A 52825-nucleotide genomic window follows, 5' to 3' on the forward strand; every position below is an offset into this window, starting at 1 on the left:
TCTAGACGCCAGTGGAGCACGATCTGCGACCCAACTCACACGTCAGCCATCGTAAATTATACACTAACCGCCGTTTTCATTATTTAGGGTGCCGCGAAGCGGAATGAGGACTCGCCAGAGCGTGGATTGTCGGCAACCATGGCGCATCACCACCTTCTGGCGAAGGTAGCTACCGGAAGATCATTCATGGCGTTGGGTTCCTGCGTAGCTACGCTCGCCAGAGCGTGGATTGTCGGCAACCATGGCGAATCACCACCTTCTGGCGAAGGCAGCTACCGGAAGATTGTTCTCGGCGTTGGGCTCCTGCGTAACTACGCTCGCCAAAGCGTGGATTGTCGGCAACCATGGTGCATCACCACCTTCTGGCGAAGGCAGCTACCGGAAGATCGTTCACGGCATTGGGTTCCTGCGTAACTACGCTCGTCAGAGCGTGGATTGTCGGCAACCATGGCGCATCACCACCTTCTGGCGAAGGTAGCTACCGGAAGATCGTTCTAATTTCGGGGACGATCACTCAGTGTCTTCTGCAGGCGTTCGCAAGCGGTTTCGAGCACATGAATTCGCGCGGTGTATTTGTCGTTTGCCGGGACGATGGTCCAAGGGGCGTACGAGGTGTTGGTGTACTGGATCATGTCGTTGACGGCGGATTCATACACGTCCCACTTTTCCCGATTGCGCCAATCCTCTTCCGTTAACTTCCACGCTTTATGAGGTGTCGTCTTGCGTTCTTCGAACCGGCGCATCTGTTCTTCCGGGTCGATGTGCAACCAAAATTTGCAGATCATGATGCCGCTTTCGGCCAACTCCTGCTCAAACTCATTGATTTCGTTATAGGCCCTCTTCCACTCGTCGGGCCGAGCAAACCCCTCGATGCGTTCGACCAGCACTCGTCCATACCACGAACGATCAAAGAAGGTGATGTTTCCGGCGCTGGGCAAGTGACGCCAAAATCGCCACAGGTAGTGCTGCGCGTGTTCCTCTTCGGTTGGTGCTGCAATCGGGATCACTCGATAAGTCCTTGGATCAAGTGCCCGCAAGATCCGTCGTATCGCGCCCCCTTTGCCGGCGGCGTCCCAGCCTTCGAAGACCAGGACACTGGACACCTTTTGTTGTTTGGCTTGTCGACATAGCCGATTGAGGTCACCCTGCGCCTGCTCTCGCCGCTGTCGGTATTCCTTCTTGTCGAGAGCCTGCTTTAAATCGACTCCGGATAACCAATTCACGGGACTGGGACTGTAGTCCGTCGACACGGGGGGCGGTGTAGCCCCATCCAAACGCTTTTTGATCGCATCCAAAATGTGCTGTCCGATGGCAATCGATCGGTATCGTTGATCGGCACCGTCGATGACCCGCCATGGTGCGAGCGGGGTATCGGTGGCGTCGATGATTTGATCGCCTGCGACGACAAACCGGTTGTACATTGCCCAATGCGCCCAATCCGTGTGCGTCACACGCCAAGCGGTTAAAGGATTCGCTTCGAGCCGTTCGAGCTGTTTTTTTTGCCGCCGTTTGTCCAGGTGCATCCAAAATTTGAGGATCAACGCACCATCGGTTGCCAGCGTCCGTTCAAACCGACGAATCCGTTCCACATGCCTCGGAAACTCGGATTCAGAAACGGTTTGAGCGACCGATCCCAGCAACACTTGCGAATACCACGCACTCAAGAACAACCCGATCTGTCCACGAGGCGGCAGGTCGTGCCAATAGCGACGAAAGACCGGCCGCTCGACCTCCGCGTCGGAATCGGATGACCTAGCGTATGCGCGATTGATCAGCCATCGAGGATCCATCCATTCGTTCAGCGAGTTGACCATTTCGCTCTTGCCCGCGCCATCCACCCCGGCAAACAGAACGATGACAGGGAAATCCGCTTTGCGAAGCGAGTTCTGCACCTCTAACAATTCCGCGCGCAGAGCCGGAAGCCGAGCCTCGAACTCGCGTTTCTTCAGTTTCTCGGAATGTACAAAGTTTGCCAGTCTCACAAGTCCTACCTTTTTTCTTCGAGGCGAGCGATTTCACCTCAGTATAGCGTTGTGATCCGGCAATCGAGTAGCGATGCACTTCTCGCCCCATCCGTGAAACGCAAGCGATCGAAATCTCGATCCTTTTTGCGGCAAGTTTCCGCAGAGAGGCATCCTGGGGCTAACACTCATCCGCTACTGATGCATGAGCCCTAGCGGGCGATCCCCCCAACATAAGTAGCCACGTTGCTGTCGACCGCCAGCGGCAACGCGCATGGACCAAGACTGCTATACACAAACAACGATGAGCCCAAGAAATTGAGGGACGCGGATGCAAAATCAGTGAGCAGACATCAGCAGCATCGCCTTGACTTCGTCGGGAGTAGCGTGGTTGTTCCCGCCTTGGTCTGCCCCCGTGATCCACCAGTATACCATTCCGGCATCGGAGCAATCGAAGTGGTTCGCTTGGAACTTGACGACACCATCCTGTTCGGCGTAGGCGAGCTGCTTCCAGATCCACCGCAGGTTCTCGTCGTCATGGTCCTTCGCCCAATTCCAACGATCAGTTGCCGTTTTTAGGCCGACGTTTTGATCACCGATTTGGTGTTCGGTGATGCCGAAATCCAGGATCTGTTGCCAGGTGAAAAAGTCACCCGCGTTGTCGTTCGCCGGATGATGCGAAATGACATGCACATATTGGCGGCGCGGCGGATCAGCTGCTTTCAGAGCGAAACCGATAATGTCCGGTTCTCCGGCTTCGATGATCCACAGCGGGTCGTCCGCAGAGGATTGATTGATCGCGTCTCGCAAATCGTCTACGGCCCGTCGTTGATCGGTGCGGCAATTAAATGTGCCAGCAAGATTCGGAAAAGGACCGAATCGATTCACGCCGTCTTTGCAGATCTGAGTCAACACGTTTTGCCGTCGCAGCTCATCCGCAGCAGAGATGCGAGCGGTTGGCTTTAGGTCGCAGCAGTGAGACAAATGCACGAGCCGATCGTTCAGTCCTGACACTTTTAGCAAACCGAAAATCACCGCGGTCGCGCCGATGTCATCCGGGTCCGGCGAGTTGCCATCGGCGACGATCGCGAGTCGACCGGCGGGAGCACGAACGGAGCTCGAGACGTTCGCCGCGAGAGCTTCGGATGATTGTGCTTGCGTCTTCGCGGGAATCCATAAAACAGCCACGAAAGTCGCAAGCAACCATGTGTGAACGATGTCGTTTGAGGGCTTCATAGCATGGAACCAGTTCGGTTGGATTCGGCTGCATGAATTCATCGACCCACCTTCACTTTGGCAACGAGAGCACCGAGATTTGACAATGAGCCGTTGGCTTGTCGCCGGACAGCTTGATCAGAATTGGAATCGCTTCGGCACCAGGGACCATGTTGAAGACTCGGTCCTTATCAGTGGGCTTGATCGACACAACCGCATTCGATTCGACGACGACGATGCCTTGCGGCTTGACGATTTCGATGCGTGTCTCGGAGACTTGCCGGACTTCTTCACCCGATGGCGAAACGATCGGAAGCACCAACGTCGCCTCGTTCCCCTCCACTGCCTGAGGCGAAACGGAAGCGGAGATGATTGCCTGCGTGCCGCTGAACTGATAACGAAGTTCGCATGCCGAGTCATCACCGGCGAGCTTGTTGCGTGATTCGTCTTGCAGCGAAGTTTCGACTTGAATGCCGATCTTCTGCCCATCGTCTTTGGCGGTCACTTTGGCCGTCAAGTCGTACAAGTTCGTGTACCAACCGTCCTCGCGTCGACTTTCCACGCGGGTTGTCAGCGGGAAATCTTCGCCAGGCTGCGGTTGCATGTTCAGCGGCTCGACCATCTCGAAGCGTGCCATGCTCGACGCGAGTAGCAGACCGACTTTTTCGTGATAGAGCACCGAGAGCGAGCCGCCAGTTGGTTGCTGCAGCAGGCCTGATTTCTTGGTTTGGTAGATCGAATCGTATGCTGAAACGGTGGCTCGCCACGGACCGCGAGCCGCCAGCCACACGTCCAGTTCAGGGAAGTGCTTGACACCGTCAGCGGTTTGACGCGGCAGCGGCGTGCTGCTGTCGACTTTGGGCATCGCGTGCATTTTGTCTTGCACCAATGCCATCACCTTGGCGTGAGCGAACGTGTGGTGGATGCAGGGTTTAACGCCGTGCGACACGTAGTGCGGGCCTCCATGCAAAAGTCCGTCGGCGGTGCATCGCTGCAATAGTTCGGCATTCTTGATCGCGGCGGTGCCAAACGCGGGGTTGTAGCCAGCCATCATGCTGAATGCCGGCTGGCACCCGTCCGACGTGCGGCTTCCCCAATAACTCCATTTCTGTGAACGGGTGCCCCAGCTGTTATCCCACCCGCCATCGGGCAACATGAATTCCAGGTGACCGTTTAGTGCCTTGACGGCTAGGTCCAGCATTTCTTTATCGTCGACGTCGAGTGCGTAAAGCACGACTCCGTTAAGTGATTCTTCGACGTTGTAACCGAGGTCCACCGGCAACAGCCCACGCCCGCTGCGATTGTCATTCGGTTTGCCTTCACCCCACAGCAACGAATTGGGCTGTGTAAAGAACTCTTTAACACGTTTGGCGAACTGTTCGCTTCGCTGCGTGTATTTTGGGTTACCCAACAGTCGACCAAACAGGTGAAAACCGTAAACCCCGGTCATCCCGTAGTTCAGGTTCGTGAAATCGATCTTCTTGAAATCACGATAGAGATAACCGCCGACGGCTTCGTCAAGCCGCTTTGTCCAGGCAGCTCGCCGCTCGTCGTCGAGCACTTCGCCATGGTAGTGCAGGGCTTCGGCAAGCGCGATCGCACCGAAGATCGTCGTTCCTCGCCACGCTTTCGGATTGATATCGTTGGTCCAACTTCCATCGGGTTGGCTGACATTGTTTTCGGCCCAGTCATAAACGTTGATCGCGGCATCGAGATACTTCTTGTCGCCGGTCACGTGCGCCAGATGCAAAAACGGATACAACGCATCGCTACAGCGACCATGGATATGGCTGCATGCAGGGCAAATCAACGCGCCATGACGACTCGGATCGCCGGGATCGTTCACCTGCCGCCGGATCATGCCGTCGCACCAATCCACCAACAAGCTTTTGGTGAGCTTGTCGAAATAATGATTGGGATGGGCAGTCGCATCGGCATCATCGTGTTCTGCTGCGCCGGCAACAGCAAGCAACCAGGTGCTTTGAGACACCAGTGAGATCCCAGCCAATGTAGCGGTCATCGATTCGAGAAACTTACGTCGGTCCATGATGCTGCCCCTTCTTAAAGTTGAAACGTTCATTTTCGATCGTGATGAGGTTGATTCGCCCGACAAGCGAATCGGCGGCGTCACACGGCCGAACAGTTCGACCGCGGCGGTGTGACTGCAGGGAGAGAGGATGATTTATTGGACTTCAACCTCAATCTCACCGCGGACTTCCTTTTCTACGAGCCAGCGGTCGCCGACTTGCTTCGCCGCAACTTTTTCTCCGTCCACGTACACGCCAGTCGTGCCGTCGGCCGCGGGTAGATCGATCTTGGCCGTCATCCCCTCAGGCAGACTGAGCGACATCGTGAACGTTTCCTTATTCTGCCAATCGAGCTGAATCGGTCCTTGCGACGTCGGGACCTTGCCGCCAGCGTGCTTGAGATCGGCTGGGTGAGGGCGAATGATCGCGGTTGTCCAGCCTGGAGCTGTCGGCTGCACGCCCAACACGTATCGCGGCAACAGATTCGCCGGTGCCGCACCCCAGGCGTGATTCCAATCTTGATTCGGCTTGTATTTCAGGTCCCAGGCTTCCCAGGAGATCGTCGTTCCGCTGTTGACCATATGCTTCCAACTGCGATCTCCATCGGCGGTCATCAACGCAATCGCCTTTACATCGCTACCACTACTGAACAGCGCGTCCATAAAATACTGTGCCGCGTAGGGGCTGCAATGCATGTCTTGTTTTTCGAGCCAGGCGATAACCCCCGCACGTTTGTCCTCGGGCACCAAACCAAACGCGAGTGGAAAGAAGTTGGCGTGGATGCTGCTGTGATCCGTGCCGATGCCATCGCGATAGATTCCCTCAGCTTCGTCGAACAACGTTTTCTGGAACGATGCTCTCGCCAGCTCGACTCGCGTTTCAAAAGCCTTAGCGTCCTCGTCCTTTCCGATCGCACCAGCCATCTCGGCCATCTGCTCAAGTGCCTCGATATGAAACGCATTCACGACCGTGTTGATTTCCGTGAACACATAGCCATCGCGTTCCTTCTGCGGCCAATCGACGATGTCATGCCTTGTGCGATCCATCTCGTTGCTGCGAACTAAACCGTCGTCATCACTTCGATGCATCAACGTTTTTGCTTTCAGCGATTCGTAGCGGTGTTTTAACCACTCATCATCGCCGGAATACATCCACTCGGCGTGAGCCATGAAAACCATATGGGGCGCCCATTCCGATGGCCAAGTTCCATTTTCAATCAACCAGTCAAACGATCTCGCCGCCATCTCGACGTCGTCATCGGTCGTGTAGTGGCTCAATTGATTCAAATACGCGTCAGCTTCGTACGGAATCCGCTCGCGGTCACCATCCACGTAGACGCCGGCGAACGTCGTTGCTTTGATGCTGTATTTGCACAGCTCCCAAATTCTGTTGAGCGTTTCGTCGGAACACTCAAACGAGCTTGCGTCGTCATTCCAGCCAGTCGCGAACGCGGCGCGGCGGACGATGTATTCCGGTTTGAACTCACCGGGCCAATTTTCGATTTCGACCCAGCGGAACGGCATCACCGGCAACCAAGACTTGGGTGTCAAAACCGCGGGCGGATGAGCTCGCGTTGCACCGGCCTGTTCCGTGTTTCGCACATCGACCGGAGTCGGCACGATCCACGTTCCGATCTCGCCACTGCCGTTTCGAAATTGGCTCACTCCGTAGCGAACCGTCCCTGGTGGTTCGCGATCGATCCGGCCATCCTTCAACTTCTCACCAAAGTGAACCTTGCCCTCTCCGCGTCCCCCTTGAGGAACCCGCATGGCAATGTTTCCGAAGGCGACTTTGCCAAAATCAACAAGCGTGATGTTGTCGCTAATTTTTTTGACCGACACTGGTGCTTGGTCGGTCAGCGAAACCGAGTCCTCTGCAGGAATCTGCGGCAATTCTTTGATGAACAGATTTCGGAAGCGGTAGGTTTGGTCATCTTCGCCATGATGCTGGATACCGATGTAACCGGATGCATCAACAGTGTCGCGGAACGTGACCGTCGGCACTCCGTTCAGTTCAATCGTAATACGATCTTCAATGCAGGTGATCACAAACCGGTTCCAACCGTGACGGTTTAATGCACCGGCGATCGTTGGATCTGCAAATGCCGCTTTCGATTCTTCTTCGTGCTCCAGGAATTGATCCTGCGAACGCCCCTTCGTGCTTGGCCAAATCCATCTTCGTCGGGATTCATCAAAAAGCCCTCCCGACCAACGCCGATCGGACCCATCGCATTCCGCTTGATAGCCATAGACCTTCTTCTCTGCGTCCTTGTCGACGTGACATCGGAACATCACTCCCGAATTGGCGTCTCCTTCGGGCAAGTGGATTTCAACACTGACACGAAAGTCCGAGTATTTCTTTTTGGTGACCAAGAAGAATTTTTCGTTGGCCATCAGATGGATTTCACCGTCAACGACTTTGGCTTCTCCGTGTGGATAGGGATTCCACCATCCAGATAGGTCTTTACCGTTAAACAGCGGCGTGTACCCGCGGCTAAGCATTGCTTCAAAACCGGATTGACCGTCATGATTGATAGCCGGTTTTGAGATCGACGTTTCAGGACCTTCTTTCGCATTGCACACATCGAGCGACACGATCACCGCGAATATAAGGGAGCAGTATTTCAACATCGTCTAGGCCTTGGGGATCTATGAAAAATCGGGAGAGGGAACGAACGTGAAAAGCGGAATAATTCTAGTCACTTCCACAAAGGGCAACGAGTTCGACGGCTAGACTTATTGTCGTCGAAGGATTGCTTTGCTTCCTCGGCCTCACGTTGGAGCATCTGATTGTAATTGTCGATTTCTTCTCGAGAGGCTTCCGAAGGAACGTTTTTGGTTGTGCTGAAAGAACTACCAACCGAAACGGCTAAGCACGAAAAAAGGCTGATGCGAGAAACCACATCAGCCTTCGATTGATTTATCGTGCAGCGGCCGATTCGCTACTCACGCGCGCCGATATCACCGGCTTCCGCTGCAAGCTTCGCTTCCCTCTCAACGAGCGCATTGTAGTCGTCGATCTGCTCTTGGCTGAGCCCGTCGGCAACCGAGCTTGACTCGGACGTCGAGCAACCGACCAACACACTGGCCAGCAGCAGGCAAAATGTTGCTGTCGCTTTCATCTGTAATCCTCGCTTCCTCTTTATGAATTTGTGTATTTCTCAAAAGTCCCTAAATCTTAGGGAATGACTAAAAACCGCCGTGGCAGCCTCGCCGGCATGACTGGCGACGAGACTGAAAATTGATCCAAGTTGGAAATCGATTTCGCCAACAAGGGCGTCACCTTCAAAACCTTAGAACTCCGAGTCAATGACTTCCTTGGCAGCACGAGTTCCCAGGGCGCCCCACAGTCCGTAGGGGCTTTGTGCGCCTGCAACCGTTTTGGGCGATCCGTGATACGAGATCATTGCCGTGTTGCTATTACCCGCTTCAATCGAATCGGTGATGAACTTCACCGCTCCATCGCCCATCAAGACGTGGGCTCCACCTTGGTGACGACTGGAAACGGTGACCATCGAGTCGTTACTGGTACGTCCGCCGGTACAGATTCCCGAATTGGGCGGCAGGATCGTGTGCACTTGAGTAAAGAAGTGCATCGCATCATGCCAGCGATATCCACGTCCCAGCAATGCACTTACTGAACCTCCCGCACCCGCGTTCCAGAATTGTGGTCGCTCAGGATCATGGAACTGGTCCATGAACCTTGGGTTTTTCCGGCACTCGGCGCGTCCATGACCATTTTTATCGTTGTAAGCGGGATCTTGCGGGAACGACGTTCGCACATCCGCATCCCCAAGATCCGTCGTCAATTCGCCACATATCACGGTGTTGGCCAAGCCATCAAGCGTATCGCGGAATCTCATGCGGCTGTTCATCACGAACATGCCTCGATGAACCTTTCGCGAACGTGTCGCCTGGGTTTGATTGTTCGCGGTATAGGGCATGGTTGCACCGCTGGATACCTTGTGAACGAATACTTTGCCTTCGCGAGACATCACGGACGAATCACCCATACACGCCCCGTAATTGGTTCGACCAAGTGCCGGAAGCCCTTGCCCTGGATCACTCGGGCATCGGAACGACGCGATGTTTGTCGCCCAAGGCCCATAGTCAATTCGCGCTACCCCCGGTCCCATGGCCTGCCAAGGCGGGTTTTTCGCAGAACCGTTCGCCTTCACATTGAGTGGGTTTGAAATCTGTTCCCAAAGCGCCTGTTGCTCGATAAACGGCAGCACGCTAATTAAAAAGGATCCACGCCGGTTGATACTCGTTCCGTTATTGTCACCCGCGTAAATCTGCTGTCCCGCGGGTCGATCGGTACCGGTACCATGGACCGGCAACCCCTTGTACGCGGAATGGTAATTGTGAATGCCCAAGCCGATTTGCTTGAAATTGTTACTGCAGCTCATACGCCGAGCCGCTTCTCGAGCGGCCTGCACCGCCGGCAGCAACAATCCCACTAGGACTCCGATGATCGCGATAACGACCAGTAATTCGACAAGAGTGAATCCAGTACGCTGACGATTCATTCGAATAACTCCAATACGAGAAGAGAGAAGAGGAGGACAAAGCAAAACGCGACACTCAACCCGCCGCGTACCAAGGCCCTCGTATGGAGTGATTCCCGTCCCTCTTGAAGTTCTTCGCGCGAAATCTGAGAATTATTCCCGCTTTTCGCCGAATTCGCCTCCTTTTTTAAGAAAATCAAAAGAATGATCGCAAAATGAAGGCGGAGCTTCGGGAATAAGAATGAGTCGCGCTAACCCGGTTCACTTCAACTTACGCCATCAAGTTTGATGCTCCACTGCACAAGGAAAACGGTCATCCAAGAGGAACGATCCCAAGACGAATTCGTTCGCTTGCTCGCGATGCACTCGAGCAAGGTGATGTCGTTCATTCGCATCCTTACGATGAATCACCAGGATGATGCCGAAGAGATTTTCCAATTGACCTGTGTGGTGCTGTGGCAAAAGTTCTCGCAGTACGATCCGACAGGCAATTTCGCAGCTTGGGCTTGCCGTATCGCACATTACGAAACGCTGAAACATCGCGAATCAAAGCGTCGTATCAAACTGCTCAGCGACGATGCGCTCGAGGCTTTGGCCGAAGCGGCCATGCCCATTTCGGCTGAGCTGAGCGAGCGCCGAACCGCATTGTCAGAGTGCCTAAAGAAGCTGCCGGCCTCGGATCACGACTTGATCCGCCAAAAGTACTTCGAAGGTTTGAGCGTCGGTGAAATTTCAAATCGACTCGGTCGCTCGACTCATGCGATCTACCGTGAATTGAGTAAAGTACACGGGATGCTATTACGATGCGTGCAACGCTCTGCCACTGAGGCACTTTCATGAACATGGACAACCACCCATTGCAAACACTACGCACCCTGATCGTGAAATCGCAGTCGGAATCGCTGAGCGAATCCGAGATCGCCGAACTTAATGAGCTGATTTGCTCCGAAGGCGGTGCCGCCGAAGCAGCCGCGCTGATTGACCAGCTTTGCGCCTTCAGCGACTCAGGCAGACTCGACTCGTTGCCAATGGCCGAGGTTCTATCCGAAGCATTCAGCCAAGCTCCGGCACTCGATCGCGAACTTAGCGGCCATCGCGACGCAGGCTTGACGACTGCGTCCCATGTAACGTCCTTGGCGAACTCGAACGAAACATCATCCACCACCAACGCGGAATCATCGCGAAGCCCCGATACATCCTCGCGTCATTCTGATCGATGGACGAAAGCCTATTGGTGGGTCGGTTTGGCTGCCAGCCATCTGTTGATCGCATCCCTGGCATGGTCGTTTGCCAAACCGTCACCGAGCCAATCGACGTTTACCAATGAATTCATTGCCCAGCACAGTTCCCAAGCCAAGCCACCACAGCTGGTTTCGATGACCGCATGTGTGTGGAGTTCATCCGGCGACTTAGTCCCCACGATCGGAGAACCGATCAGCTCGGGTGAGATCCTGAAGCTTGTCGAAGGCATTGCGGAATTAAGAATTGGCGAAGACACTCCGGGGGAAGCACTGGTACGAATCGAGGGCCCCGCAAGCGTTTCCATCGGCGTCGACGGCCAAATTGGACTTCTGCAAGGCTCGATGACCGCAAAGACGCTCGGGACTGGCAGCAGAAACGTGACTGTCGATACCGCGATAGGCAGGATTATCGTTGATGGGCAAAGTTCGATCGGATTGGTTTCAAGTGAATCCGAAACGGAAGTGCATCTATTCACTGGACGTGTGTCGGTGGAACCCAATCAAGCGGCATTCAACGCCAGCAAAATTTTCCTGGAAGAAGGAGAAGCGGTGCGTCTATCCCTCACGCCGGGAGAAGGTGCATCGGTTGTCAAGTTCAATGCCTCGGAGGCGAACTTTGTTTCGGCTCGATCACCCGGTTTTGATCCACTGAATATCGGGGAACGATACGTTGACGCCGTATTGGAATCTCAGCCAAGCATCTATTGGCGATTCGAAGAACTCAAAGGCGAATTTCCTCAGTTTGTCAAAAACCAAGGCAGCGCAGCGGGCATGGATGCGACGGTGGTGGGCATCCCGAGTTGGCGTCAATATGGCAAGAACCGGGTGGCGGAACTAGGGACGTCGACATCATCGGCATTCCGCACCCTGCAACCTTGGCCGCAAGAACCTCTCGATGAATATACCATCGAAATGTGGGTCAAGCCGCAGCTATTCCACCACGGTGAAGTGCTCTGTTTGCACGATGTCGAGGAACTCGAGGATGGGCGTTATCAACATACGATGATGCTTGAAACCACCGCCCAGCACTACTTTACGCATCGCTTGAGCGATTCGCCGGCCAACCGATTTCGCTTTGTTCATCGCCAACTTGGTGCATCGCAACCAATCAGCGCGACCAGCCTGTTTTCCGATGGACAGTACCAAGCTCGGGTATGGCAACACGTCGTCGCCGCGAAAAAAGGGGATCGCCAAATTCTGTGGGTCGATGGACAACTCGCAGCGGAACGAAACAACCCTGTGCCGCTGAGCCCAAACGTCCAAATTTTGGTGGGGCAGGTTTACCCGACGTCGGTCTACCGAAAATTCGTCGGACAGATCGACGAGATTGCGATTTACGATCGCTGCCTCTCGCTTGCCGAACTGCGAAAGCACATCAAGGCAGCCGGACGATCAGTAGCCCCGGCACAAGTGATGACATCGGAATAGTGATGAGATGTTTCGCAGAGGAAACGACTGCGAGCCCTGCAGAAATGACGCGGTGATGCATTTTTAAAAGCAGATGATCGGCAAGGGGTGCGAGGGGGCGCACGTCGATCGAACCCAAAATGCACCTGCGGAAATGGTTTTCGGCTTTTTGATTTAATCCAAATGCAAATCGCAACGGTGAGCCGTGGGGCGTAAGGCACCGGGTGACGCGTGGGACCCGGCCGCTGACGCGCGTTACGGCTCAATCAATCAATCAACAAGCCATTTTTGGTGCTTCGCATCGAGCCAATCGAGATCGGGATAACCGATCGGTTTGACATCGCAGCGAGACGTCGACGATTGACTTCCGCAACCGTGCGTGGATCGGATGGGCCTTGCAGCGAACAGTGACGTGCTTGGGCTACGTCGCAGCCCGTTCGAATCTTTGACTACTGCGATATTTCCGCGGCGACGATTTCATTAAAGCTCGGAATTGGCGGCTAAAATAGTTGCTGTCGGAAAAACCAACGTCGAATGCGATCTCGGTGATCGTCTTGTCGGTCTGCGAAAGCAATTTACACGCTTGCCGGACCCGTAAACGAATCAAGTACGCAATCGGCGGACACCCCATCGTCGCCTCGAAGGCTCGCAAGAAATTACGACGAGACATCCCGGAAATTTCAACCAATTCATCGAGCGTGATGGGGTCGGCATAGTGACGCTCGATCAACGAAATCGCTTCTGCGATTCTCAGCAATGACTTGCTTTGCGGGCTGCGTGATTTGCTGTAACAACGCGACAGGAATGTTGCCAATTGCAAGAACGTCGTCGTTGCCATCACTCCAAAACCGCAACTGCGGCTGCTCAGTTCCTGATCGAGCTGGTCCACCAAATGGATCGCATGCACAAGCTCGGGCGGAGACAATTGCAGACGGCTGTTGAAACCATGACGTTTACGCCAAGCAGGTTCGAGCGTGAACAATGCGTGATACCCCGGCAGCGAGTGCAGATCACTAAGCGTCATCGGCAAATCGTTTGCGTCAAACAACACATTGATCAGCCGCAACTGGTCCATGTTCAAATAGTCATGAGGACGTGTCGGCCCGATGACGAACGTGTCGCCCGTGCAAAGTTCGTAGGAATCTTCGCCGGTAATGTGTTCCCCTTTGCCGCCCGTGATGATCACGATTTCCGAGAACTCGTGAGAATGCAGCCCAAAGGGATCTTGAGGGTCGCGGCGCTCGACCACAATGGGAAATCCGTCCTGATGAAACCAGTCCTGTTTCTTAAGTACTTGCATTAAAAGCCACAGCCCCTAAGGTAAGTTTCCGTGCCGCTATTAAGTAGAGAGGCGGTTAACCGCGTCATCGTCGGGAATCCGAAAGCTTGCAGCAAATGGCCCTATTGTGCTATTCGCTGGCGCAATCGTCAAGGTTTTCGGTTCGGCGGTGGCCTATCTTGCAAACTCGCGGAATCGCGATTTCCCCAAAACGATCTCGTACTTCTTTCACTGGATATAACTGGATGACAAACGCTGCCAACCTACAAAAATCGTATGAGCTTGCCGTCGAGCGATACGAGGCTGCTGGGGTGAATGTGCAACAGGCACTGGACCGCATGCGTGATGTCGCCATTTCGGTGCACTGTTGGCAGGGCGATGACGTTGTCGGATTCGAAGGCAACGCGGGTGCGTTGGGAAACGGGCTTGCAGTGACTGGCAACTACCCTGGGCGAGCCCGTACGGCAGACGAACTTCGCAGCGATTTGGAGTTTGCCTACTCGTTGATCCCAGGCAATCACAGGCTGAATCTGCATGCCTTGTACGGTGAATTTCAAACCCCGGTGGACCGTGACGCGATTGGCGTCGAACACTTTCAAGGTTGGATGGATTGGGGCCGCGGCCAGAACGTGGATCTCGATTTCAATCCGAGTTACTTCTCGCACGACAAAGCGAGCGACGGGTTCACGTTGGCGCACGCGGATTCTGGTATCCGTCAATTCTGGATCGATCACGGGATCGCTTGTCGACGGATCGCCGCGGCGATGGGCCAGGCACAGGGCAACCCGTGTATCAACAATTTCTGGGTTCCCGACGGCTCGAAAGACACTCCGGCCAGTCGCAAAGATCCTCGCGAGAGGCTTGCGGCGTCGCTGGACGAAATTTTTGCCGAAAAACTTTCATCGGATCACACGCTGGATGCCGTCGAATGCAAGTTGTTCGGGATCGGGAGCGAAAGTTACGTGGTCGGATCCCATGAATTCTACATGGGCTATGCCATGTCGCGGAACAAAGTGCTTTGCCTCGATGCGGGTCATTTCCATCCCACCGAAGTCGTGTCGGACAAGATTTCTTCGGTGCTAATGTATGTACCGGAACTGCTGCTACACGTTAGCCGCGGCGTGCGTTGGGATAGCGACCACGTCGTTACCTATACGGACGAACTGCAGGCGATCATGCAAGAGATCGTTCGCGGTGACTATTTGGACCGAGTCCATATCGGACTCGACTTCTTTGACGCCAGCATCAACCGCGTTGCGGCGTGGGCGATCGGAACACGAAATGCGCTAAAGGCCCTTCTGGCGGCACTTTTGGAACCGACGGAAAAACTGCAGCAACTTGAACGCGACGGCGATTACACCGCACGATTGGCGTTGATGGAAGAACACAAAACGATGCCGATGGGCGCCGTCTGGGATCACTACTGCCAAACGGTCGGAGTTCCCGTCGGAGCCGAGTGGCTCGAGAAGGTGCGTGAATATGAAGCAAATGTTCAATCAGGTCGCCAAACCCAAACGAGTGCAGTGACCGCGTAGAACGAGCCCCAAACTAGCATTGCCTCGCATCGAACCGATTAAAAAAATCGCAAACTTACAAGAACGAGAATCCAATTCAATGAGCGAAGACCATTCAAATTCAGGCGGAGAGTTTGAACGCGAACCTGTTCCCGAGTCGGCGTTACTTGGATCAGGAAAATTTTGGGGCATGTATGCAGGCGAGCATGCTGCCGGCACCGAGTTCATGATTGGACCGCTGTTCTTGGCAGCGGGGGCGAGTTTACAAGACTTGCTGCTAGGTTTGCTGCTAGGCAATTTCCTCGCCGTGCTGACGTGGCGTTTTTTAGTCACGCCCATCGCCATCGCAAAGCGGATGACCCTCTATTACCAATTAGAGCGAATTGCCGGAGGCGCGTTGGTCAAACTCTATAACTTGGTCAACGGACTGCTGTTTTGTTTTCTAGCCGGAGCGATGGTCACCGTATCGGCATCAGCCGTCGGCGTTCCATTCGGGATTACGTTTGACGTACCGAAGTCGATGTTTGGACTTAGTAATCCCTCGTTCACTTTCCTTGTTGCCATCGTCGGCGTGGTGATCGCTGTGGTGGCTGCGGGCGGTTACGAACGGGTCGCACGCGTGGCCAACATCGCCGCCCCTTGGATGATCGCGGTGTTCGCCGCATGCGGCATCGTCTCACTGGGACAAATGGATGCGACCAGCATCTCGGCAATCAGTGAAGGCAAGTTCTGGACAAACGCGATTGCGTTTGTTCAAGAGAAAAATGGACCTCAATCATTCAGTTTTTGGCAAATTGTTGTATTCGCTTGGCTATGCAACGGAGCGATGCATTTTGGAATGGCCGACCTTTCTATTTTTCGCTTTGCTCGCAGCAAAAATTCCGGATGGGCACCTTCGATCGGCATGTTCCTGGGCCACTACATGGCCTGGATCTGTGCGGGACTGCTACTTGCCGCTTTGATCAAGATCCAGCCCACGCTTGCACTTGGTACCGACGGCAAGGTATCAGCAAACCCTGGGCTGCTTGCGTTCCATTCCGTCGGCTGGACCGGCATCATCTGCGTGGTGATCGCGGGGTGGACCACCGCCAATCCGACCATCTATCGAGCCGGCTTGGCTTTCCAAGGCGTGCTGCCAAAGAGCTCTCGTACGGCGATGACGCTTGTCGCGGGAACCGTCGCGACGATTGCCGGAGCGTTCCCGAATCTGTCAGCTCAACTGCTTGGGTTTGTCGGCACCTACGGAACCGTTCTGGGGCCGATGGGAGCGGTAATTTTTGTCGACTTCTACTTGATGAAACGCTTTGGGCTCCGCGAGGAATACGCAACCCATTCGGGAGTCCAGATCAACGTCGCGGTTCTGGTCGCATGGCTGCTGCCGGTCGCCGTTGGGCTGTACCTAATTTTTGCTCAAGGATTGTTCGCCGCTTACGCGGTGATTCCTTGCTGGATTGCTTGTGGTGCGATTTACCTCGTACTCAGTAAGCTCACCCAAACCACCGGTCCGATCAACCAAGGAGTTACTCAATGAACACGATTGCCAAAATAGTTTCGCTGATCGCACTGAGTGCAGTTATCGTTCCATGCCTGCTGTACTTCGGCGGGACAATCGACTTGGCGACGGTGAAATGGACCGCACTCGCCGGAACGATCGGCTGGTTCCTTGCGACGCCTATGTGGATGAGCCGTGAACTTCCAAAGGACGCAGCCGAAGTCGAGATCTAAAGCTGCTGCGATCCTCTGCGGATACCAACCCCACCTGACCTACCTGTTTCTCACCCTGACTACCTGAAGTGCCCGCCGTGAAACCTTTCTACTTCATTCTTCTGACGTTTTCGCTTGTTGCATCTGCCGCTGCATCCGATTACGCCGTGACTGACTTGAGATGCGAGTACCTTGAAAACCCGATCGGGATCGACATTGAAAATCCTCGTTTGAGCTGGCGTGTCAAGTCCGAGACGCGTGGTCAAGCTCAAACCGCTTATCGAGTCCTCGTCGCCTCTTCGGCAGACAGGCTGGCAAACAACGAAGGCGACCTGTGGGACTCGGGAAAGATCGACTCGAGTCAAACGTTGTTTGTGAAGTACCAAGGTGCACCGCTGAAATCACGCAGCCGTTGCCACTGGAAAGTTCAATCGCTGGACAGCGAAGGCACCGCAGTCTGGAGCGAGCCGGCATCATGGTCGATGGGTCTGTTAAACGAGACGGATTGGCAGGCAAAGTACATTTCGTATCGCGATGAGGATCCAATTCATACGGATACCAAGAGTTTGTTTCTGCCGGCCGCGCGGCAATACCGTAAATCGTTCGCGGCCACCAAGAAAGTAAAACAAGCAACCATCTATGCGACGGCACTTGGCATCTATGAACTGCATCTCAACGGCCAACGCGTCAGCGATGCTCGATTCGCGCCCGGTTGGACCGACTACCGCCAACGTGCCTACTACAACACTTACGATGTGACAAACATGGTCGGGCAAGGCGACAACGCGATGGGGGCATGGGTCGCCGATGGTTGGTACAGCGGCTATGTCGGCTTTGGTTTGTTGACCGGAATGGGAACCGAAAAAAATGGCCGTTACACCTACGGCAAAACGCCAGCGGTGATGGCACAGCTTGAAATCGAGTACACCGACGGAACGCGGGAAACGATCGGCACCGATTCGACTTGGAAAGTCACCGGCGACGGCCCGATCCAGGAAGCCGACTTGTTGATGGGCGAATCATACGACGCACGAAAGGAAATGCCCGGCTGGTCGACCGCCGCCTTCGACGACCGTGATTGGGACAATGCGATCTTGGCCAACCAGAACGGTCAGACCACCGCGACGTTCTACGAAGGACGCAACCCAGAAACGAAAGGCGGACACCCTCGAATCACCGGAACCGAACGGGAACTCGGCTTCGTCCGTCCCAAATTGGAAGCATTCCCAGGTGTTCCGGTCCGCGTCATCGAGGAACTTCCCGCCAATTCGGTGACCCGACGCGCCGCAGGTACCTACACCTTCAACCTGAACCAGAACTTTGCTGGCACGATTCGACTAAAAGTCAAAGGCCCGGCGGGACACAAAGTCACAATCCGGTACGGTGAAATGCTACATCCCGATGGCCGGTTGATGACCGAAAACCTGCGTAAAGCACGTGCCACCGACTTTTACACCTGCAAAGGTGATCCCGATGGCGAAATCTACGAACCACGATTCACGTTCCACGGTTTCCAATTTGTCGAGGTTGAGAATTTCCCTGGCGAACCGACCACGGACTCCGTGACCGGCCTTGTCCTGCACAGCGATACTCCGCTGACGAGCACCTTTGAATGCAGTGACCCGATGGTCAATCAACTGTTCAAAAATGTCGTTTGGACACAGCGAGCCAATTTCTTGGACCTCCCCACCGATTGTCCCCAACGCGACGAGCGGATGGGATGGACCGGCGACGCGCAGGCTTACGTGGCCACAGCGGCTTACAACGCGGACATCGGTGCGTTCTACACCAAATGGTTACGCGAACTGATGGAATCGCAGCGTCCCAGCGGCGTGTTTCCGGGTTACGCTCCGTTTCCGTTCCAGCACGGCTGGGATTTCGGTTCCGCATGGGCGGATGCGGGCGTGATTTGCCCGTGGACGATCTGGCAATTCTATGGCGACACGCAAGTCATCAAAGATTGCTGGGAACCGATGGTACGATTCATGAAGTGGCGTGATGCAACCGCCGTGAATGACTTGGGAGTTGCTCACGGAAATGCGTGGGGCGATTGGCTTGCCCAAGGTGCCGACACGCCGCTTGAATTCATTGACACCGTGTACTACGCGATTTCAGCGCGGATGATGGCCGAGATGGCTGAGGCAATCGGACGCGATCGCGAGGCGGACGCCTATCGATCTCAGCTAGAAAAAACCAAAGCCGCGTTCCAAGCCAAGTACTTGCGAGATGACGGCAGCGTGAATGTGAATACGCAAACGGCTCAAGCTCTCGCGTTGTTTGGTGATCTTGTTCCGCAGTCAAAACGCAAAGGCACCGCACAGCATTTGGCACAGATGATCGCCGACAACGGCAATCGCATGGCGACTGGGTTTCTCGGCACGCGACCGCTGCTGCCGGTGCTCTCGGCGTCAGGCCAGCATGACTTGGCCACATTTCTACTGCAGTCACGCGAGTTCCCATCATGGGGCTACGAGATCGCCAACGGAGCAACCACAATCTGGGAACGCTGGGACAGTTACACCAAGGAAGACGCGTTCGGCCGCCACAACGCTGCGATGAATTCCTTTTCGCACTACGCGTTTGGCGCGGTGTGTGAATGGATGTTTGCCACGCTGGCAGGCATCCAGTCCGATGGTCCGGGATTCAAGCAGATCGTGATACGACCCAGCCCGCCTTCGCCTGCAAGCAACGCAATGCACGATCCAATCGACTGGGTGCGTGCCTCCTACGAATCGATTCACGGCGTCATCCGCAGCGAATGGAAGATCCAGGACGATCAATTCCAGCTGAACGTCACCATTCCAACCAACACGACGGCAACCGTTTACCTACCGACGACGGATGCGAGCAGCATTACCGAATCCGGCAATGCGTTGACGGGGCATCGTCATGTCAAGCTCGTCCGCCAACAGGCCGATGTCGCGGTTTTGTCGGTACCTTCGGGCAGTTACAAGTTCTCAGCACGCAGCGGCATCGCAGCCGCCTCCGTTGCGCTAAAAACCGGGGAACCGAAAGACACCTCGCTCAATCCAGACCAGATCGACTTGACCGGAGCCACGAAAATCGCATCTTGGGATTTCACGGTTCCTCAAGACGCTGAGGCTTGGGGAGAACGCAAGGGCGTCAAGATCACGCGGCGAGACGGTGATGTCTACCTCGTCGCAACCGGTGACGACTCACAAATGGCAGTCAAGCTAGACCGGCCTGCCACCGGAAAATTGGCGATCGAGTTGCGTGCGATGCCCGGTGATGGAGCGACCAGCCAATTCTTTTGGGCATCGCCTGGCCGTGGGTTCAATGGTCAACAACAAAGCAAGCGGACGCTTCGAGAGTCGGACCAAATCAACGCTTACCTATTTGCAATTCCGGAGACCGAGCCCGTGGGCAAACTCCGCTTCGATCCCTTCGCAACGTACGACGAGCATGCCAACGTCGGCGAGATGAAGATCGAATCGATCACCATCTACCAGCTTCACTAAACGATCGCAGCAAAACGATGGCAAAACTGGTGCCGCTGGACCTCCCAAAGTTCACAACGGCACAAAATGCCCCTCGTGATGCGATCGCCGGGCGCGAAAGAGCTGCCGGGACTCGTTGCCTCGTCCACTACCGCCTTGTCTATTGCCAGCAGCAAGGACTCGTAGTGTTGCCCACTACCGTCTTGGATACTACGAGGTGTGATTTTGGCAGGGGGGGATAAGTCAAGACACGAAAAAAGCCGCGAATAGCGGCTTGTGCGTTCCCGTATGGGAAAAACAAATGGGCGTTGAGGGACTCGAACCCCCGACCCTCTCGGTGTAAACGAGATGCTCTAGCCAACTGAGCTAAACGCCCGTACGCTTGACATACCTAAGGACGAATTGGCGGTTCGTCCTGCAAGACTAGACTATCGGCTTAGCAAACGGGTTCGGCGGGAGCGGCGTTCGGCTCGCAGGCGATTGCGACGATTCGTTTCACTTGGCTTTTCGTAGTACTCGCGGCGACGCATCTCTTTCTTGATGCCACTGCGCTCAACCAACTTGCGGAATCGACGTACTGCCTCCTGAATGGTTTCCCGGTCTCGAACCACTAACTTTACCATTTTGTCTCCGATTTCATCGCTATCTTTCTAACTCCCCATTTGGCCGAGGAAATGTCAAATACGAAATGTGTGTGTTTCTCGTGCTAGCCTTTGCCAGCGAAGTGCGGAAGTTTACCCGCCTCTTTACCTCGATGGCAATGCCCATCAAGCCAAAAAAAACAGCTTTTTCCAGCGAAATATTCTCAGCAGGTTTCTTAGCGGGTTCGCTGCGGCAATTTCGTGCACGTTTGGCGACCGCCCCTCTAAGACGTTGCTCGAAGTCTTAGTCTATCGGCAAACCACCCGGCTTTGAATCGGTGAATCACCCGTTCCGAGCGAATTTTTGGACAGGAATCTGCCTGCAGGCTGCGATTCCCGGGCGATAACCGCATCGTGCGTGTTTTGAAGTTGCGCTACTGTCGTTTTTCCCGGCAAATCCAAACCCGACGCGTCAGCGAGGGACCGAGAAGATATCGAGATTCTCTCGCTTACGCTTCGGGTTGTGAAAAACGCGCAACTTCAAAACGTGCGTGCGTCCCCCCATCCGCACCGATCGCCAGCGAAAACAGCCGCCGAGCGTCGCGGCCCGTCGATCAGGACCGGACCCTGCACGGACGAGGGCCTTATATTCGCTACAGCTTGCCTGAACCGAATAGCCGCAACGGCACCGGTTCGCTGATCGTTTTCAGCGGAATAAACGACAAATCTTGCCACGCTTTACCGACGGGACTAATCGGCACGCGGTTCGTGAACACGGCAGCACCTGGCCGATGCTTCGCACAGTCACAGCAAACGCAATCTCGTCTTCATCACGCCCAACCGCGTGCAGATGACGCTGCGTTTGCATGTGCACTTTGCTTTGCATTCACCCTACATCACCAGTGTGCTTTCGCCATGTCACCGACACCTACCTCCAGCGTCGATACGATGGAACCCGGCCAATTGCTGAACGAGCTCGAGCGTCGCCAGGACGAAGTGCTGATGGAACTCGACGCCCTGGACGCCAAACTGACCGCAGTGTTGCAGGGGCTGGGTGTGACGCTTGATGACGAGATCGATCAAGAATTGGTGTGATCGATGTACCGCAGCTGCTGGTACAGCGTTTCGACGCGGCTCATTTCGTAGCCTGATTCTTTCGCCGCACGCAGCGGATTGCCCAAGATCGCTTCGGCTTCCATCGCTCGCTTGTTAAGAAAATCGAGCCGCATGCTGCTGTCGTACGGCACCATCTTTCGCGTGTTTTCGAGCGTTTTTTCGATCATCTCGACAGGGATCGTCACGCCACACGCTGCCGCTCCGGCATGCACCTCGCGGACCACCGCTTCGGCCAATGCCGAGGCATCGGGGTCGTCCATGATCTGTTTGGTCGACGCGTTTAGGATCACCGATAAACTGTTGAAGGGAATATTCCACATCAGTTTTCGCCAACGCACCAAGGCGAGATTGTCCGAGAACTCCGTTGGCACCCCAGCCGAATTCAGGTCTTCGCAAATCTGATTGCCGATCGAAACCATCCGTGCGTCGTTTTGCGTCGCAGTCGAACCCGCGGACGAAGCGGGCCGGTATTGGCCAAACACAATCTTGCCAAAGTCGATGTGCCGAATATGGCCTGGCCCGACCTTGTTACTGCACAGAAAACAGCAGCCGCCGAAGACACGCTTGTCCCCCACAATGGCTGCCGAGTCGGCTTCGACGTTTAATCCATTCTGCAGCACCAATACGACGCCGCCATCAGCAGTGGGGGCGGGCAACAGTTCCGCAAGCAGGTGGTTTTGCGTTGTTTTCAACCCAATAACAGTGACATCGCACGGCGGCATCGTTTCAGCAGTGGCGTGCACGTGAAGATCGCGGAGGTGCATGTCCCCCCAAATGCTGTCGACTTTCAACCCATGCTCGCGGACATGTTCATAGTCACTGTGCAGCAAAAAGTGGACTTCAAACCCTTGCCGTGCCAACATGGCTCCATACAGTCCGCCGAGGGCACCGGCACCAATGATTGCGTAGCGTTGCTTGTTCATGATGCCAGATTAGCGAAACGGACTGGCGATTGGCAATTGCCACGTCGAGGAAGGCTGCGATGCATGCGGCGGACCTTCCACTAATCGAGCGTTCAAGGGGGCCAAACCGCCGCAACCCACCTATTGCGACTTAACCCCCAACCGGGGATCGGCCGCGAGCGATAAAACCATGGCAATGTCCGATCGTGGCAGACAATCCGCATGTCTTGCGCTAGAATAGGGCGGTCCGGGGCACGTTCCATTCTCACTACGAGTCGCATTGATGCTGACACAGACACTGTTGTTATTACTGTTGAGCGTGATTCCGGTTCGCGTTTCGACGATCGAAGGCCAATCGGTCCAAGGCGACTTCCAAGGCATCGGCACCGCCGAGCTGAAAATCGAAGTGGACGGGCAGACACAGACGTATGGGTTTGACGCACTGTCATCGCTGGCACCGGCACAGAAACCGGAGGAGACGGGGCCAACGATGCGGGTGATCTTGGCTGCGGGATCGGAAGTGGCGGCTCAAGACTTGTCTTTGACCGACGAAACGCTCTCGATCGAACCGCGACGTCAAAATCGACTCGATGTTCCCGTTAAACAAGTTCGTGCCATCCGATTTCGCGCGGCCACGGCGGCGGTGAACCCCGCCTGGTTAGCGAAGCTCGAAGACGAGCGTCGGGGCGATACGATCGCCATCCGCCGTGAAGGCGATACGCTCGATTTCATCGAAGGCGTGATCACGTCAATCTCGGCCGATACCGTTGGACTCGAACTCGATGGCGACGAGATCCAAGCCCCGATCGCAAAACTGGAAGGCGTTATCTTTGGCGGGACCAAGGTGTCGTCCAATCCAGGCGACATACAAGTCGTCGATGTGTACGGATCGCGTTGGTCGGTCGCCGAGATGCTGCCCAGCGAGGCGGACGCCCCGCTGCGTCTGAGATTGCCAGGCGGAATCATTCACACGCTGCCGCTGGCTCAAATCGAATCGATCCGCTGGACTGGCGGACTCTCGTTGCTAGCCACGGTCAAACCGGCTGCTTCCTCGCACACCGAATACGTGCAAACCAAACTTGATCGTAACATGCTGAATGCTTGGTTTGGTCCCAAACCGGTCGATGGACAAGACTTGGTTCTGTATGGTCGCTCGGCGGTCGAATACCGCATCGACGAAGGCTTTCAAACGTTTGCCGCCGGGGTGCGACGTGACAAGTCGGTGCGAAATGCAACCGAGACCACGGTACGCGTTTTTGTCGACGAAAAAATGGTGTGGGAAGAATCGATCAATGACGATCAACCACTCGGTTTCGAGTTGTCGGTCGCCGACGGACAACGTTTAAAAATCGAAGTGGATCCAGGTTCCCAAGGGGATTTAGGAAACACGATTCGGATTTTGCGTCCCCGGTTATTACGATAGACATGAACGCGAGCAGGTGCTCGAAGCGGCGGACGCGTCAGAGATACAAATCGTGGAAATGGGAGAGGATTCGATCGTGAGCAAGGCTAGGATGACAAAACACTCAGCGATTCCGCAGCAACATCGAATCGACACCGTTGCGATGATGATCGCAGCCATGACGATCATCTTCATGGCGATGGCGGCGTCGGGATCGACGTGGGCCGCCGAAGGTCCGCTGAAGCTTTCACCACTGTTGGCCGAAGCCGAACAAGATCGGATCGAGGCCATCGAGCGGGCGATGCCATCGACCGTTTGTGTGTTTGTCCCGGGCGGAGGCGGCGGAGGCAGCGGTGTGTTGATTTCACCTGACGGTTACGCGTTGACCAATTTTCACGTTTCCAGCCCCGCCGGGAACTACATGCGATGCGGGCTCAGCGACGGCAACATCTACGATGCGGTGATCGTCGGGATCGATCCGGTCGGCGACCTTGCACTGATCCGCTTGCTCGGCCGCGACGATTTTCCCTATGCGACGCTCGCCGACAGCCAAAAAGCCAACGCCGGTGATTGGTGCATGGTGATCGGCAATCCATTTCTATTGGCCTCGAATCTTCAGCCTACCGTGACCTGGGGCATCCTCAGCGGCGTGAACCGGTATCAATATCCCTCTGGTACGCTGCTCGAATACGCCGACTGTTTACAAACCGATGCCTCGATCAACCCCGGCAACTCCGGCGGTCCGCTGTACAACGCCGACGGAGAGCTGTTGGGCATCGTGGGGCGTGCTTCGTTCGAAAAACGAGGGCGAGTCAACGTCGGCGTCGGTTACGCGATCAGCATCAACCAAGCCAAAAACTTTCTCGGCTACCTGCACAGCGGTCGCATTGTCGATCACGCGACTTTGGGGGCGACCGTGGCGACCGATCCAGACGGAAGCGTGCGAGTGTCCAACATTTTGGAATCGAGCGACGCGTACCGCAGAGGCTTGCGTTATTCGGCTGAGATCATCGAAATCGATGGGCGTGTAGTTCATACCGCAAACGATGTGCAAAATGTGATCGCAACGCTGCCAAGCGGATGGCGAGTGAAGGTGGTCTATCGCTACGAAGGCAACACGGTCGAAACCTTGGTGCGGCTGATGAGCGTCCATGGGCAAGACGAATTGCTCGAAAAGATGGCCGGAGCGATGCCACCGCCGCCACCTCGCGAGACCCCGAAAAAGAACCAAGACGAAGACAAAGACGAGCAGGAAGAAGACAGCGAGTCGGACGCCGTGCCGGATGCCGAGGGAGACGTCCCCGCCGCGGTCTTGGCGGTTTACGAAGAACGCCGCGGCTTTGCCAACTATTTCGCCAACCAACAAAAGCAAAAGGAATTCATCGACTCGCTAAGAAACCAATTCCCCAGCGGAGATGCGGGGCAAACCCGTACATGGTCGATCCAGGGCAAAACGTCCAAGGGCGAGAAAGTGTTCATCTATGTCTCGGACGATCGTTTGTCGATGGTCGTTGGCGAGACGCCGATTGAACCGGAGACAAAATCGGATCTGTACGAAAGCGTCGAAGCACGCTCCTTTGCGGGGGCGATTCCGGCGCTGGACGCATGGCGACGGATGCTTGACAAAGGCCCCAAAAAGTTTGGCGAGACCATCTACTGGGGCACCATGCCCTTGGCGGGCGAGCGACCGCTTCGCGACTGCGTGGTCGGCAGCGACGGCGAGTTTGAAATTCGCTGGCTGTCGCATCCCGACCACAATCAAGTCGAATGCATCGAGGTGTTTGCCGATCGCGACGAGGATCCCGCTGAACTGTGGATTCATCGCGACTCGGATAAAGCGGACGCGAAACCGGTTTCTCTCGAGGTCCGCTATGGCGTCGATTCGATATTCGAGATGACGATCGATTCATGGGACATTCTCGACAACAACGCGGCTGACGATAAAAACGAAGACAACAAGGACGCAGGCAAACCCGCCCCACAAGATCAAGCGGAGCAACAAGGTTGATTGATTTCCCATCCGGTCGCGTGATCGCGATCCTCATGCTGGTCTGGTTACCGATGGCGTCGGCACTCGCGGAGCCATCACTTGAACAGGCCGCCGCACATGCGCAGCAGCGTGTCGTTAAGATCTACGGCGCCGGTGGCTTGTCGGGACTCGAAGCCTATCAAAGCGGCTTCTTGGTTTCCCCGGCGGGACACATTGCCACGGCTTGGAGTTACGTGTTGGACGTTGAGCCAACGGTGATTCTTGACGACGGACGCCGCTTCGATGCCGAGATTGTTGGGTTCGAACCATCACTCGAACTGGCAGTGCTGAAGATCGATGCGTCGGATCTGCCGTTTTTCGAAGTCAGTGGCGATACCAACGCTCAGTGGGGTGATCCTGTGATCGCGGTTAGCAACTTGTTTGGAATCGCAACCGGCCGCGAACCCGCCAGCGTGATGCAGGGAAGCGTTGCCGCGGTCACCACGCTTGATGCTCGGCGTGGAACGTTCAAGACCGCCTATCGTGGCCAAGTCCTGATATTGGATTTGGTTGCCAACAATCCAGGCGCCGCCGGAGGCGCCGTCGTCAACGCCAATGGCGAATTGGTCGGCATGTTGGGCAAAGAACTGCGAGATGCATCGACGGGGGTGTGGCTCAATTATGCTTTGCCTGCCGCCGCGTTTCGCAAAACGATCGGCGACATCATTGCCGGACGTGTGGTTCAACCGATGGACGACAGCGAACCCAAGTTGCCTCGTGATCAATCGCATTCACTCGCGACGCTCGGTTTGGTGATGGTCCCCGATGTGCTGGAGTCCACCCCGGCGTATGTCGATCATGTTGTGGCAGACAGCTGGGCTTCGCGTGCTCAGGTGCGAACCGACGATTTGATCCTGCTGATCAACGGACGGCGAGTCGAGGGGCAGCGATCGCTCCGCAACCTGCTTCGCACCATCGATCGTCGTGACCCGGTGGAATTGACGATCCAGCGGAATTCCGAAATCATCCCCATCACACTCCGAGCCAAGTAATCACGATGATTTTCAGTGCGAAACCCAATGGCTTGCGCCGCTGCGTCAAGGAACTCGATACGAAACCGGCCGGCCTGCACCGTTCCGCCTGCAGCCCGTGGGCCTCTTGCAGCTCACGGGCCTCTTGCAGCACACGGGCGACCGCGCTGCGATCGCGGCCAAGACAGTGGCAGACACCGACCTATTTGATGTTCCTTGCGAGCGTCGCCTTCGTTGGCATCTCGATCGCCGTGGCACCATCACACGGACTTGCCGCGGACGACGTTTCCTATCGTCAAGCGATGGCCGAAGCGGTGCGGGCGACCGCGAACCATGTGCTGTCATCGGTCGTGGTCGTTGAAGTCGTCGGCGGGACCGGGGGTGCCGAAGGCGAAGTCGAACAAGACGCACCGACCAGTGGTGTGATCGTCGACAAGGATGGTTATGTGCTTGCCTCGAGCATCGTGGTGCGTCGTCCCTCGGCCACGATCCTGGTCGTGTTGCCGGACGGGTCGCGACATGCCGCCGAGGTCGTCTCGAAAGATGAACACCGTGACTTGGTGCTGCTAAAGATCAAGACGGACACTGAACTGACCCCGATCCCGCTGCCTGATCAAATCGATGCTCGCATCGGCCAAACCACGGTCGCAGTCGGACGCTATGGGATCGATGCTTCACCGCTGGTCAGCCGCGGCGTGCTGAGCGGCCAGGAACGGCTAGACGGAATCGCGATCCAAGCCGATGCACGGGTCACCGCCTCGTTTTATGGCGGGTTGCTGGTGGATTTGTACGGCAACGCTTTGGGGATCTTGATTCCGGCAGTTGCCGAGGGTGGCGCCGAAGCGGACACCGATTGGTATGACTCGGGGATTGCGTTTGCCATCCCGCTTGACGTCGTCAAAAAGAACCTGGCTCGCATGCGAGCTGGCGACAACATCAAAAAGGGACTGATTGGGATCGTCGCGAAAAGCAAAGACCCGTATGAAAACCAGACGGAACTTGCTGCCATTCGAGTCCGATCGCCCGCCGAAGCTGCGGGATTGAAGGCGGGCGACAAGGTGCGTGCATTCAATGCCAAGAAAGTCCAACGACATCAAGATGTGCGACTGTTGCTGGGGAAATTCGATGCCGGTGACACCATCTCGATCGAAGTCGAACGTGATGGAAAACCGCTCACCTTTGACGTCACGCTGACCGATTCGATCCCACCGCTGCAACCGCAGCGTTTAGGGGTGATTGCGGTGGACCAGGCCCCCGCGAAAACGCAAGACGATGATTCAGAGGACGAGGATTCCACCGACGAGGATCCCGCCAAACAAGTCGTCATCAGCGAGGTGATCACTGGCACCGCGGCCGACGGGAAACTTGAACCCGGCGATATCATCCAAAAGATCGGCGTCGCCGAAGTGGATGGCGTGGAGTCGCTTCGCCGTCAAATGATCGCTGCCGAGCCAGGCAAAGCGATCGAACTGACCGTCAAGCGTTCGGAAGAGAACCAAACGATCACGCTGACCCCCGATTCGATCGACAGCGGCGTGATGACGGCGATCCCTAAAGCTTGGGGCGAGATCAAAGCCAAATGGTCGATCAAAGAACTGAAGCTACCCGACGCGGCCAATGTTGCCGCGGTCTTGGCGCCGCAAAACGATGCACCTGTGAAGCAATTGGGATTGATGGTGTTGCTGATGAATCCTGGCGAAGCCGCTCCGAAAGAATTGCTTGCGTCATGGCGCGACGTCGCCGAAAAAACGGGAGTGGTCGTGTGTGCTGTGGCCGCAGAAGACAACCAACGATGGCAACCCAAAGAGATTGAGGTCATCAGCCGATTCGTCGCGTCGATTCAAAAGACATCGGCCATCGAACCTATGGCCGTCGCCGTCGCTGCCCCCGGCGCGATCAGCGGGGCAAAAGCCGAAGCGGCCGATTCGATGGCGTTGGCGGTCGCAATGTCCGCGAGCCGTACGTTCTACGGCGTTGCGGTGTCGGCAAAAACACGCCCGCCGGCGGTTCGGCTGCGAGAAAATGATGCGGAAGCGTCACTGCAAGTTCTGCTGCCAATCGAACGAAACGCGGAACCACCCACCTGGGCACCGACGCTGAAGAAATCGGGATACCCCGTCGTCCAAGCGGGCGACGTGGACAAAGAAACGCTGCTGCGATGGGTACGTCTGCTGCAAGCGATCTAGCGACGCAATCCGACTAGCTTCACGAGCCGTCCAAACTCTTTCCACGCAGCCTAGATCCCGAGTGCCTTTCGTAGCGAATCGGCCACCTTGGGAACGTGCGTGTATGGCGATTCTTCCTCGTATTCCAAAACCACGAATCCTTGATAGCCGGCATCTCGCAAAATTTTGCCGATGCGGTCCAAGTCCGCGGGAGTCTTTTTTCCCGACGGCGATTTCATCGTCGTTTTGACTTGAACGTTCACGGCATAAGGGACGCATTGCACTAGGTCCGCGTACGGGTCATCGGAGATAAAATTCCCGGTATCAAGATTCATGCCCACCCAGGGGCTCTGAACCTGCTGCATGATGCGTAAACATTGCTGGGCCGTCAGTTGACCGTGATTCTCGACGCCTAGGAAAATTCCTTTCGCCGCGGCATGCTCGGCACACTCTTCGAGCGCCGCGATCGCTTCGGGCATTCGCTCGGGCTGTTCGTCGATTTGTTTTTTCGTGCCGGCAAAAAAGCGGACATGCGGTGCACCGAGAATCGCGGCGTTGTCGATCCATTTAATGGCGTCTTGAATCTGTTGTCTCAGCTTGGGGCCTTTGCCGACGGTAAAGTCGTTGCCAATCGCCGTGCCTGCGATGGCCACGCCTTGCTGGAACGCCTTGCGTTTTAGTTCGAGAAAGTAGTCGTCGGTCGGCAGCGGGTCAAAGAAGTAACTCGTCAATTCGGCAGCATCAAAACCGTGCATCGTGCAGTAGTCGATGAACCCGGCCATGTCGATCGCAGGACCATCGTCGGCCGGTTTTTGTGGCCGTTCCTTCATGAACGAAAAATAGCTGCGGAATGAGTAGGCGGCTAACCCTAGTTGGAAACGCGGAGGCCCAGAGCGGTCAATCGGCTCTCGCGCCGCAACCGGATTGGCGAATGATTGACACGCGATCGCGGCACTGGTCCCTGCAGCCAAAGTGTTCTGAATAAATTGTCGTCGTTTCATCATGGTGCACCTGCGGAATCCAATCGGTTGTCAATCAAGTAAGCTGGGGTGAAAACGCTTATTCTGACACAACCGGCGCCGCAATGGGGTTGTTTCAGGGTCCCGCAGGCCTACTTTTCACGCATCTTTTCGCGTTGGCGTTCACGTCGGCTGATCGTGTCGGCTGATCGCGTTCATTTATCAATGCGTCGTTCAAACCGCTCGATCGATGTCGCTCGGCCATTCACATCCGATTGGACAATCGCCCCACAAAGCCGCACGTCGTCGGTTGCGACGTGAAAATGGCACGGTTCAAACGTACGCGTTGTCTGGGTCACGCGTTTAATGTCACGCCCGATGATACTTGCATACGGGCCGCACATGCCCACATCACACTGGAACGCGGTGCCACCGGGAAAGATACAACCATCGGCAGTGGGCACATGAGTATGCGTGCCAAGCACCGCCGTGACACGTCCATCCAAATAACGACCAATCGCCTGTTTGTCGCTGGTCGCTTCGGCATGAACATCCACAAGAATCTGTTTTGTCGCGTCGCCAATTTCTTCCAACACCCGATCGATCGCGATGAAGGGGCAATCGACCGGACGCATGAAGACTCGCCCCAACAGCGACACGATCGCAAGCGAGCCCCCGCCGCTGGTTTTCACGATCGTCCAGCACTTGCCGGGGGCATCGGGAGGAAAGTTGGCGGGTTTGACAATCCGCTTGCTTGTTTGAAGCGTTTTCGTGATCTCTTTCTCACGATAGATATGGTCACCTAGCGTCATCGCATCGACGCCAGCATCCACCAAACGACGATATTGACGCGAGGTCAACCCTGATCCATCGGCTGCGTTTTCTGCGTTGACGACCAATGCATCCAATCGCAACTCTTTACGCAGCGGTTCGGCGTGTTGCAGCACGGCGGTGTAGCCAGGTTTGCCGACAACGTCACCGAGAAACAGGATTCGCATCAAATTGGATTTTTGTTAGACGGAAGAGAGAGAGGGGAGGAGCATCTTTGAACGATGGCGAACTCATGATAATCACCACGCGTGGTCCACGCGAAGAGATGACGCGAAGCCATGCCGCGTTGGCGATGCATCTTCAACCGAGGACGCCCACTGAACCGACGGCACTTGTGCAAACGAGGGTGATCGCGAGAGCCCCCACAGCCGAAGACCGATGCTAGCGAAGACGCAGCATATGGAATTCCGGCTCGATCAAATGTCGTCGAATTCGCCTTCGAAGATATCCTCGCCCGCCAGCGTTTGCATGATCAACGGGCAGCCTTCCTCGAGCATATCGAGCACTTCGCCGAAGCCTTCCTCTTCACCGTAATACGGGTCGGGAACATCGTTGGGCCACTCGTCATCGAGATAGTCGCCAAACATGCGGATGTGTGACTTCGACCCTTTTCGCAGGTCGTGCAAAAAGGCGTGAATCTCGGCGTCCATGGCCAGGACCAAATCAAATCGTTTGGGGTCTAGATCGGCCGCCGTGACCACTCGAGCACGGCTGGTCAATTCGTAACCGCGTGCTTCGGCGGCCGAACGCATTCTCGGATCGGCGAGTTCCCCAACGTGAAACGCCTGCGTCGCCGCCGAATCGACTTCCAAATCGACACCATATTCTTGGGCGAATCGCTTCATTACTGCCTCACCAGCAGGCGAACGGCAGATATTTCCCATACATACAAATAGGATTCGTTTTGTCATTGAAGTTGCACCCTACAGAGAGGTGTCTCGGAAGCGCGTAGCAGTTAATGTGAATTCGACTGAGTATAACATTTTGCGCCAAAATTGCAGGTGCACTCCGCGTCCGAACCACGCGGCAAAGCAAGCAAAAGACCGATTTGGCTCGCTGCTGAATTCGTCGCGTGATACCGTGACAGGCCCCGACTGCTGATCTTACTGCAACATCACCCTGACGACCTCCGCGACGCCAGATCAAGAAAACCTTATCGAAAAAAACGTTACGGCTGGTTGATTTAATCCAAATGCAAATCGCATCGGTGAGCCGTGAGGCACCGGGTAGCGCGTGGGCCCCGGCCGCTGACGCGCGAGTGGCTCACTAAATCAACAAGCCGTTTACGGCGTCCGCCCCAAACGGCTGTCGAATCCAGCAGCCTCCATCCTCGGGGGGTGAGTGGGGTGGGTTTTGGATCATCACAAAATTTGGTATCCTTGTCGCTTCAATCGAAACATGACAGGCTTTTCACGGGCGGTAACTCACCGCGAAAACTGAAAATTCGAACTTCGTTTGGACGACCTCACGTTGAGATTCTTGGTGTTCACCCCACAAGAGAATCACGCGAATTGAAGTTAACGAAAATACTTTGGCGGTTTGTTTGACTTTGAACACTACGAACGGTTCGTAATAAAAATCGCGAGTTATTTTCACAGGAGATGCGGTGTATTTTTGCCGTCATGGCATAACGTTTCACAGGAGCTTGGCAGCGTCGATGACGTTGTTTTTTCTTTGGCTCTCTCTTGTTCAGGTTTCACCTGTTTTCGGTCAAGGTCCGTCGATTGATTCGGCCCCTGCGATGCCCGCTCAAGATCGCGGTAGCGACGCGGCACAGCAAACGCTCGCGTTCGAGAAAACGGAATTTCCTGTCAATCACGAAGGCTATGTCTCGTTGAACTGGAACGAGGTGCCGGAGGCGAGCGAATACGTTTTGCTAGACGATTCTCAGCGAATCCAATACCGAGGTGCCTTTCCCGTTGCCTTTGTCTCAGGACTTTCCGATGGCACCTATCCGTTTCATGCCCAGGCCAGGAATGCCGACGGCGATGTGATCGCAGCGACTCAGGTTCCCGCGGTGGTGGTGGTACAACATTGGCCAATGGCGTATGCAGCGGGGCTGTTTTTTGTCGGACTGGCCGTGTTTCTTGTACTGCTGTTTTTGATCACCTGGGGCTCGTGGCGGGCTGAACCGGCGGGGCAAAAACCAAGTGAGGACCCTTCATGATTGTGGCTGCGACTCCGATTTTGAGTTCGACAGCGGGCTATGTGATGTTGGCGTTGTTCAGCGTCTTGTGGATTTCGCTTGGTCTGTGGTGGGGACGATGCGCCAAATCTTACGACGGGTTTGCAGTCGCCGGCCGAAACGTCGGATTAGCGCTAGCGACAGCAACGGCGGTGGCAACGTGGATCACGTCGAACACCACGATGTTGGCGCCGCAATTTGCACTGCAATTGGGGGTATGGGGTGCGGTTGCCTACGCGACGGCGAGCTTCGGCTTGTTTGCGTTTGCCCCGATGAGCGGTCGCATTCGAAAATTGATGCCTCATGGGTATACGGCGGTTGAATTTGTCCGCCGTCGCTACGGCACCTGGGGAACCGTCCCGTTTCTGATCATTTCGATGTTCTATGCGTTGACCTGGCTGATATCAATGTCGATGGCCGGCGGCAAACTGCTGAATGTATTGTCCGGAATCCCCTACGAAGTCGGCATGACCGTGGTCCTGTTGGTATGTGTTTTGTACACGCTGTTTGGCGGGATGTATGCGGTGATTGGCACCGATTTTATTCAAAGTTTGATCATTTTGGTCGGACTGGTGGTGGTCGCCATCGCAGTCCTTGTCAAAATCGACATTGCGGATGTGCACGAAAAATTAACACTGGACCGACCGATGTTGTTGTGGGTCTTATTTCCAGCCGCTTTGATGTCGCTTTTCAACAATATGTTGTTTAGTTTTGGCGAAATCTTTCACAGCAATGTGTGGTGGAGCCGCGCGTTTGCGATGCGAGAAGGCGTTGGCCCCAAGGCGTACGCACTCGGTGGGCTATTGTGGTTGCCCGTCCCGATCCTTGCTGGTTTCCTCGGCTTGGCGGCTCCCACCCTTGGCATCGGCGTCAGCCAGCCTGATACGGTCGGCCCATTGGTGGCCGCGACGCTATTGGGGTGGGGCGGTGCCTTGTTGGTCTTTGTTATCGTTTTCTGTTCGTTGGCATCAAGTATCGACAGTTTGTTAGCAGCCACTTCGGACTTGATCGTCAATGACGTTGTCGAGCGTTGGTCGCCTCACCCGTTGTCGGACACCGCCAAGCGGCGTTATTCGGCGATCAGCATTGTGCTGCTTGGCGTGTTGTCGTGGTCCTTTGCGTGGCCGAACATGGGGACGCTGGCGACGGTTTTGTTCTTTGCCGGACCGATGGTGGGCAGTTGCATTTGGCCGATCGTTGGCGGTCTGTATTTTCGACGCCCCAGTGCCGCAGCCGCTTGCAGCGCCATGGTCTCGGGCAGTATCGTCGGCTTGGCTGCGTATCAATGGATCGGATGGTTTGTTGGATCGTTGGTCGGTGCAGCGGTATCCGGACTCGTCTTTGGTTTGGTCACCCTGTTCGCGCCCGACAATTTTCAGTTTGAACGACTTTCGACTCTCGATGACGACCAAGGTGTCGTTGACGCGGCAGAGACACGCCAACCGGTGGGAGCGAATTCCTGATGATGTTTTCCGTCTCTTTTCTACAATGGCTCGTCGTGGGCGCGTTGGTGCTTTGCAGCATTGGGGCGATCATGCTTGTCGCGTTTTTGTTCTTCGATTCTCGTGGTAAGAAAATATGGTGAAGAACGTGAGCACCGATACAAACACAAACTCTCAATCTCTTCGCATGACAACGGATGTGGCGATGAACTCCAAAGGAATGCAATTGTGTCCCGGCGACCTGCTTCAAACGAGCGACGGCAAGATTGACCGCGAAGCACTCAAGGCACTCGCGGGACAATCGATTTTGAACCCACGGCAATTCGATCGCCGTACCGTCATCGCGATCGCTCAACTGGCCGCGGTGCTGGAAATGCGAAACGTTGAAATCGACAAACCGCTCGATGGCAAAATTGCCATCACCGCCTTTTTCGAAGCCAGCACACGCACCCGTTTGTCGTTCGAAAGCGCGGTGCAGCGACTCGACGGCAAAGTGTTGTCGGTACCCGATGGCCAAGTCACGGGCGTGGCCAAGGGTGAATCGCTTGCCGATATCGGCGAGATGTTCAATACCTATGGCGACGTGGTCATCATGCGACATCCCGAGACCAACAGCATGGACGAGATTCGTCGCAACTTGCAGCGACCGCTGATCAATGCAGGCAATGGCTCTGGCCACCATCCGACGCAAGCGCTGATCGATTGGTACTCGTTGCTAAAATGGAGACCCGAGCTGTGCAAGGACGATTGTCCCGAAGACCGCCGCGTCCACTTGGGCATCATTGGCACGCCTGGTTCCATGCGAGCGGTAAAAAGCTTTCTGCGACTGTCACTCATGTTCGCCAATTCGGTCAAACGAATTACGTTGATTTCGGAAATGGCGGATCCCGTCGGTTTGGATTTGACCGAACCGATCGAAGAGTCGCCGATCCCAATCGACATCACCAACGACGTGCAAGAAGTGCTGCCGCATTTGGATGTCGTGTACGTCAATTCGATCGCATTTTTAGGCGACAGTTATCGAAACCTTGACGGCCGCTATAAACTCGACCGAAGCAGCAATTTAAAACCCGGTTCAGTCATCATGCATCCGCTCGCCCGCAACGACGAGTTATCCGAAGACTTGGACGAAACCGAGCACAATCTTTATTTTGCCCAAGCAGCGGGCGCCGTGTTCGTGCGACAAGCCCTGCTAACGGCAGTGCTGGATCGCTTGGATCGAATCAGCGGAATCTAATCTCAGCGCGATTGTCAAATCGCTTCGGCGGAAAGGCGGCACGGCAAGTCGGGCCCGTAGCGCGTCCCTGCGCCGACTGCATTTCCACCAAACCAATACATCCCCCAAAATAAAAACAGCGAACAGGAATTTCTATGTGTGGCATAACCGGGTTTTGGAACCCATCACGAACCAATGAACGCGAGCTACGATTTACCCTCGATCGCATGCTAGACGTGTTGGACCATCGCGGTCCCGACGAACGCGGCAGTAAGTTTTACTTGGATAGCGGGGTAGCACTCGGGCACACTCGGTTGTCGATTGTGGGGTTGAGTCACGGTCATCAACCAATCGAATCAGCCGAAGGCGACTACGCCATCACGGTCAACGGCGAACTGTACGGCTACAAACGCGTGCGAACCCAATTAGCTTGCCAGCAATACGATTGCAGCGGCAAGAGCGACAGCGCGATCGCGTTGCCGCTTTATTTGCGAGACGGATTGTCGTTTGTGGATCAATTGCGAGGCGAATTTGCCATCGTGCTGTACGACGATCGCAAGAAACGGTTGATCCTGATTCGTGACCGATTCGGCATCAAACCGCTGTATTACTCTGTCAACGATAATGGCGTGGTTTGGGGATCGGAGGTCAAGTCGATCCTAAAACACCCCGACGTCACGCCCAAGTTGTGCCCCAAAGCGGCACTGCACCAAATGATGCAAGTGATGGTTCCCGGCAGCACGGCGTTTGAAGGCGTTCATGCGCTGCAGCCCGGACACATGCTGATTGCCGAGATGCGTAACGGTCGCTTGGAAACCAAAACCGAGCGTTGGTGGGATTTTGTCTTTCCCACTTCGCATGACCCCAATCCCGATCCTGCCGAATACGTGCAAGGCGTTCAGGATCGCTTGATCGACGCCGTCGCAACTCGGCTCGAGGCTGACGTGCCGGTCGGTTGCTACCTTTCCGGGGGCATCGACAGCTGTTCGATCCTGGGGTTGGCAACGACGCTCCAGCAGTCGCCCGTCAAAGCGTTCACGATCGCGTTTGACAGTGACGAGTACGACGAATCCAACATCGCCAAATTGATGGCCGATCGCACCGGTGCCGAGCAAGAGCTGCTGCGGTTGACCGAAAAAGAACTCTACGGCCCCGCCTTTGAACGAGCCACGTGGCATGCCGAACGGACTTTCTACAACACGTTGGCCGTCGCGAAATGGCACATGAGCCGCCGCGTGCGGGCGTGTAACTACAAAGCCGTGGTGACTGGCGAAGGATCAGACGAGCTGTTTGGCGGCTATCCATTTTTTAAACGCGATTGGCTTGGACGCGAAGACGAAGGCGGTTTGTTCGCCGGAGCAATTTTGTCCGAAGAGGACATGACGCATCCGGCATGGGAAGATCTGTGCGGGTTCACCCCGTCGTTCATGCAGCCTTGGATGCTTGTGCTCGAACGAGTTCGTCCGCTGCTGTCCCCTGACATGCAAGACCTGTTGCGCGAGTACGATCCGGTCGCAGCCGTCGCAGCCGCAATTGATCCCGATCAAGTTCGCGGGCGACACCGACTGGATATCTCGCAGTACACGTGGAGCAAGACGATGTTGGAGGGGCAGATCTTGACATGGGGTGGCGACCGCATGGACATGGCCAACAGCATGGAAGCACGACCCGCGTTCTTGGATCACCATCTCGCCGAATACGCAACAACGATTCCGCCAGAGGTGCGAATCCGTGATGGGGTTGAGAAATGGGTGCTGCGTGAGGCGATGGTGAACGTGCTGCCGCGAGAATTGTACGAACGCAAAAAGTTCGCCTTCATGGCGCCGCCAGCCCATACCGACCCGGTCAAGCGGAACGCGGTCCAGGAAATGATCGATCATTGGCTGACCGCCGATCGTGTCAGTGAAGTTGGATTTTTTGACCAAGACGCACTGCATCCGTTTATCGAATCGGCCTGGCAAGAAACCGACGGCACCATCGCTCGGCGTAACGACATCGTGATCAACCACACGCTGCAGCTTCACATGTTGCACGGACAATATGTCGAAGACCTCCCGCTGCCCGTGGTCGATTGATGCCGATGACATTTTGCCAATGAAACACTAAAGTGAACCGCAGCCGAAGCACGCTCGAGTGTGCCTCGCGTCCGGTTCACGACTTTGGCAGATGATGACGACAATTCCACATGCGGATCGCCGACGATTCAGCGAACGGCAGATCACGTTCGGGTCCAGCAACCACCTTCTCACCAACATCAATGTTTGGTCCTACGATGGTCGCTGGATTTACTATGACGTTCGCAGTGATGCCGCGGGTTCGTTGTTCGATGGCAACCGGATCGAACGGGTCCATGTTGAATCGGGCCGTGTCGAGGTGGTTTACGAAGCCAAAGATGCGGCTAATGTTGGTGTGGTCACCGCCAGCCCGATTGATGACCGAATCGTGTTCATTCACGGCCCGGAAAACCCTAGCGAGGATTGGATGTATGCTGCATGGCATCGCCGCGGGGTCATCGTCGAACGAAAACACGACTCGGCGGGAACAAATTATCTCGTGGCCACTTTGGACGCACGCGATTTGGTTCCGCCGTACACGCCCGGAGCTCTGCGTGGCGGCACCCATGTGCACGTTTTTAGTGGCGATGGCCGCTGGGTCAGCTTTACCTACGAAGACCACGTGTTGGCGACATCGACCGCAGCCGAAGCGGATGCAAATCAACGCAACGTTGGCGTGTCGGTTCCGATCGGCCAAGTCCGCGTGCCCGCAACGCATCCACGGAATCACGATGGATCGATGTTCAGCGTGTTGGTCACCCAAACGTTCAATGCCCCGCTGCCAGGCAGTGACCAAATCAATCGAGCCTATAGTGACGCGTGGATCGGCAACAACGGCTACGTTCGCCGCGATGGATCGCGCCAAATGCGTGCCTTGGCATTTATCGGCGACGTTGTCTCGGACCGCGGCCACACCGTCCCCGAACTGTTTGTGGTGGACATTCCCGATGACGTCACCGTCGACGGCGACTCGCCGCTCTGTGGCACTCCACTGACACGCCCTGCGCCGCCGCGAGGCACCGTACAGCGACGGTTGACATTTACCACCGAACGAAAATTCCCAGGGCTTGGCCCGGTTCGTCATTGGCCGCGAAGCAGCCCCGATGGCAGCAAGATTGCGTTTTTGATGCGTGACGATGCAGGACGAACGCAGCTGTGGCTCGCTTCACCCACCGAATCGACGATTCGCCAATTGACGCACAACGATTTTTCAATCGAGTCCGCTTTTTCGTTTCGCTGCGACGGCAATGCGATCGCGTGCGTTGCAGGCGGCTGCGTCTGCGAAGTGGACATCGCTACTGGTACCACCACGCCGCTAACGCCGCCTGCAGATGCCACAAACGCGCTGCGGCCTGAAGCCGTCGTTTATTCACCCGATGGAACGCAGGTGGCATATTTGCGGCGTGATGATTCGGTCGACGGAACACCGAATCAGATCTTCGTGGCGAAGACCCAATTGGGATAAGTGCTTGGCGAACCTTGTTGGCGGCTTGTTGGTTTCATCCGAATGCAAATCGCAACAGTGAGCCGTGGGCCGTAAGGCATCGGGTACCGCGTGGGCCCCGGCCGCTGACGCGCGAGCGGCTCAATAAATCAACAAGCCGTCAGCGAGTTCTACAGCATGGGTAGCGTTTTTAGTGCGCCTCGAGCCAGTTGTCGCCGATCCCCATCTCGACCACGATCGGGACACTCATCGGCATCGCGGTCTTCATCGCTTGCTCGATCACCGGCATCACCGCTTCACTCTCTGACTTAGGCATGTCAAAGACGATTTCGTCGTGCACGGTCAAAAGCATCTTGGTTTTGAAACCGCCTTCGCATAGCGTTTCGTGCACCCGAATCATTGCCAATTTCAACATGTCGGCTGCCGTGCCTTGAATGGGGCTGTTCATCGCCAATCGCTCTGCAGCGTTGACAACGGTTTTACTTTTGGAATTGATGTCACGGATGTAGCGCCGCCGCCCGGTACGTGTCGTGACGTAACCGTGTTCTTTGGCAAACGCAATCGTTTTATCGATGTATTCCTGGACGCCTGGATACTTTCCAAAGTAGTTCGCGATCAATTCGTTGGCTTCGCCGCGTGGAATGTTCAGCCGTTGCTGCAGCCCAAACCCCGAAATGCCGTAGATGATGCCAAAGTTGACGGTCTTGGCCTTGTCACGCATCTCACGCGTGACCTCGGACGGATCGACTTTGTAGACCTTACTGGCGGTAACCGTGTGAATGTCTTCACCGCTGATAAAGGCTTCACGCATCGCTTCGTCACCGCTGAGATCGGCCATGATCCGCAGTTCGATCTGCGAGTAGTCGGCGGACAACAGCACGTGATTATCGTCCCGCGGTACGAACGCAGCTCGAATCTCGCGTCCCCGTTGTTTTCGTACCGGGATGGTTTGCAAGTTGGGGTCGTTCGATTGAATCCGGCCGGTCGCAGTCCATGTTTGACTGTAATGCGTATGCAAGCGGCCAGTCTTCGGATTCACCGCCTCAGGAAGCTGATCGACGTAGACTGATTTCAGTTTTCGAGCACCGCGATACTCGAGCACGTCGCGAATGATCGGATGTTTTCCCGAAAGACGTTCCAGCTCGGCTTCGCGAGTCGAATATTGTCCCGTCGCGGTTTTCTTGGGGTTCTTTTCGATCTCGAGTTCTTCGTAAAGCACGACGCCAAGCTGTTTGGGGGAATCGATATTGAACTCGTGTCCGGCAGCCGCAAAGATTTGGTTTTGCAGATCCTCGATTTCGCCGCTGAGCGTGCGTGAGTACTCATGCAACGCCTCGCTGTCTAACCGGATCCCTTCGTATTCCATGTCCACCAGGACACGGACCAGCGGGAATTCGACTTCGTAACAAACCTGGCTCACCCCCGCAGCCTCGAGATCGGCACGCAAGATCTTGGCGACCTGGAAGGTGACGTCTGCGTCTTCGCAGGCATACTCGGCGACTTTCTGAACGTCGACGTCGCGCATGTTCTTTTGTTCTTTCCCCTTGGGACCAATCAAATCGCTGGTGGGGATCGGTTTGTAGCCAAGGTAGAGTGCCGACAGATAATCGAGGCCATGCCGCATCTCGGGTTCCTTCATCGAATGCGCCAACATCGTATCGACCAGTTTGCCGCGGACTTCGAATCCATGCCAACGCAGCAATGACAGGTCATACTTCAGATTGTGACCAATCTTTTCGATTGACTCGTCTTCGAAGATGGGACGAAATTCATCGATCACCGCCTGGGCTTGCTCGGGATTATGAGGACACACGACGTAGTAGGCCGAATGAGGCTCGAAACAAAACGCAATCCCAAGCGGAAACGCACTGCGAGGATCAAGCGAAGTCGTTTCGGTGTCAAAACAGATCGAATCTTGCAACGCCAACTTTGCGATCAGACTGGCGCGTTCGGCTGCCGTGTGGATCGTGTGATAAGAGTGCGGAACATCGCGGATCGTTTTTTCTTGAACCGGTTCGTCGAACAAGGTCGCTTGTATTTCCGATTCTCGTTTTTCGCGGACGACATTGGCGCGAGCCGATGCAGCGGAGAAGGATTTACCAAAGATGCGTTTGCCAATCGCATCGAACTCGAGTTCGATCAACAAGGCTTTCAGAGCATTGGTGTCGTAGCTGCTCCATGACAAATCGTCGATGTCGACCGAATGGGGTACATCCAATTGGATCGTGACCAAATCCTTCGAAAGGAACGCTTTGTCTTTATTGGATTCGATGTTCTCTTTTTGTTTGCCTTTAAGTTCGGACGACTTGGCGTACAGCTCTTCGATCGATCCGTATTTGGCGATTAATTTCTGAGCCGTCTTGGGCCCGATTCCCGGGACGCCGGGAATATTGTCACTGGCGTCGCCCATTAAACCAAGGATATCGATGACTTGGTCGACCCGTTCGATTTCCCATTTCTGCAATACCTCTGGGACACCAAAGATTTCGGCATCACCTCCCTTTCGCCCCGGTTTGTAGACAAACACGTCTTCGCTGACGAGTTGATCGTAATCCTTGTCCGGCGTGACCATATAGGTTCGATAGCCTTTGGCCTCGGCTTGATGCGCGATGGTGCCGATCACGTCATCGGCTTCATATCCCGGCATCCGGATGCTGTGGATTTTCAACGCTTCAAACAACCGATCGATCAGCGGCAACTGCTTTGCGATATCCTCGGGCATCTCATCACGCTGGGCCTTGTATTCGGGGAACGCCTCGTGTCGCGCGGTGGGTTCGGGCGTATCAAAGGCGACTGCGATGTGAGTCGGTTCTTCGCGGCGAATCAGATCCAATACCGTGTTCAGCACCCCAAAGACCGCAGAGGTGCAGATGCCACCGGAGGTAAAGCGAGGACTGCGGACCAGCGCAAAGTGGGCTCGGTAAGTAAGCGCCATCCCGTCGAGCAAATAGAGCTTTTTATCGTTTGGGAACAGGTTGGACGTTGTATCAGCCATGATCGCTGCAAAATGAGGGAGCGGTTCGAAGAATAACGCTATTTTTATCGCACAAGCGTCACTGGCGTAAGCCGATCGATTCGCTACAACTAATTTGCCGATCGACACGCGGCGTCCCCGACGTCGATTGCCATCGGTCATCCGGCGTGTAAAACGTCCACTTGAATGTTCGCCGACCGCGGGATATCGCCGACATCCCGCGACCAATGGCTACCCACCGTTTTTCCCTCGATTGATCTGACTTTTCATGCATGTTCTCGTGACTGGCTGTGGCGGATTTCTTGGCCGCGAGATCGTGCGTCAACTGCTTCGCCGTGGTGACACCGTGACGGGGATCTCACGCGGCACGTATCCCGAATTGGTTAACGAGGGGATGCAGCACGTTTGTGGAGATTTGACCGACGCCGCTTTTTGTTTGCGATCAATCCGCGATGTCGATGCCGTGATTCACACCGCCGCCGTCGCGGGGGTTTGGGGACCTTGGGAACATTTTTATTCGATCAACAAATTGGCGACCGATCATGTGATCGCGGCTTGTCAGGCGAATCAAATTCGCCATCTGGTTTACACCAGCAGTCCGAGCGTCACCTTTGATTCAAAGCATCAGCAAAATCTCGACGAATCGGCTCCCTATCCGACCACATGGTTGTGCCATTACCCGCATACCAAGGCGATGGCCGAGCAAGCGGTGTTGGCGGCTCACTCGCCCGGGAAACTGAACACCGTCGCGCTGCGTCCCCATTTGATTTGGGGGGACGATGATCCGCACATCATTCCTCGGATTTTAGATCGGGCACGGCGAGGGCGACTAAGAATCGTGGGCGATGGTACCAACCAAGTCGATACCGTTCATGTCATCAACGCTGCCGCCGCTCACTTGGATGCACTCGATTCGCTCGATCGTGATCCAAATCGAGGGGGAGGACGAGCCTACTTTATCGCGCAAGACGAACCGGTGAATTGCTGGGACTGGATCTGCGAGATCTGCGAAATGGCAGGAGTCACTCCACCGAAACGAAAGATTCGCTACGAGACAGTGTATCGCATCGGGGCAATACTCGAGTCCGTGTACCGCATACTAGGGCGAAAGCAAGAACCGCCAATGACACGATTCGTGGCCGCTCAACTAGCCAAGGACCACTACTTTGATATTTCAGCGGCCAAAGAACGGCTCGGCTACCGCGTCCGCATCACGATGGACGAGGGACTCGAATCGCTACGAAAATCGCTTGAAAAATAACGAAACCTTGGACTAAAGTCCAAGGCTATCTTTCGACGTGCCTCGAGCACGAGAAGCACTACGCCAGTTGTTTGGCTTGCATTCCTGACATTTCTTTGTTTACAGCCACCTCATTCATGCTCAGTGAGACCAGTGATGGCTGCGTCCGATCAGCTTTTCGAGATCGGCAAAGTATTCAGGATAGGTCTTAGCCGTGCATGACGGATTCTTAATTTTGACGCCCGCGATCCGTAGTCCCGCCAACGACAAACTCATTGCCATGCGGTGATCGTGATACGTTTCTAGCACCGCACCATGCAACCCTTTAATGCCATCGGCAGGCGGCGTGATTGTTAATCCGTCCTCGTGTTCGGTCACCGAAGCGCCGAGCTTGTTTAGCTCGCAAGCCAAGTCACCGATACGATCGGTTTCCTTGAACCGGTTGTGTGCAACACCCCGCACGCGAGTTGGACCATCGGCAAACAAGGCGACGACGGCCAACGTTTGCACCGTATCGCTGATCGCGTTCATATCGATATCGATGCCTCGTAGCGGTCGCCCGGTCACCGTGATTCCATTAGCGTCTTCGTGAAGCTCGCAGCCCATTTTCTCAAGCACGTCAACAAAACCGACGTCGCCTTGCATCGCGTCACGCGTCAGTCCGGTGACGGTGACGCTGCCACCGCTGATTGCCGCTGCAGCCCAGAAGTAGCTCGCCGCCGATGCGTCGGGTTCGATCGCATAATCAAGACCACGGTAACCGTAGCCATCGGTATTCACCGAGCTTGAAATATCAAAGGCAACGGTTTGCTCTGCGGCTAGCCCCGAAGTGACGGTCGTCACCGCGCCGCCGAATGACTCGATCACTTTCGCGGTCATGTCAACGTACGGTCGCGATACCAATTCGCCCTTCACGGCGATCCGTGTTGTACGAGTGGAATCGGAGTCGGCAAAGGCTGCTGCGATCGGCGCGGCCATCATCAATCCGCTTAAATACTGGCTGCTGACGGAGCCTCCCACGTTGATTTCCCCCGCGTGCCAACCTGCCGAATCGATGACAACCGGCGGGCATCCGTTTGTCGATTCCGCGTGGATCGTTCCGTTCATGATCGGGACGATGGCGTCGACCAAATCGCCGATCGGTCGCTCGTGCATGCGATCGACCCCATGCAGCTTGTATCGCCCACCGGCCGCCGACAACGCCGCCGTCAGGAATCGGATCGTGGTTCCGCTGTTGGCAATGAACAACGAATGAGGATCGGGCTGGGCCGCCGACGTTGATCGCGTCGAAGAATTGTTGACTTGGATCGAGCGACCACCTTCGCTGACGTGAATATCCAACCCGATCGTTCGCAGCGCCTCGATCATTACCTCGGTGTCTTCGCTACGCAGCGCTCCGGTCAAGCGAGAGGTTCCCGAAGCGAACGCGGCACAAATCAAAGCACGATTGGTCAGACTCTTGCTGCCAGGCGGCTGGATCGTTCCCGAAACGGCACCGCCGGGAATGACTTCGACGAGAGTTTCCCCGTGACTTGACGATGGGTTGGCGGAGTTTGCGGAGGAAGCGGCGGTGTGGGGGACCGAAGCCTGCGGTTCGTGCATGATGGATGACAGTGGGGGAACGAGGTTACATCGCCACTGGTGTACTCTGAGTCCGCACGACCAACGACCCGATAATCATAATCCCCAGCGTGCCGGTGTGAACCAACCATGCGTCCCCGCTGAGCGAGACCGTCCGCATGGTCATGAATGTCATGACCAGTAACGCGATGTAGAACTGACGCTCGGCCCATCGCGCCCAATCGCCATGGCTGATCCTGCTGAAAAACAAAATGCCAAGAGCAAGCAGGGGAAGAATGATAGCATCGACGATTCGGAGGGTTTGCGAAAGATCCGACACGTGATTTGCTCCGCAGGACGAGAAGAGAAGAGGTCTGATGCCGGTTCTCTCATCTTTGCCCTCCCCCTCGATAGATCGACTTTAATGAATCGATAAAAATTGCGGGAAAAAGTCGCAGTGCTGGCTTTTTGTTGTCCGGAACTACCGCGTAATCGTCAAAGCTTTCCTAAAGCGGCCCAGCTTTCCTAACCGATAGAAACGTTAGCCGTCGTTTGGCGATTGATTTTCTGTTTGCGCGTACGATTTCTGGATCGGATCTCGAGTCATGGACTTTTCCACGATGATAGCCTCTGTCGCAAAGAAGCTACTGCTTTTGGTCGTATTGGTGAGCTTGGCTCCGACCACAGGGTGCCGGATTTGCGCAGACTGTGAAGATCTGGCCTACCCCGCCTACGGAGGTGCGTGGCAGCGGACACGTCGCGACGGGGGACGAGTCGGCAGTATTTTTGACCCAGCAGGAGCGCGGACCCCGGAATTGGTCAGTCGGGATCTGCCGCTTAGCCCCGATGAGAAAGAGCGGGCAAAACGCAGCGGTGACGAAGATCGCCCCCTCGAAGAAACCGACGGCATCGACCGCGAATCGACGCCCGATCGTGACCCGATGAACCTCGACAACGAGGATTCCGACCGAAATCAGTACGACCAAGACATGCAACGCAAAGAACAAGAACTGCGAGACCTGGATCTTGATGAGATTCGGATTCTGCGAGGCAGCCCGGAACCGCTCACTGGAGCCTAACGCCCCGGTGGGCTCGCGATCCGCAGGGCGGCGGGAAGCCGATTGGCGCAAAAATCGCAGGTTCCCGTCTTGCAGCCTACGGATCACCGAGCCTACTACCTTCGCGTTTCGCTCTGCTTTAGGCTGTATTGATCCACTTTATGTTTCACACCACACGAGCCATTTCCATGTTGGATCTTCGTCGTTACGTCCGAGACATCCCTGACTACCCTCAGCCTGGAATTTTGTTTCGCGACATCACTCCGTTGCTGGCGGCCCCCGAAGCGTTGGCCTCCGCGACCGAAGCGTTGGCTAAGCCCTATCTGGACGCCAAAATTGACATTGTTGCTGCGGCAGAAGCTCGCGGTTTCATTTTCGCCGCTCCGTTGGCGATCCGGCTTGGTGCCGGGTTTGTCCCGATCCGTAAACCGGGCAAGCTGCCTTTTAACATGCACTCGTTTGCTTACGAGTTGGAATACGGCACCGACGAACTGCAGATCCACGTCGATGGGGTCAAACCCGGGCAGCGCGTGTTGATCGTTGACGATCTGCTGGCGACCGGCGGGACGATGGAAGCGTGTTGCCGGCTGTTAGAAAAATGTGATGCCGAAATCGTCGGCTGCTCCTTCCTGATTCACCTAGTGCAGCTGGGCGGCAAAGAGCGACTGAGCCCGTATCCGGTTCACACCGTGCTGAACTACGACCAAGACGACGGTGAAACCGAGTTGAGTGCCCAGAACGAATTTCCCACTCCTGGCATCTAGTAAAGCCCGGCATCAAGTAAAGCGGGCGATCAACATCGTTGATCGCCCCGCGTTCATGACGGACGGTTTCTCGCTCAAGATCGTCGCTGCAGCGTGACCGGCGCACCGATGTGCACCGCAACATCGGTTACCACCAATGTTTGGTTTCCATGTGGATTCCATTGTAAACCCACATGATCGCGGTGCGGATGTAATGGGCCGACCCTAATTTTTCACCGACTCCGGGCAGTGCCAACACGGCGATAAACGTCAACACCAAACCGCCAAAGGCAATCGGGCTGTTGTCCGTTTGTCGGTAGCGAGATCGCCGGAGCGTGGGCCACCAACTTGAACTTATCGGATCGGGTTTGGTTAGATCTCGCAAGCGGCGAACGGCAAGCTGAGCGTTGCCGTCGGGCGCGTTGAAAATCCACTGAGGATGCACTTCAGTTCGGGCGTCGGCATATTCGAGTTCCCAAGGCCCCGAAATCTGGATTCGGGAAGCGTACTTGGCAGAGACGGTCACCGTGAAACCGTCAATCGATGCCTCTTGGACCACCACGGGGATGCGTCGGCGGCCAATTCGAATCACCGCCTTGCCATCCGCTTCCTGAATGGGACAGCGAAAAAAGGACGACTGTTCCGCGTCAAGCTGCTCGTCATCCGAGCTGGTTTGGGTTGTTTGATTCATGGATTAGATTTTCCATCGTGGGGGAGCAATGGAGGCTTGAAAAGGAGAGAGTTCAGTGACGCAATTCCCCTCGGCGACGGAACTCTCCAGCAAACCCTACGTGTAAAATCGCGGCCGCGACGGATGCATTTTGTTAGAACAAATACGAAAGCGAACCCACTGAGGCAGTATGTGCGGTTTGTATCAATTAGGCAGACTAGCGAAACCGCATGGTCCGCCGATGGGTTATGGTTTGCCCAATCGTGCGAGCCGATGGGGGCGACCGATCGCGACAGGGTCGCTGTTGCCGCAGTCATGTCAAAGTTTGCGGATTACGTCGACTTGTCCCTAAAAATCTGTTGCGAGTGTGGTAGCGATCGAATCGTGTCGATGGACAACTGAAACGCGGCTGTACGTTACCGCGGCTTGCACTTTGTCAAATGGCTCGAACCCGAGACGGCTCCCCCCATGCGTCCCATCGCAATCCCACTGCTATGTGCGGGCATCGCGACCATCACGTGGTTCTCTGCATACGCGGATGACTCGTCAAGTTCAAACGCCAAGCGACCGGTGCGGATCGCTGCCAAGCAGATTGACCGCATCGCGAAAGAAAAGCAGCCCCACAACGTCACAACGCCGAACGATGATGACCTCAACACGCATGACGATCTGCTCAGCGAGAATCAACTCGCAGGCGACGACCTGCTGAGTGGCGACAACCTTCTCGGGGGCGACGATTTACTCGGTGGAAACGACTTGCTTGGCAATGATCAAATTGAGACAGATCCGCTGATGAATGTGGGTGGCAGCGAGCTCGACCGGCTGTCCGATCCGCTGGATTATTTGGGGCCTTCGATCGCGGTCCCTTCGAAATCCGAGGCGCCATCCCAGGGACATCGTCTCCATCCGCACGGGTTCCATCCGCACATGCCCCTAGCAGACGGGTTACTGCAAGATGGGGCACAGCAAGACGGATCCGCCGCTGCGTCCAGCAAAGATCCACACGAAGCATTGTGGACCGAGAACCAATACCCATCGGCCGAAACGTGTCGCAGTTGTCACCCGAAACACTACGACGAATGGAGTGTCAGCTCACACGCTTACGCGGTGGTGTCGCCGATGTTTCAGCGATTCGAGCAAGCGATGCAGGAATACACGCGCGGAACCGTGGGCTCGTTTTGTGTGCGTTGTCATTCGCCCGTGGCGACTCAGCTCGAACTGCCTCGCTCGGCCAGCGTCTTGGACATGCCACCGGTGGTTCGCGAAGGGATCACCTGCATCGCCTGTCATCGAGTGAACGAACATTATTGGCGTGGCAGCAATGGCGACCGGCGGATTGAACCAGGGGACATTCACCAACCAGTGGGCCGCGGGTCGCACCACAGCGGCATTGCATCGGCCATTGCAAATGCGGATGAGTTGAAGTTGAAAACGTCGCCGCAGCAAACCGGTCCCGGCCAACCGGTGCACGCGTCAAGTTTTTTCTTTGAACCTCTGACCAACAGTGACATCTGTGTCTCTTGCCATCAAGTCGCGGTGCAGCCAGGGATTGCACTCGAAGTCGTGCACTCGCAATACCGTCACGGTCCCGCAGCCGCCAAAGGAATCTCGTGTCAAGATTGCCACATGGGCGCCGTGCCTGGCAAAGCCGAGGGCTACGAATATTGCCACGCTGCGGTGTTGAACGACAAACCGTATGGCGAGCCGAAGAAGCACGCGAATCATTCATTTTGGGGGCCGGGCTACCCGATCGCTCATCCTGGGATTTTCCCGCACAATCCCAAGGCCAAACAATATTCGCCGCGTCAATGGCTCGAATTCGATGATCGTGCTGGTTGGGGAACCGAAGCGTTCGAGCAAACGGTCACGCCGGGGATGTACTTTCCACCGCCATGGGACAACACGGATGATCGCCGTGACGCACGACGTATCATTGATGCCAACCTGTTGAAGATTGAAGAGAAACGGGCAAACGCCGTGATCACGCTCGAAGCTGGCGTGGATGTCAAAGGACCGATCTTTTTGAGTGAACCTCGCGCCGGGGCTCCGCTGAACATTGCCTACCGAGTTTCCAACATCAGCGAAGGCCACAATCTGCCTACCGGATCACTCGGAGCCCAGCCTCAGTTGTGGTTGAACGTTGTGTTAATCGATCCCGATGGTCAACGGGTGTGGGAGAGCGGCTACTTGGATTCCAACGCCGATTTGGCGGATATGAATTCGTACGACGTGGCGACGGGACGCGTGCCACGAGACAAGGGGCTGTTCAATCTGCAAACCAAGTTTCTGATCAACAATGTTCGCGGCACGGATCGTGAAGCGGCGTTGCCTTTGAATTTCAGCGTGGATCAATTGGTCTTTCTGCGTCCCGGCGCCGTGCCAGTCAGCGTGCTGAATCACCCGCCGCTGATCCGCATGGAAGCTCATTCGATCCCGCCGCTGGACCATCGCATGCCGAAGTACCACATCCCTGCATCGGTGATGCAAAAGAAAGGGCCGTACCGATTGAGCGTGCGGATGCGAAGCCGAATGGAGCCGCCTTATTTCATGCGACAGATCCATAGCACCCCCGACATGCTTCGCCGAATGTCGTCCAATATGTTGGACGTCCGGCAGAGCAGTCATACGTTCCTGGTTCGATAGCCCGTTTGTCCCTTTTATTTGTTCCTAACGACGTCCGATCTTCGATCCACATCACTCCCTAAACCCATCGTTGTCGTGAAGCAAACCATCAACATTGTCGATTCGGTGGCGAACCAGCTACCTGCTGATCGCCGAACGACGGCACGGCGATTCGCTGGACGGTGCAACGTCGCCGTTCGCGTTTGCCTGGGCATCGCGGCGGTCGCTGGGATCGTGGGATTGAGTGGTTTCAGTCACGCGAAAAGTCCAACGCGGCTACCGAGTGTCCAACACCCGACGCGGCTACCGCCGGTGCAGTCGGCCGCCCCGCAAGTCGCTGCCGAAAGTGAAACCGACAGCGAGCACGACACCAGCATGCCGATCACTCGCGAAGAATCGGTATGGGTTTTACCCGAGACGGAATTCCTGACCGATCGGTTTTATCAATCGCTTCAGAGTCGAGTTTCCCAACGACCGGAACACGAAACGTTGCCCTCAGTGGCGGATCCAGTTTCCAGCGGCATGTTGGAATTCCCCGATCCAGTGCTGCGGCTGAATCAACCCGCTGACTTCGATCCGCCGTTACTTGTGTTTCAAGATGGCGTCGATTCGTCGACAAACGCAACAAACGATTTATCAAGCGATCCTGGACGTGATGGTTCGCCGCCGGCGTCACGTGATTTTTCGAGCGACTTTTCGCCGACACCAATTCCGAACTCGTCGATGTATCACGATGGGCAACGAGAACAGTTGCCGTACGATGCCAAGAGTGATGTGCCGACTCAATACCCGTTGGTGCAGTGGGGACGCCAATGGTATGGCGATGGAATCACCCCCAAGGGAATCGATTGCTTTGGCCCGACGAATCTCGTTCGCCCCGAATTCTATATTTACGGCGATTACCGTACTGGGATTGCCGCAGGTCGAAACGCGGCCGGACGCACAGACAACTTGGCCAGTCGTTTGAATTTGGATCTCGATTTACAGCTGACTGATACCGATCGACTTCATGCGTTCGTTGGACCGCTGGACAACAACAATCAATTCACTCGCTGGGAAAAAGTGGGTGACGACATCAAATACCGAAGCGAATTCGATTTGACTCCGGTGACAGGTTTTTACGAAGGTGATCTTGGCGTGCTGATGGGAGCGTCACAGTCGAGAACCTCTCCCTTCGAGTTGCCATTCACGATCGGTTTGGTCCCACTGCTATTCCAAAACGGCATCTGGATGGAAGACGCGGTCACTGGTGCGGCGTTCGCCTTGCCATCGGGGCACAGCCGGTTACTGAATTGGTCAAACTTTGATGCCACCTTCTTTGCCATCGTTGATCAAATCAACAGTGCGGCTTTCGGTAGCGATGAACACGCGGCACAAGCGTTTGGTACCGCGTGGTTTATCGAAGCCTATGGAGGTTACATCGAAACTGGATATGCCTATGTTCGCGACCGCAACCAGAGTGAGCGGAGTTATCACAATATCACCGCGAGCTTCACACGACGTTATTTCGACCGGATCAGCAACAGTGTGCGAGTCATCGTCAACGCGGGCCAAGACTTGGCCAAGGACGACCGGACCGCAGATGGTGCTCTGTTGCTGGTCGAGAATAGCTGGATCACCGCGAATCCATTGACGTTTGTTCCGTATGCCAACTTTTTCTATGGTTGGGATCGCCCGCAATCGGTCGCTCGAGCGGCAGGTTCGGGTGGAATCTTGCGAAACACTGGCATCAACTTTGAATCCGACGGGCTCAATGGCTTTGCCACCCTGGATCCGACCGCAGCCGACACCGCTGGCGGGGCAGTCGGAGTCGATCTGATTGCAGACGATCTCGGTCACCAGTGGCTGCTCGAATTGGCCTATGTCACCCCGCACGGAAATGGCAACCCTGCGGTTCCAGCGGACCAATTCGCAGCAGGGACGCGTTACCAAATGCCACTGACCAACGCCACACTGCTACGTTTCGATGTCATGTACGGCTGGCGAGGCGAGCTGCCAGATGTATACGGCACACGGATGGAGTACCGCTGGAAATTCTAGTAGGGCGGGAAATTCAGATTCACCCTCCCTCCGGGAGGGTCGGCCGCAGGATGCGGCCGGGGAGGGTGGTGAAACCAAGCTGGAACCGGCCATTTCTAACACAACGAGCCCCACCCAGAGCCGGCTGCCGCCGACTCTGACCTCCCCAAAGGGGAGGTGAATTCGGACTTACCCTCCCTCCGGGAGCGACCGTGTTAGAATTCGGCAATAGCCGCTTATCAAAAAGTTAAATTTTGATTCGATGGAAGCCCCCGATGCGCAGTACTGAAGGACGCAGGGGGGCTCCTGTGTCAGCGTCGTTCTGTGTA

39 protein-coding genes and 1 tRNA gene are annotated in these 52825 nt (G+C 55.6%); 22 read left to right on the plus strand and 18 right to left on the minus strand.

Going from position 1 to position 52825, the window contains the following annotated elements:
* Positions 1-494: 494 nt before the first annotated feature.
* The 6 genes from pap to ABEA92_RS29965 all read right to left on the minus strand — a co-directional run bounded on the left by pap (position 495) and on the right by ABEA92_RS29965 (position 9731).
* A complete protein-coding gene (pap, locus tag ABEA92_RS29940; RefSeq protein ID WP_345689311.1) occupies positions 495-1982 on the minus strand; it encodes a polyphosphate:AMP phosphotransferase in 1488 nt (495 codons plus the stop codon).
* Positions 1983-2300: 318 nt separating this feature from the next.
* On the minus strand, positions 2301-3197 hold the full coding sequence (locus ABEA92_RS29945; RefSeq protein ID WP_345689313.1) for a hypothetical protein: 897 nt from the start codon (positions 3195-3197) through the stop codon (positions 2301-2303).
* A gap of 52 nt (positions 3198-3249) precedes the next feature.
* A complete protein-coding gene (locus ABEA92_RS29950) occupies positions 3250-5223 on the minus strand; it encodes an ulvan lysase-like protein (RefSeq protein ID WP_345689315.1) in 1974 nt (657 codons plus the stop codon).
* Between the two features lie 135 nt (positions 5224-5358).
* Positions 5359-7704, minus strand: a complete 2346-nt coding sequence (locus ABEA92_RS29955; RefSeq protein ID WP_345689383.1) for a family 78 glycoside hydrolase catalytic domain — start codon at positions 7702-7704, stop codon at positions 5359-5361.
* Between the two features lie 440 nt (positions 7705-8144).
* Positions 8145-8324, minus strand: a complete 180-nt coding sequence (locus tag ABEA92_RS29960) for a hypothetical protein (protein ID WP_345689317.1) — start codon at positions 8322-8324, stop codon at positions 8145-8147.
* A 171-nt stretch (positions 8325-8495) separates the two neighbouring features.
* Positions 8496-9731: a DUF1559 family PulG-like putative transporter gene (locus ABEA92_RS29965; RefSeq protein WP_345689319.1), complete on the minus strand. Its 1236-nt coding sequence runs from the start codon at positions 9729-9731 to the stop codon at positions 8496-8498.
* 267 nt (positions 9732-9998) lie between these two features.
* On the opposite strand from ABEA92_RS29965, the gene ABEA92_RS29970 reads away from it, so the two are divergent.
* Entirely contained in the window at positions 9999-10550 is a 552-nt protein-coding gene (locus tag ABEA92_RS29970) for a sigma-70 family RNA polymerase sigma factor (RefSeq protein ID WP_345689321.1), read from the plus strand.
* Positions 10547-12379 carry a LamG domain-containing protein gene (locus tag ABEA92_RS29975; RefSeq protein ID WP_345689323.1) on the plus strand — a complete coding sequence of 611 codons (1833 nt, stop codon included), beginning with the start codon at positions 10547-10549 and terminating at the stop codon, positions 12377-12379. The genes ABEA92_RS29970 and ABEA92_RS29975 overlap by 4 nt, the downstream gene beginning before the upstream one ends.
* A 400-nt stretch (positions 12380-12779) precedes the next feature.
* Here the strand turns inward: ABEA92_RS29975 and ABEA92_RS29980 are convergent, their stop codons facing one another.
* Complete coding sequence (locus ABEA92_RS29980) at positions 12780-13658, minus strand: helix-turn-helix domain-containing protein (protein ID WP_345689325.1); 879 nt, start codon at positions 13656-13658, stop codon at positions 12780-12782.
* A gap of 224 nt (positions 13659-13882) precedes the next feature.
* Here ABEA92_RS29980 and ABEA92_RS29985 point away from each other — a divergent pair, with 224 nt between their 5' ends.
* The 4 genes from ABEA92_RS29985 (at position 13883) to ABEA92_RS30000 (ending at position 20334) form a co-directional block, all read left to right on the plus strand.
* Positions 13883-15172 (plus strand): L-rhamnose isomerase, encoded by a 1290-nt coding sequence (locus ABEA92_RS29985; protein ID WP_345689327.1) that lies wholly within the window; start codon positions 13883-13885, stop codon positions 15170-15172.
* Between the two features lie 79 nt (positions 15173-15251).
* Positions 15252-16682 carry a purine-cytosine permease family protein gene (locus ABEA92_RS29990; protein ID WP_345689329.1) on the plus strand — a complete coding sequence of 477 codons (1431 nt, stop codon included), beginning with the start codon at positions 15252-15254 and terminating at the stop codon, positions 16680-16682.
* Positions 16679-16876, plus strand: coding sequence for a hypothetical protein (locus tag ABEA92_RS29995; RefSeq protein WP_345689331.1), 198 nt, complete (start codon positions 16679-16681; stop codon positions 16874-16876). Before ABEA92_RS29990 ends, ABEA92_RS29995 begins: the two co-directional genes overlap by 4 nt.
* 77 nt (positions 16877-16953) lie before the next feature.
* The gene (locus ABEA92_RS30000; protein ID WP_425572523.1) at positions 16954-20334 is read left to right on the plus strand and encodes a family 78 glycoside hydrolase catalytic domain; all 3381 of its coding nucleotides are present in this window, start codon (positions 16954-16956) and stop codon (positions 20332-20334) included.
* A gap of 281 nt (positions 20335-20615) precedes the next feature.
* Here ABEA92_RS30000 and ABEA92_RS30005 read toward each other — a convergent pair.
* The 3 genes from ABEA92_RS30005 to ABEA92_RS30015 form a co-directional block, all read right to left on the minus strand.
* Positions 20616-20689: transfer RNA gene (locus tag ABEA92_RS30005), tRNA-Val, on the minus strand.
* A 52-nt stretch (positions 20690-20741) separates the two neighbouring features.
* Positions 20742-20936, minus strand: a complete 195-nt coding sequence (gene rpsU, locus ABEA92_RS30010; protein WP_081614312.1) for a 30S ribosomal protein S21 — start codon at positions 20934-20936, stop codon at positions 20742-20744.
* Positions 20937-21547: 611 nt separating this feature from the next.
* Positions 21548-21670 carry a hypothetical protein gene (locus tag ABEA92_RS30015; RefSeq protein WP_345689333.1) on the minus strand — a complete coding sequence of 41 codons (123 nt, stop codon included), beginning with the start codon at positions 21668-21670 and terminating at the stop codon, positions 21548-21550.
* A gap of 139 nt (positions 21671-21809) precedes the next feature.
* On the opposite strand from ABEA92_RS30015, the gene ABEA92_RS30020 reads away from it, so the two are divergent.
* Positions 21810-21989: a hypothetical protein gene (locus tag ABEA92_RS30020; RefSeq protein ID WP_345689335.1), complete on the plus strand. Its 180-nt coding sequence runs from the start codon at positions 21810-21812 to the stop codon at positions 21987-21989.
* On the opposite strand, the gene ABEA92_RS30025 is transcribed toward ABEA92_RS30020, so the two are convergent.
* A complete protein-coding gene (locus ABEA92_RS30025; protein WP_345689337.1) occupies positions 21974-22933 on the minus strand; it encodes a putative 2-dehydropantoate 2-reductase in 960 nt (319 codons plus the stop codon). The genes ABEA92_RS30020 and ABEA92_RS30025 overlap by 16 nt on opposite strands.
* A gap of 262 nt (positions 22934-23195) precedes the next feature.
* Here ABEA92_RS30025 and ABEA92_RS30030 point away from each other — a divergent pair, with 262 nt between their 5' ends.
* The 4 genes from ABEA92_RS30030 to ABEA92_RS30045 all read left to right on the plus strand — a co-directional run bounded on the left by ABEA92_RS30030 (position 23196) and on the right by ABEA92_RS30045 (position 29500).
* Positions 23196-24335 (plus strand): NPCBM/NEW2 domain-containing protein, encoded by a 1140-nt coding sequence (locus ABEA92_RS30030; protein WP_345689339.1) that lies wholly within the window; start codon positions 23196-23198, stop codon positions 24333-24335.
* Between the two features lie 91 nt (positions 24336-24426).
* Positions 24427-26322: a S1C family serine protease gene (locus ABEA92_RS30035; RefSeq protein ID WP_345689341.1), complete on the plus strand. Its 1896-nt coding sequence runs from the start codon at positions 24427-24429 to the stop codon at positions 26320-26322.
* A complete protein-coding gene (locus ABEA92_RS30040) occupies positions 26319-27335 on the plus strand; it encodes a S1C family serine protease (protein ID WP_345689343.1) in 1017 nt (338 codons plus the stop codon). The genes ABEA92_RS30035 and ABEA92_RS30040 overlap by 4 nt, the downstream gene beginning before the upstream one ends.
* A gap of 188 nt (positions 27336-27523) precedes the next feature.
* Positions 27524-29500: a PDZ domain-containing protein gene (locus tag ABEA92_RS30045; protein ID WP_345689345.1), complete on the plus strand. Its 1977-nt coding sequence runs from the start codon at positions 27524-27526 to the stop codon at positions 29498-29500.
* Between the two features lie 50 nt (positions 29501-29550).
* Here ABEA92_RS30045 and ABEA92_RS30050 read toward each other — a convergent pair whose 3' ends face one another.
* Both ABEA92_RS30050 and ABEA92_RS30055 read right to left on the minus strand, forming a co-directional pair.
* Positions 29551-30483 (minus strand): sugar phosphate isomerase/epimerase family protein, encoded by a 933-nt coding sequence (locus tag ABEA92_RS30050; RefSeq protein WP_345689347.1) that lies wholly within the window; start codon positions 30481-30483, stop codon positions 29551-29553.
* Positions 30484-30653: 170 nt separating this feature from the next.
* Complete coding sequence (locus tag ABEA92_RS30055; protein ID WP_345689349.1) at positions 30654-31436, minus strand: TIGR00282 family metallophosphoesterase; 783 nt, start codon at positions 31434-31436, stop codon at positions 30654-30656.
* A gap of 65 nt (positions 31437-31501) precedes the next feature.
* Here ABEA92_RS30055 and ABEA92_RS30060 point away from each other — a divergent pair, with 65 nt between their 5' ends.
* A complete protein-coding gene (locus ABEA92_RS30060; RefSeq protein WP_345689351.1) occupies positions 31502-31654 on the plus strand; it encodes a hypothetical protein in 153 nt (50 codons plus the stop codon).
* A gap of 31 nt (positions 31655-31685) precedes the next feature.
* On the opposite strand, the gene ABEA92_RS30065 is transcribed toward ABEA92_RS30060, so the two are convergent.
* Positions 31686-32180 (minus strand): low molecular weight protein-tyrosine-phosphatase, encoded by a 495-nt coding sequence (locus ABEA92_RS30065; protein ID WP_345689353.1) that lies wholly within the window; start codon positions 32178-32180, stop codon positions 31686-31688.
* 830 nt (positions 32181-33010) lie between these two features.
* Between ABEA92_RS30065 and ABEA92_RS30070 the strand changes: the two genes are divergently transcribed.
* The 5 genes from ABEA92_RS30070 to ABEA92_RS30090 all read left to right on the plus strand — a co-directional run bounded on the left by ABEA92_RS30070 (position 33011) and on the right by ABEA92_RS30090 (position 39631).
* Positions 33011-33436: a hypothetical protein gene (locus ABEA92_RS30070; protein ID WP_345689355.1), complete on the plus strand. Its 426-nt coding sequence runs from the start codon at positions 33011-33013 to the stop codon at positions 33434-33436.
* Positions 33433-34917, plus strand: a complete 1485-nt coding sequence (locus tag ABEA92_RS30075; RefSeq protein ID WP_345689357.1) for a sodium:solute symporter family transporter — start codon at positions 33433-33435, stop codon at positions 34915-34917. Before ABEA92_RS30070 ends, ABEA92_RS30075 begins: the two co-directional genes overlap by 4 nt.
* Before the next feature lie 166 nt (positions 34918-35083).
* Positions 35084-36133 (plus strand): aspartate/ornithine carbamoyltransferase family protein, encoded by a 1050-nt coding sequence (locus ABEA92_RS30080; RefSeq protein WP_345689359.1) that lies wholly within the window; start codon positions 35084-35086, stop codon positions 36131-36133.
* Between the two features lie 134 nt (positions 36134-36267).
* Positions 36268-38187 (plus strand): asparagine synthase (glutamine-hydrolyzing), encoded by a 1920-nt coding sequence (asnB, locus tag ABEA92_RS30085; protein ID WP_345689361.1) that lies wholly within the window; start codon positions 36268-36270, stop codon positions 38185-38187.
* A 91-nt stretch (positions 38188-38278) separates the two neighbouring features.
* Complete coding sequence (locus tag ABEA92_RS30090) at positions 38279-39631, plus strand: YidR family protein (protein ID WP_345689363.1); 1353 nt, start codon at positions 38279-38281, stop codon at positions 39629-39631.
* 169 nt (positions 39632-39800) lie between these two features.
* On the opposite strand, the gene polA is transcribed toward ABEA92_RS30090, so the two are convergent.
* Positions 39801-42605, minus strand: a complete 2805-nt coding sequence (gene polA / locus ABEA92_RS30095; protein ID WP_345689365.1) for a DNA polymerase I — start codon at positions 42603-42605, stop codon at positions 39801-39803.
* 247 nt (positions 42606-42852) lie between these two features.
* Here polA and ABEA92_RS30100 point away from each other — a divergent pair, with 247 nt between their 5' ends.
* Positions 42853-43845 (plus strand): NAD-dependent epimerase/dehydratase family protein, encoded by a 993-nt coding sequence (locus tag ABEA92_RS30100; RefSeq protein ID WP_345689367.1) that lies wholly within the window; start codon positions 42853-42855, stop codon positions 43843-43845.
* Between the two features lie 120 nt (positions 43846-43965).
* Here the strand turns inward: ABEA92_RS30100 and aroA are convergent, their stop codons facing one another.
* Together aroA and ABEA92_RS30110 are read right to left on the minus strand one after the other, a co-directional pair.
* On the minus strand, positions 43966-45426 hold the full coding sequence (gene aroA, locus ABEA92_RS30105; RefSeq protein WP_345689369.1) for a 3-phosphoshikimate 1-carboxyvinyltransferase: 1461 nt from the start codon (positions 45424-45426) through the stop codon (positions 43966-43968).
* A 25-nt stretch (positions 45427-45451) separates the two neighbouring features.
* Positions 45452-45724, minus strand: a complete 273-nt coding sequence (locus tag ABEA92_RS30110; RefSeq protein ID WP_345689371.1) for a hypothetical protein — start codon at positions 45722-45724, stop codon at positions 45452-45454.
* A gap of 280 nt (positions 45725-46004) precedes the next feature.
* On the opposite strand from ABEA92_RS30110, the gene ABEA92_RS30115 reads away from it, so the two are divergent.
* Together ABEA92_RS30115 and ABEA92_RS30120 are read left to right on the plus strand one after the other, a co-directional pair.
* Positions 46005-46463, plus strand: a complete 459-nt coding sequence (locus ABEA92_RS30115) for a hypothetical protein (protein WP_345689373.1) — start codon at positions 46005-46007, stop codon at positions 46461-46463.
* 167 nt (positions 46464-46630) lie between these two features.
* Positions 46631-47206 carry an adenine phosphoribosyltransferase gene (locus ABEA92_RS30120; protein ID WP_345689375.1) on the plus strand — a complete coding sequence of 192 codons (576 nt, stop codon included), beginning with the start codon at positions 46631-46633 and terminating at the stop codon, positions 47204-47206.
* A gap of 127 nt (positions 47207-47333) precedes the next feature.
* Here the strand turns inward: ABEA92_RS30120 and ABEA92_RS30125 are convergent, their stop codons facing one another.
* A complete protein-coding gene (locus ABEA92_RS30125; RefSeq protein WP_345689377.1) occupies positions 47334-47876 on the minus strand; it encodes a hypothetical protein in 543 nt (180 codons plus the stop codon).
* Between the two features lie 447 nt (positions 47877-48323).
* Between ABEA92_RS30125 and ABEA92_RS30130 the strand changes: the two genes are divergently transcribed.
* Both ABEA92_RS30130 and ABEA92_RS30135 read left to right on the plus strand, forming a co-directional pair.
* The gene (locus ABEA92_RS30130) at positions 48324-50498 is read left to right on the plus strand and encodes a multiheme c-type cytochrome (protein ID WP_345689379.1); all 2175 of its coding nucleotides are present in this window, start codon (positions 48324-48326) and stop codon (positions 50496-50498) included.
* Positions 50499-50573: 75 nt separating this feature from the next.
* Positions 50574-52517, plus strand: a complete 1944-nt coding sequence (locus ABEA92_RS30135) for a hypothetical protein (protein ID WP_345689381.1) — start codon at positions 50574-50576, stop codon at positions 52515-52517.
* Positions 52518-52825: the final 308 nt, after the last annotated feature.

It is taken from the genome of Novipirellula caenicola (assembly GCF_039545035.1).
Lineage (GTDB): Bacteria > Planctomycetota > Planctomycetia > Pirellulales > Pirellulaceae > Novipirellula > Novipirellula caenicola.

What these genes read in the sequence shown, in the direction of transcription:
- ABEA92_RS29995 (WP_345689331.1), top strand. Translation starts at nt 16,679, where the DNA reads ATGAACACGATTGCCAAAATAGTTTCGCTGATCGCACTGAGTGCAGTT.
- ABEA92_RS30090 (WP_345689363.1), top strand. Translation starts at nt 38,279, where the DNA reads ATGATGACGACAATTCCACATGCGGATCGCCGACGATTCAGCGAACGG.
- ABEA92_RS30080 (WP_345689359.1), top strand. Translation starts at nt 35,084, where the DNA reads ATGACAACGGATGTGGCGATGAACTCCAAAGGAATGCAATTGTGTCCC.
- ABEA92_RS30025 (WP_345689337.1), bottom strand. Translation starts at nt 22,933, where the DNA reads ATGAACAAGCAACGCTACGCAATCATTGGTGCCGGTGCCCTCGGCGGA.
- ABEA92_RS29945 (WP_345689313.1), bottom strand. Translation starts at nt 3,197, where the DNA reads ATGAAGCCCTCAAACGACATCGTTCACACATGGTTGCTTGCGACTTTC.
- ABEA92_RS30035 (WP_345689341.1), top strand. Translation starts at nt 24,427, where the DNA reads ATGACAAAACACTCAGCGATTCCGCAGCAACATCGAATCGACACCGTT.
- ABEA92_RS30030 (WP_345689339.1), top strand. Translation starts at nt 23,196, where the DNA reads ATGCTGACACAGACACTGTTGTTATTACTGTTGAGCGTGATTCCGGTT.
- ABEA92_RS29955 (WP_345689383.1), bottom strand. Translation starts at nt 7,704, where the DNA reads ATGCTTAGCCGCGGGTACACGCCGCTGTTTAACGGTAAAGACCTATCT.
- ABEA92_RS30055 (WP_345689349.1), bottom strand. Translation starts at nt 31,436, where the DNA reads ATGCGAATCCTGTTTCTCGGTGACGTTGTCGGCAAACCTGGCTACACC.
- ABEA92_RS29965 (WP_345689319.1), bottom strand. Translation starts at nt 9,731, where the DNA reads ATGAATCGTCAGCGTACTGGATTCACTCTTGTCGAATTACTGGTCGTT.
- polA (WP_345689365.1), bottom strand. Translation starts at nt 42,605, where the DNA reads ATGGCTGATACAACGTCCAACCTGTTCCCAAACGATAAAAAGCTCTAT.
- ABEA92_RS29970 (WP_345689321.1), top strand. Translation starts at nt 9,999, where the DNA reads ATGCTCCACTGCACAAGGAAAACGGTCATCCAAGAGGAACGATCCCAA.
- ABEA92_RS30100 (WP_345689367.1), top strand. Translation starts at nt 42,853, where the DNA reads ATGCATGTTCTCGTGACTGGCTGTGGCGGATTTCTTGGCCGCGAGATC.
- ABEA92_RS30115 (WP_345689373.1), top strand. Translation starts at nt 46,005, where the DNA reads ATGATAGCCTCTGTCGCAAAGAAGCTACTGCTTTTGGTCGTATTGGTG.
- ABEA92_RS30130 (WP_345689379.1), top strand. Translation starts at nt 48,324, where the DNA reads ATGCGTCCCATCGCAATCCCACTGCTATGTGCGGGCATCGCGACCATC.
- ABEA92_RS29960 (WP_345689317.1), bottom strand. Translation starts at nt 8,324, where the DNA reads ATGAAAGCGACAGCAACATTTTGCCTGCTGCTGGCCAGTGTGTTGGTC.
- ABEA92_RS30020 (WP_345689335.1), top strand. Translation starts at nt 21,810, where the DNA reads ATGTCACCGACACCTACCTCCAGCGTCGATACGATGGAACCCGGCCAA.
- ABEA92_RS30075 (WP_345689357.1), top strand. Translation starts at nt 33,433, where the DNA reads ATGATTGTGGCTGCGACTCCGATTTTGAGTTCGACAGCGGGCTATGTG.
- aroA (WP_345689369.1), bottom strand. Translation starts at nt 45,426, where the DNA reads ATGCACGAACCGCAGGCTTCGGTCCCCCACACCGCCGCTTCCTCCGCA.
- ABEA92_RS30045 (WP_345689345.1), top strand. Translation starts at nt 27,524, where the DNA reads ATGTTCCTTGCGAGCGTCGCCTTCGTTGGCATCTCGATCGCCGTGGCA.
- ABEA92_RS30060 (WP_345689351.1), top strand. Translation starts at nt 31,502, where the DNA reads ATGATAATCACCACGCGTGGTCCACGCGAAGAGATGACGCGAAGCCAT.
- ABEA92_RS30050 (WP_345689347.1), bottom strand. Translation starts at nt 30,483, where the DNA reads ATGATGAAACGACGACAATTTATTCAGAACACTTTGGCTGCAGGGACC.
- ABEA92_RS30070 (WP_345689355.1), top strand. Translation starts at nt 33,011, where the DNA reads ATGCCCGCTCAAGATCGCGGTAGCGACGCGGCACAGCAAACGCTCGCG.
- ABEA92_RS29985 (WP_345689327.1), top strand. Translation starts at nt 13,883, where the DNA reads ATGACAAACGCTGCCAACCTACAAAAATCGTATGAGCTTGCCGTCGAG.
- ABEA92_RS30065 (WP_345689353.1), bottom strand. Translation starts at nt 32,180, where the DNA reads ATGACAAAACGAATCCTATTTGTATGTATGGGAAATATCTGCCGTTCG.
- ABEA92_RS29990 (WP_345689329.1), top strand. Translation starts at nt 15,252, where the DNA reads ATGAGCGAAGACCATTCAAATTCAGGCGGAGAGTTTGAACGCGAACCT.
- asnB (WP_345689361.1), top strand. Translation starts at nt 36,268, where the DNA reads ATGTGTGGCATAACCGGGTTTTGGAACCCATCACGAACCAATGAACGC.
- ABEA92_RS30120 (WP_345689375.1), top strand. Translation starts at nt 46,631, where the DNA reads ATGTTGGATCTTCGTCGTTACGTCCGAGACATCCCTGACTACCCTCAG.
- ABEA92_RS30125 (WP_345689377.1), bottom strand. Translation starts at nt 47,876, where the DNA reads ATGAATCAAACAACCCAAACCAGCTCGGATGACGAGCAGCTTGACGCG.
- rpsU (WP_081614312.1), bottom strand. Translation starts at nt 20,936, where the DNA reads ATGGTAAAGTTAGTGGTTCGAGACCGGGAAACCATTCAGGAGGCAGTA.
- ABEA92_RS29975 (WP_345689323.1), top strand. Translation starts at nt 10,547, where the DNA reads ATGAACATGGACAACCACCCATTGCAAACACTACGCACCCTGATCGTG.
- ABEA92_RS29980 (WP_345689325.1), bottom strand. Translation starts at nt 13,658, where the DNA reads ATGCAAGTACTTAAGAAACAGGACTGGTTTCATCAGGACGGATTTCCC.
- ABEA92_RS29950 (WP_345689315.1), bottom strand. Translation starts at nt 5,223, where the DNA reads ATGGACCGACGTAAGTTTCTCGAATCGATGACCGCTACATTGGCTGGG.